47 protein-coding genes are annotated in these 49580 nt (G+C 55.3%); 18 read left to right on the plus strand and 29 right to left on the minus strand.

The genetic code is table 11. The features are described 5' to 3' along the window. On the minus strand, positions 1-1562 hold a 1562-nt coding region (locus P0120_24050), incomplete at its 3' end, for a TonB-dependent receptor (GenBank protein MDF0677381.1). Positions 1563-1665: 103 nt separating this feature from the next. Then, positions 1666-2016: a hypothetical protein gene (locus P0120_24055; GenBank protein MDF0677382.1), complete on the minus strand. Its 351-nt coding sequence runs from the start codon at positions 2014-2016 to the stop codon at positions 1666-1668. A 160-nt stretch (positions 2017-2176) separates the two neighbouring features. Here P0120_24055 and P0120_24060 point away from each other — a divergent pair, with 160 nt between their 5' ends. Beyond that, positions 2177-3238: a 3-deoxy-7-phosphoheptulonate synthase gene (locus P0120_24060; protein ID MDF0677383.1), complete on the plus strand. Its 1062-nt coding sequence runs from the start codon at positions 2177-2179 to the stop codon at positions 3236-3238. Between the two features lie 62 nt (positions 3239-3300). Here the strand turns inward: P0120_24060 and P0120_24065 are convergent, their stop codons facing one another. After that, positions 3301-3921, minus strand: a complete 621-nt coding sequence (locus tag P0120_24065) for a hypothetical protein (protein MDF0677384.1) — start codon at positions 3919-3921, stop codon at positions 3301-3303. A 152-nt stretch (positions 3922-4073) separates the two neighbouring features. Next, positions 4074-6047 (minus strand): cytochrome c/FTR1 family iron permease, encoded by a 1974-nt coding sequence (locus tag P0120_24070; GenBank protein MDF0677385.1) that lies wholly within the window; start codon positions 6045-6047, stop codon positions 4074-4076. Positions 6048-6234: 187 nt separating this feature from the next. Between P0120_24070 and P0120_24075 the strand changes: the two genes are divergently transcribed. Together P0120_24075 and P0120_24080 are read left to right on the plus strand one after the other, a co-directional pair. After that, on the plus strand, positions 6235-7248 hold the full coding sequence (locus tag P0120_24075) for an IS30 family transposase (protein MDF0677386.1): 1014 nt from the start codon (positions 6235-6237) through the stop codon (positions 7246-7248). A gap of 1071 nt (positions 7249-8319) precedes the next feature. Continuing rightward, entirely contained in the window at positions 8320-8754 is a 435-nt protein-coding gene (locus P0120_24080) for an integrase core domain-containing protein (GenBank protein MDF0677387.1), read from the plus strand. Between the two features lie 140 nt (positions 8755-8894). Here P0120_24080 and P0120_24085 read toward each other — a convergent pair whose 3' ends face one another. Further along, positions 8895-9233 (minus strand): PilZ domain-containing protein, encoded by a 339-nt coding sequence (locus P0120_24085; protein MDF0677388.1) that lies wholly within the window; start codon positions 9231-9233, stop codon positions 8895-8897. 332 nt (positions 9234-9565) lie between these two features. Here P0120_24085 and P0120_24090 point away from each other — a divergent pair, with 332 nt between their 5' ends. Both P0120_24090 and P0120_24095 read left to right on the plus strand, forming a co-directional pair. Continuing rightward, positions 9566-10174 (plus strand): LuxR C-terminal-related transcriptional regulator, encoded by a 609-nt coding sequence (locus tag P0120_24090; protein MDF0677389.1) that lies wholly within the window; start codon positions 9566-9568, stop codon positions 10172-10174. Positions 10175-10327: 153 nt separating this feature from the next. Next, positions 10328-10822: a hypothetical protein gene (locus P0120_24095; protein MDF0677390.1), complete on the plus strand. Its 495-nt coding sequence runs from the start codon at positions 10328-10330 to the stop codon at positions 10820-10822. Here the strand turns inward: P0120_24095 and glgA are convergent. From glgA to P0120_24180, 17 genes are all read right to left on the minus strand, one after another. Beyond that, positions 10819-12297, minus strand: a complete 1479-nt coding sequence (gene glgA / locus P0120_24100; GenBank protein MDF0677391.1) for a glycogen synthase GlgA — start codon at positions 12295-12297, stop codon at positions 10819-10821. The two genes, P0120_24095 and glgA, sit on opposite strands and share 4 nt — an antisense overlap. A gap of 54 nt (positions 12298-12351) precedes the next feature. Beyond that, complete coding sequence (locus P0120_24105; GenBank protein ID MDF0677392.1) at positions 12352-12738, minus strand: hypothetical protein; 387 nt, start codon at positions 12736-12738, stop codon at positions 12352-12354. Positions 12739-12842: 104 nt separating this feature from the next. Further along, on the minus strand, positions 12843-13199 hold the full coding sequence (locus tag P0120_24110; protein ID MDF0677393.1) for a DUF971 domain-containing protein: 357 nt from the start codon (positions 13197-13199) through the stop codon (positions 12843-12845). A gap of 25 nt (positions 13200-13224) precedes the next feature. Then, positions 13225-13983 carry a DNA repair protein RecO gene (recO, locus tag P0120_24115; protein MDF0677394.1) on the minus strand — a complete coding sequence of 253 codons (759 nt, stop codon included), beginning with the start codon at positions 13981-13983 and terminating at the stop codon, positions 13225-13227. A 52-nt stretch (positions 13984-14035) separates the two neighbouring features. Further along, a complete protein-coding gene (gene mgtE, locus P0120_24120) occupies positions 14036-15493 on the minus strand; it encodes a magnesium transporter (protein MDF0677395.1) in 1458 nt (485 codons plus the stop codon). A gap of 10 nt (positions 15494-15503) precedes the next feature. Then, positions 15504-16388, minus strand: a complete 885-nt coding sequence (gene era / locus P0120_24125) for a GTPase Era (protein MDF0677396.1) — start codon at positions 16386-16388, stop codon at positions 15504-15506. Continuing rightward, entirely contained in the window at positions 16385-16744 is a 360-nt protein-coding gene (locus P0120_24130; GenBank protein MDF0677397.1) for a septum formation initiator family protein, read from the minus strand. Before P0120_24130 ends, era begins: the two co-directional genes overlap by 4 nt. Positions 16745-16825: 81 nt before the next feature. After that, a complete protein-coding gene (eno, locus tag P0120_24135; GenBank protein ID MDF0677398.1) occupies positions 16826-18112 on the minus strand; it encodes a phosphopyruvate hydratase in 1287 nt (428 codons plus the stop codon). Positions 18113-18131: 19 nt separating this feature from the next. Further along, a complete protein-coding gene (gene gatB / locus P0120_24140; protein MDF0677399.1) occupies positions 18132-19562 on the minus strand; it encodes an Asp-tRNA(Asn)/Glu-tRNA(Gln) amidotransferase subunit GatB in 1431 nt (476 codons plus the stop codon). Further along, entirely contained in the window at positions 19559-19879 is a 321-nt protein-coding gene (locus tag P0120_24145; GenBank protein ID MDF0677400.1) for a YtxH domain-containing protein, read from the minus strand. Before P0120_24145 ends, gatB begins: the two co-directional genes overlap by 4 nt. After that, positions 19869-20276 carry a DUF948 domain-containing protein gene (locus P0120_24150; protein ID MDF0677401.1) on the minus strand — a complete coding sequence of 136 codons (408 nt, stop codon included), beginning with the start codon at positions 20274-20276 and terminating at the stop codon, positions 19869-19871. The genes P0120_24145 and P0120_24150 overlap by 11 nt, the downstream gene beginning before the upstream one ends. 51 nt (positions 20277-20327) lie before the next feature. Continuing rightward, positions 20328-21794, minus strand: a complete 1467-nt coding sequence (gene gatA / locus P0120_24155) for an Asp-tRNA(Asn)/Glu-tRNA(Gln) amidotransferase subunit GatA (protein ID MDF0677402.1) — start codon at positions 21792-21794, stop codon at positions 20328-20330. Positions 21795-21869: 75 nt separating this feature from the next. Beyond that, positions 21870-22226, minus strand: coding sequence for an aspartate 1-decarboxylase (locus P0120_24160; GenBank protein MDF0677403.1), 357 nt, complete (start codon positions 22224-22226; stop codon positions 21870-21872). 72 nt (positions 22227-22298) lie between these two features. Beyond that, positions 22299-22613, minus strand: a complete 315-nt coding sequence (gatC, locus tag P0120_24165; GenBank protein ID MDF0677404.1) for an Asp-tRNA(Asn)/Glu-tRNA(Gln) amidotransferase subunit GatC — start codon at positions 22611-22613, stop codon at positions 22299-22301. A gap of 125 nt (positions 22614-22738) precedes the next feature. Then, complete coding sequence (gene glmS / locus P0120_24170; GenBank protein ID MDF0677405.1) at positions 22739-24568, minus strand: glutamine--fructose-6-phosphate transaminase (isomerizing); 1830 nt, start codon at positions 24566-24568, stop codon at positions 22739-22741. Between the two features lie 53 nt (positions 24569-24621). After that, positions 24622-26220: a bifunctional UDP-N-acetylglucosamine diphosphorylase/glucosamine-1-phosphate N-acetyltransferase GlmU gene (glmU, locus tag P0120_24175; protein MDF0677406.1), complete on the minus strand. Its 1599-nt coding sequence runs from the start codon at positions 26218-26220 to the stop codon at positions 24622-24624. A gap of 48 nt (positions 26221-26268) precedes the next feature. After that, the gene (locus P0120_24180; protein ID MDF0677407.1) at positions 26269-26937 is read right to left on the minus strand and encodes a DUF502 domain-containing protein; all 669 of its coding nucleotides are present in this window, start codon (positions 26935-26937) and stop codon (positions 26269-26271) included. Positions 26938-27138: 201 nt separating this feature from the next. Between P0120_24180 and tmk the strand changes: the two genes are divergently transcribed. The 4 genes from tmk to P0120_24200 are packed head-to-tail and all read left to right on the plus strand — an operon-like array spanning position 27139 to position 31703. Next, positions 27139-27813, plus strand: coding sequence for a dTMP kinase (tmk, locus tag P0120_24185; GenBank protein ID MDF0677408.1), 675 nt, complete (start codon positions 27139-27141; stop codon positions 27811-27813). A gap of 3 nt (positions 27814-27816) precedes the next feature. Beyond that, positions 27817-28845 (plus strand): DNA polymerase III subunit delta', encoded by a 1029-nt coding sequence (holB, locus tag P0120_24190; GenBank protein ID MDF0677409.1) that lies wholly within the window; start codon positions 27817-27819, stop codon positions 28843-28845. A gap of 36 nt (positions 28846-28881) precedes the next feature. Then, the gene (gene metG, locus P0120_24195; GenBank protein ID MDF0677410.1) at positions 28882-30852 is read left to right on the plus strand and encodes a methionine--tRNA ligase; all 1971 of its coding nucleotides are present in this window, start codon (positions 28882-28884) and stop codon (positions 30850-30852) included. Beyond that, on the plus strand, positions 30849-31703 hold the full coding sequence (locus P0120_24200) for a hypothetical protein (protein MDF0677411.1): 855 nt from the start codon (positions 30849-30851) through the stop codon (positions 31701-31703). Before metG ends, P0120_24200 begins: the two co-directional genes overlap by 4 nt. Positions 31704-31851: 148 nt before the next feature. Here the strand turns inward: P0120_24200 and smc are convergent, their stop codons facing one another. The 4 genes from smc to P0120_24220 form a co-directional block, all read right to left on the minus strand. Further along, positions 31852-35532 carry a chromosome segregation protein SMC gene (gene smc / locus P0120_24205; GenBank protein MDF0677412.1) on the minus strand — a complete coding sequence of 1227 codons (3681 nt, stop codon included), beginning with the start codon at positions 35530-35532 and terminating at the stop codon, positions 31852-31854. A 177-nt stretch (positions 35533-35709) separates the two neighbouring features. Further along, a complete protein-coding gene (gene ispH / locus P0120_24210) occupies positions 35710-36672 on the minus strand; it encodes a 4-hydroxy-3-methylbut-2-enyl diphosphate reductase (GenBank protein ID MDF0677413.1) in 963 nt (320 codons plus the stop codon). A 151-nt stretch (positions 36673-36823) separates the two neighbouring features. Then, entirely contained in the window at positions 36824-37123 is a 300-nt protein-coding gene (locus P0120_24215; GenBank protein ID MDF0677414.1) for a type II toxin-antitoxin system RelE/ParE family toxin, read from the minus strand. Then, entirely contained in the window at positions 37124-37405 is a 282-nt protein-coding gene (locus P0120_24220) for a hypothetical protein (GenBank protein MDF0677415.1), read from the minus strand. It lies immediately after the preceding gene. 197 nt (positions 37406-37602) lie between these two features. Here P0120_24220 and P0120_24225 point away from each other — a divergent pair, with 197 nt between their 5' ends. From P0120_24225 to P0120_24250, 6 genes are all read left to right on the plus strand, one after another. Further along, positions 37603-40788 (plus strand): BTAD domain-containing putative transcriptional regulator, encoded by a 3186-nt coding sequence (locus P0120_24225; GenBank protein ID MDF0677416.1) that lies wholly within the window; start codon positions 37603-37605, stop codon positions 40786-40788. Positions 40789-40910: 122 nt separating this feature from the next. Further along, the gene (locus P0120_24230; protein MDF0677417.1) at positions 40911-41414 is read left to right on the plus strand and encodes a hypothetical protein; all 504 of its coding nucleotides are present in this window, start codon (positions 40911-40913) and stop codon (positions 41412-41414) included. 399 nt (positions 41415-41813) lie between these two features. Next, a complete protein-coding gene (locus tag P0120_24235) occupies positions 41814-42809 on the plus strand; it encodes a hypothetical protein (GenBank protein MDF0677418.1) in 996 nt (331 codons plus the stop codon). A gap of 234 nt (positions 42810-43043) precedes the next feature. Continuing rightward, on the plus strand, positions 43044-44780 hold the full coding sequence (locus P0120_24240) for a tachylectin-related carbohydrate-binding protein (protein MDF0677419.1): 1737 nt from the start codon (positions 43044-43046) through the stop codon (positions 44778-44780). Positions 44781-45252: 472 nt separating this feature from the next. After that, positions 45253-46212, plus strand: a complete 960-nt coding sequence (locus P0120_24245) for an IS5 family transposase (protein MDF0677420.1) — start codon at positions 45253-45255, stop codon at positions 46210-46212. A 376-nt stretch (positions 46213-46588) separates the two neighbouring features. Then, positions 46589-46882 (plus strand): hypothetical protein, encoded by a 294-nt coding sequence (locus tag P0120_24250; GenBank protein ID MDF0677421.1) that lies wholly within the window; start codon positions 46589-46591, stop codon positions 46880-46882. A gap of 59 nt (positions 46883-46941) precedes the next feature. On the opposite strand, the gene P0120_24255 is transcribed toward P0120_24250, so the two are convergent. Beyond that, on the minus strand, positions 46942-47094 hold the full coding sequence (locus P0120_24255) for a hypothetical protein (GenBank protein MDF0677422.1): 153 nt from the start codon (positions 47092-47094) through the stop codon (positions 46942-46944). Between P0120_24255 and P0120_24260 the strand changes: the two genes are divergently transcribed. Further along, positions 47095-47319: a hypothetical protein gene (locus P0120_24260; protein ID MDF0677423.1), complete on the plus strand. Its 225-nt coding sequence runs from the start codon at positions 47095-47097 to the stop codon at positions 47317-47319. Positions 47320-47513: 194 nt separating this feature from the next. On the opposite strand, the gene P0120_24265 is transcribed toward P0120_24260, so the two are convergent. Then, positions 47514-47915: a type II toxin-antitoxin system VapC family toxin gene (locus P0120_24265; protein ID MDF0677424.1), complete on the minus strand. Its 402-nt coding sequence runs from the start codon at positions 47913-47915 to the stop codon at positions 47514-47516. Beyond that, positions 47912-48154 (minus strand): hypothetical protein, encoded by a 243-nt coding sequence (locus tag P0120_24270; GenBank protein ID MDF0677425.1) that lies wholly within the window; start codon positions 48152-48154, stop codon positions 47912-47914. Before P0120_24270 ends, P0120_24265 begins: the two co-directional genes overlap by 4 nt. Positions 48155-48409: 255 nt before the next feature. On the opposite strand from P0120_24270, the gene P0120_24275 reads away from it, so the two are divergent. Further along, positions 48410-48793, plus strand: coding sequence for a hypothetical protein (locus tag P0120_24275; GenBank protein MDF0677426.1), 384 nt, complete (start codon positions 48410-48412; stop codon positions 48791-48793). A gap of 78 nt (positions 48794-48871) precedes the next feature. After that, a partial coding sequence (locus tag P0120_24280) for a methyltransferase (protein ID MDF0677427.1) occupies positions 48872-49580 on the plus strand: 709 nt, incomplete at its 3' end.

Here is a 49580-nt window from a genome sequence, read left to right on the forward strand (position 1 = left end):
ATCGCATCGCCCCGCACACCCACATTGAACGTCCATTGCTCATGCGGCGTCCATTGATCTTGCAGCCAAAATTCTTGTCGCGTTTGAATGGTTTGGTTGGATGCCTCCCGCGTAATCACTGGTCCGGAGGGCACGCCGCCACTGTCACCAAACGCAAAAATTTGCGTCGCATTGCTCGCCCGGCTATAGTCGAACTGCATCCCCCCCTTGATCAGGTGCTGATTGTTGAGTACCCAGGTATGGTCCAAGCGAAAGCCCCCGGAATAGGCCGTTCGCCCCTGGTTCGAAGTCTGAGCTGAGTTCACATCGTCCGCGTAGGCTAACGCGTTCAATGGGTCGGTTTGAAAATTCGCTACTCCACGCCGAAAATAGAATCCCAGGTTGAAGAAACTACTCGCATTCACATCATGCCGCCAGACCAATTGGCTATACTGATTGTTTTCGTTTTGGAACTGGTTGATGTCCTTCGAGTTGACAGGGTTGAAGGTCGGATCCTGGGCTTGCAACAGGGCCAACACGCCTTGATCGGCGGTGAGATTGGGAGTCGTGGGAATCTGAAACCTCCCCACAGAGGAGAGAAGAATCCAGCTGAAGTTGTTGCGATTGTCGAGCTGATAGTCGCCGCGGAGATAGGTATTATTCTTCTCGCTCTGATTATGAAAACTCGTGGTGCCCAGCGTCGGAGGGTCGAGCCCTCTGGCGGTGCTGACATAACTGTTCAGAGCGTAGAAGCGGACTTTCTCACCGATCGTCCCACCGTACTCAAACGAAGGGTTCACCGTTTCATAAGACCCGCCGAAACCCTGCAGTGATCCGAACCCCGGCCTCGTGCCGCTCTTGCTCGTGATGTCGACCACCAAAGCCGTCTTGTTGCCGTACTGAGCCTCCATCCCACCCAGGATGATATCGGCTCGTTCCCAGGCGCGGGGCGGCACGATGTCGGCAAAGGCGCCGGTCACCGTGTCGGGAATGGGAATCCCGTCGATGCGAAACTGCTGGTTGGCATGGTCCTGCCGGATGTGCGTCTGTTTGAGCGAGCCATACACCGCGCTCGGCACCGTCAGCATCACTTCATAGACATCGTTGTTGTTCCCTTTCGGAAGAACCTCGATTTCCTTGCGGCTCAACTGATAGGTTGCACTCGATGCTTTATAGGGAATCGGCGGCAGCTGCGAGACGATCTCCAAGGCAATCTCCTGCGTCACCGCCAACGTGAGCGTCACAGGGATCGGCTTATCGGTCCCGATTTTTACGATGACATATTCACTTCTGTACGTACCCTGGACGGCACTGATGGAATAAGTGCCCTCTTGCGGCACTGTGATGATGAACTCCCCCGCCTGGTTCGTGACCCCTTGTGAGACCACGCTCCCTTCCTGATCACGTACCTGGACCATAGCCTGGTCCACTCGCCGAAGATCCTGATTTTGCACAACCCCTTTAATTGTCAGGTTTTGGTCATTCTCCTGTGCATAAACGATTGAACACATACCCGATGCGAGTGCCATAACGATCGTTACGGACGTCGCCACCAACACACACTTCACGACTGGGTACATCATGTCCCTCCGCGCTCACAAACCCATCATCAATGAACGAATGGATGAGGCGCACTGGAATCCCAGGGCCTACCAACCAGGCTGACTGCTTAGCGTGATGGACCAGCTATACTTGAGGAGGAGCGCGGGAAGGACCGACGAGGGAGGGAGCAGCTGATAGAAGAATGGAATCACACGGAGGCTCCTGCTGCCGGACAACATCGCAGACGGTTAATCGTGGAACATCCAGATCAACCGAACCGGCGATATGGTGTTGCACCCATTGACAGATGTCGGTGTCCGAATGTTCGTGACCATCTGAGTCCGCCGCGGCCAGTTCATGGTGGACCTCCTGGGCCACGGCGAACGGCGCCAGTCCCAGGATGATACAGACCATCCCCAACGCGACCCCAACACGGAGCCGCTCGGAAAGAGATCTGAACGTGAGCGAAAACATGGCGGTAGAATAGGCACCCATGGCCAGAATTGCAAGAACTGCGAACAGAGAGCACCATCATACTTGCATACTTGATTGACCGATCGGGTCAACCGGTATGGACTTTTGTTGCCTGATTCGTTACATTGCTACCCCCTTAAAGTGTCAACAAGAACGAGAGATTGGAAGGACGTAACCCCTCATGAATAGACCGATCGACAATCAGCATGTTATTGAAATCAAGGCCTTGCCATCCCCGCGCGCCATTAAGATCAAGCTACCTATTACCGATCAGGCTGCGGCACTCGTCGTCGAAACCCGAGAAGCGATTCGCAGAATTCTCCATGGAAAGGATCGTGACAGACTCCTGGTCATCGCCGGACCGTGCTCCATTCATGACCCCGATGCCGCCTATGAGTATGCCGCCAAGCTCAAGCCGGTCGCCGATGCATTCCGTGACCGTTTCTTGATTGTGATGCGGACATATTTCGAAAAGCCCAGGACCACCGTGGGATGGAAAGGCCTCATCAATGATCCTCACCTTGACGGTACTTGCGATATCGCGACGGGTATGGAGCTGGCGAGAACGATTCTCCTCAAGATCAATCAGATGGGCCTCCCCTGCGGCACCGAATTGTTGGACCCAATCAGTCCGCAGTACATCGCCGACCTCATCAGTTGGACGGCGATCGGGGCCCGCACCACGGAAAGCCAAACCCATCGAGAAATGGCCAGCGGTGTGTCGATGCCGGTTGGCTTTAAGAACGGAACCGAAGGCAGCCTGCAGGTTGCGATTAATGCCATGACCTCCGCCCGCGCGCCGCACCACTTCGTCGGCATCAACGCCGACGGCCAAACGGCGATCATCAAGACCATGGGCAATCCCGACCGCCATATCGTGCTGCGCGGTGGGGGCGGAAGAACCAACTACGAGCCAGAACATGTCGCGACTGCTGAGACCGCAGTAGCCGGCGAAGGTATCGCCCGTCCCATCATGATCGATTGCTCGCACGACAATTCCCGTAAGGACCATACGCGCCAGGGCCTCGTCGCTCGTGAAGTTTTGAGGCAGTTCCGTGAGGGCCGACAGGCGATCATGGGGCTGATGATCGAAAGCAATCTCAATCCCGGCAGACAAGCGTGGAAAGAAGGCGTCGCACTCCTTCACGGCGTCTCCATTACCGATGCCTGTCTTGGCTGGGATGAGACCGAACGTCTATTGACCGAACTCGCCGCGGCAATCATTCCAAAGCCGGTTTTCTAAACTCTATCTTCTCCGGCCATGTAGCTGCGAGCACCAGGCTGCTTACTCGGACAAGGAGTCGCTCACGGCCAATTCACCAATCCTTCGTAGACCCACCAGAGGCCGATCGATGAAAGCAGCACACCGGTCCATAGCTTGAAGTCCACCTCCGGCATGCGCTGAAGCTTGCCTTTTGCGACGATCACCAGCCACCCCGTTGCCACCAACGCCACGGTCATTCCCATCAATGCAGAACCCCACGCCCCAGACGCCACGGCCAACGCCGAGACGATCATGCAGATTTCGAAGGCTTCGATTGCGGCGCTTTTCGTCATGACCAACGTCGTGAAGAAGTTGAACCTTGTTCCACCCGATTCGCTGCTGCTTGGAAACTCCCGCAGAGGATCGTCAACCCACCTCGGCCGTTGCTTGTGCCGCTTCCGACGAACGGACTTGATCAACCAGGACCCGCCGAGCCAGAGCAAGAGGATGCCGACCACGCATTGGAAGAGATGAATGGGAGTACGCGCGAGCCATGGCCAGGCGGAATAGGCTGGGAGAGCGATGAGCAGATTCCCCAGCACCGTTCCGATGATCGCTTCCTTGACGGAGCCGGTTCGAGCCAACGCATAGGCAATCACGGCGGTTTCTAGAAATTCGACGCCGGTGCCCGCAAAAGACGCAAGACATACCTGTAGATTCATAGGAAGAGTGCTGGAGCCCATCCGTCACGAACATTGCACCGCGATATCCCTGTCGGACCTGAACGCTACTTCGAGAAGTATCAGATTAAGCGAGGCACAGTCGAGGACCGCCTCACCGGAGCAACGTCTGGGCGGTAGACGCGATGCGTTGGTTATGCCGCCTTCGCCCGGCTGGACCAGAATCCACCGGCGATCAACGCGAGCGTCAGCGCCTGGAGCATGAGGCTCTGCGCGCTTGGGTGGATTCCCAACATCGGCAGTGAGAAGAAACGCACCGTCGTCGTTTCCAGCACGCCTGCTTCTTGCAGTGCCGCGACCCCATTCCCCACAAAGACGACGGCCATCAGTGCCAGCAGACTGGAGGTGACCGTGAAAAACGGCCCGATCGGCAGACGCACGCTGTAGCGAAGGATCATGCCGCCGATCAGTACCAGGAGCAACGCTGCGGTGGCGATGCCCCACAGCACCGCGCCCTGCCCTGCCGCACCGGCCTGCGACCACAATGTTTCATAAAACAGGATCACTTCGAACAACTCGCGATACACGACGAGGAACGAGATACCAGCCATCGCCCACAGTGTGCGCTTGCCCAGCGCGGCATTGACCTGCTCGCGGATGAAGCGGTTCCAGGCTTGCGCGTTCGCGCGGTTGTGCAACCACCAGCCGACGTATAGCAACATGGCCGCAGCCAGCAGCGCTGTGATGCCTTCGGTCAGTTCGCGACTGGCGCCCGAGATGCTAAGGGCGTAGCGAGCGATGATCCATGTGATGCCGCCCAGCGCCAAGGCTCCGATCCAACCGGCGTGGATGTAGGGTGAGACATCATGTCGCCCCGTCTTGACGGTGAAGGCAACGATGGCTGAAAGCACCAAGATCGCTTCCAATCCCTCGCGTAACAAGATCAGCATGGAAGTTACGAAGGCCGTATTCGGCGATAAGACGCTGCCGAAGAGCGCATCATCGGCGCGGTCGAGCAGTGCCGTGACCTTCGCCGTCTGGGCTGTCACGGTCTCGAACGATCGGCCCTCCTCGATGGCCGCGCGTAGCGCCATCATCTCGCGCTCGATTTCCGTGCGCAGCGGCGCATCAACATTGTCCAGCGCCGATTCGATCAGCTCGAAGCCGTCAAGGTAGGCCGCGATCGCCATGCGCTGTGCATCTTCTCGGTTGCCATTCGCATAGGCTTGCGCTGTTTCGTCGAGTTTAGTACGGGAGAAAGCCAGCGGCCTCTGAGCGGCGGCTTGCAGGGCATGTGGCTGTTGCGTCAGGTACGCGCGCACGGCGTCCATCGATGAACCAGGAGAGGCTTGCTCACTGGGCGCCTCTAACACCAGCCTGTGCAGACTTTCAAAAACTGTTCTGCCCTCGCCTTGCCGCCACAGTGCCTCCCCTTTCGCCACTGCTTGAGAGCTGGCTCGCAGGCCGCCGGCAAAGAAGGCCAATGCCCAGCGGTCGGCCTCGGAAAGTTCGGTGAAGGCGCGCATCGGCGTGCCGCGCACGCCAAGCGTAATGGTATTGTACAGGCCGTACAGACTTCGCTGGCGCATGCGGTTCTCATCCTGTAGGTCGCTAGGCGCCGGTTCCATACCATTGGCCAGTAGTCCGTCGCCGCGACCCTGCGTGCCGTGGCACGCGGCGCAGTGTTGAGCAAAGAGTCTCGCGGCCTGCTGGAGGTCGGGAGGTTGTTGTGGCGCCACACTCAGCTTCCACGCTTGGATCACGCCCATGCGCAGCCGTCCGGTGAGTGCGGAAATTTCGCTGCCAGGAGCCTTGGCTTCGATGCGCGCGAGAAGCCCGCGAGCCTGCTCCAACAACGTCGGCTGCTCGGGAACAGCGGGCAACTGGCCGAGAAGGACTACGGCCTGGGTGGCGAACTCGTGCTGTTCCGCGTACTCCTCTACGTTCACCACCTTGCCATCCTGTACGACCCCGGGGTAATCCATACCGACATAATCCAGCATGTGGACGATGGTCTGTGCCCTTTCCTCGTCATCCGGCGCTGCCATCGCAACGCCGTGCACGATCGAGGCCAGCAGCATCACCGTCAGCCACCACGAGAGCGAGTTCGTCAAGAACAACAAGGTACGTATAGGCTTCATTGCGTCTCGATTTTCCGTGGGCTTCATCCTCTCCCGTTCATGGTCTGCTGTACTTCATTGCGCTAGATGCCTCCACCTCTTTCAGACGCTTCCGCCCGGCTCATGCTGCTGCCTCAGCTATGTCAGGGGTAGTAACACAGCGCACTGAAAAGTATGTGCTTGAGTTCTAACTCCATGTGCAACACTGCAAGCCCAGCTGGGCTAGGGTGTTGCCATGCGAACGAGATCATACCGTCACCTGAGTGCCGACGAACGTGAGACCGTGAGCCTGGGATTGGCCCGGGGCCATTCGCTGCGGATGATGGCCCGAGTGTTGGACCGCGCGCCCAGCACCCTGAGCCGGGCATATGCCCGCAACACGCCCCGAGGCCAACCGTATCGGGCCTGCACGGCGCAGCCCCAGGCGGTTGCCAGATCCCAGCCCCCTCGACGCTCCCGGAAACTTCTGGATCCCTGGCTGTGGCAGTATGTCCGAACCCAGCTGACGCAGGGCTGCTCGCCGGAGCAGATTGCCGGGCGCCTTCGACGCGAGTATCCTGACGACATGGGCCGACGCCTCTCGGCTGAGACCCTCTATGCGGGCTTGTATGTCTTGCCCCGTGGGACCCTGCGGAGCGAACTGCGGGCGGCCCTGCGTCAGGCGCGCAAGGCGCGTCGCCCTCGGTCGCGAGGGACCGATCGACGCGGCCAGATCCCTCACATGACGTCCATTGCCGAGCGCCCCGCCAACGTGGCCGCTCGCACCGTGCCAGGTCACTGGGAGGGCGACTTGCTGAAGGGGGCCCGCAATGGGTCGGCCGTCGGCACCCTGGTGGAGCGGACGACGCGCCTGGTCATCCTGGCCCGGATGGAAGGGACGGATGCGACGAGTGCCCGCGCGGGCTTCACGAAGAAACTCCGACACGTGCCTGCCGCGCTGCGCAAAACTCTGACCGATGATCGGGGCAAAGAGATGGCTGAGCACGAGCGCTTGGCCCAACGGCTCGCGATCCGCGTCTTCTTTGCCGATCCGCATTGTCCCTGGCAACGAGGTCCCAACGAGAACACGAATGGCCTGCTGCGCCAGTCCCTGCCCAAGGGCACGGACCTCTCGGTCTACACCCAACGCGAGTTGAACGCCATTGCCCATCGGCTGAACACGCGCCCACGCAAATGTCTCGACTTTGCCACGCCTCTGGAAGTCTATGCGCACCTGCGCCATCATTCACCCGTTGCACTTGGAACTTGAAACCGCCGCGTAATTAAATATTACCGCGAAAACTAACGTCGTTCGTTTACCTGGATCCCGCTGGCCCTGCGAAGCGCATCGTCGACGGTCAGGCTCGTTGATCGTCAATGAGGTCGCGAGTGACGACTGGCGCAGATCTCGGAATATCGAGAATCGCGGTATCAGGATACCGTCGAGAACTCGTTGCGGCACAAGGCCCGACAGAGGTCCGTTCCGTCCATGTCCGCTGACCATCATTGCATCCTTCCCTTCCACACCTTCCAATGTTGACGCACATCCGGTCAGCCCCGCGGGTAGGATCGTGAGCAGTATCGCGACTGTACGGGACGATATTGACATGCTCGGTTCTTCCCAGAGGGACAGGAGCGAATGACGCGCATATTTTGGCAAGTGCCTGTGCGACAAGTCAATGCGGACCTCAACGTCCCGACCGGGCGTGATTCTCAGCATCAGTGGCACGGGGAATAGCTACGATGATGCAGCGGTCGAGAGCTTCTGCAGCTCGCTGAAGAACGTGCTGGTCCACCATCGCCGCTTCGGGGATCAGACGGACGCGCGCCAGGCCGGGGCGGAATCTATTGAGCCAAAATTCCGCGGTTGATCGGTCTTGATGTAGAATCAGCGACCAAATTCTCTTGTCGGCACAGGAGGTTTGGCATACGAACTCGCCGCCCTGCAGCGTCACCGCTATACCCAAAGATCCGCTTCGCGTGCACCGACCATCCGATCACGGTGTGGGCCGGAGCCATCTTGCTGCGACTGTACTTCTAGCTGATCGGGCTGCGCGCCTCGGAGACCGTCGCCAAGCGAAATGAGTTCGTCCTGCAGCGGATTCTCGTCCTGAAAGTCGAGCAACCGCTCTGAGGCTATCGAGGCATCTGGGCCCATCTGCAGGTTGCTGCGGCTGATGTTGGCCCATGCGCTGCTGGTGGAGCCGGTGGGCTGGACCTACCTTGTCCAAGTCCTGGATTGACACACGAAGAAGATTGTCGGCCACGATGCCGGGAGGCAAGCGAAGCGCACTCACTGGCTCCTGGTGGTGGAGCAGACCGAGCAACACCAATTCCCGGCGTGAGTCCAGAGTCAAGGGCTGTCATTGATGAGCGACACTGGGTTTCAGCCACGTCGGCAGCCTTCATAAAGGCGTACGCGACGTTCGGGATCTCCCAGCCGTTCACGAGCGACAACAATCCGAACGGGAACACCGACATAGAACGGCTCATGCGGACGCTGAAGGAAGAACTCCTCTGGCTCCGGGAGTGGGCGAGTGCTCTGGACCTGGAACGCGCCCTGGCGGCGTGGGTCGATTTGTACAACACAAGGTATTTGCATTCGACTCTCGGGTATCGGAGGCCGTATCAGTTCGAACAAGAGCATCGAGCTACTGTGAGGAACACAGACAGCCTTTCAATCCCGAGAGCTTCTGATCAGTCGAGACCTGTGCGCCTTGGCTCGTTCCTGTTTGGGTTGGTCCTGACCAAGCTCGCATTCTTGGTTATGGCATAGAGCTGAAACCAGGCTCCTCGGCGGCGAAACTCCTCTTGACCACAAGGCAGGGAACGCGAATATCCATCAGTTCATTGAAAGGATATGTGTGATTCCAACATCTATCGACATCCCCACTTGTGAAGTGTGGCCAGGAAAAGCTAGAATATGAACTTCAGCCCTACGAAATAGGTGACGCGGCTACTTGAATCTCCAATCGGAAGCTTTCTTGTCCAACGCACTTCAGCAAGCGTTGGCGTTTCAGCAATCGTTATAGGTGTCGGCACATAGACTTTCAATACCTGTTCGATATCCGGGGCTCGGTCCATAAGAACTAACATCCCTCCGCTGCTAATATTCAGGGATAACGCTTTCCCCCCTTTGACAACATTGGCATTTCCTACCTCTGACGCTGTCATCTCATAAAGAATTGGCCGCAGCAGCGCCGCCCGCTCACTATGGTTTTCATGGCTATCTCTTATCGACCACTCCCATTCCATTGACCCCACGTCCATTCCTCCCCTTAGTAAGATCCTAATTCCTCGGGTTGAAATTGTGTTCTTAAGCAGGATATCGGCTATCCGGACCTCGGCAGGCCTTGTCCGAACGAGCCCCGTCGCCTAATGTCAAATCTATGCGGACTATATTTATCGCATCCTGGATCGACAATACCAATGACGTAGGCTGCTTCCTCAAAGGTATATGTTGACTCCCTCGGAAGTGTTAGGTACTATTCCTGCGTTACCCTAGAGTTTGTTTTTGGACCCAGCTGAGGCTAATTGTTTTTGAGACTCTATATCTCATTAATTTTTCGTGATGTCCTAACACACTTATGACACAAGCAGTTAAAGGTATTGATCAAACAGATGCTCTTGCTGATCAGAGGGCAGGGTCTGGGATAGTGGTGCTGTCAGCATCCATGCAGCTTCTGCATATGAATCGACAAGCTACGGAACTTGCCAAAAAGATCAATGCCGTCGACCAGGGGAGAACTACTACGATCTCAGCGCACGGAGTCCTTCCAACAGCGCTGACGGAGCTTTGTGCGGAAATTATTAAAGCCCTTCACATACGCACAGAAGCCAAGGATTGGGAACAATTCGAACTCAAGCGCATAACGGGTGACCCTAATCAGCCTATCCTTTTAAGAGGCTTTGGCTTACCGGATCGAGGAGGCATCCAAAACGCCCGGCTTGTGGTTACCATGGAAGAGTTGGGTCGGAAACAAAACCTCAATACAGAACATGCTCGAGAACGTTTTCAGTTGACCAACCGCGAGCAATCAGTCGTTGAAAATCTGGCAAAAGGCTGGACCAATAAGGAAATCGCCAATGCTCTCCAGATTACTGAACAAACTGTAAAAGAACACATTAAGCACATCATGCGAAAGACCAACGCTACCACCCGTACTGGAATTCTCGTCCAAATCTTCAATTCTTGAACACGTCGATGTGTCAATGACGCAACAGTGAGTCGAGATTGACACATTGCTACCAGATGAGTCCGTCAAACTCCCTGATTTTAATTACGATTCCAGACGATATTTGTCAGGCCTACCATTTGCATAAGTTCTCTCATTTGGAGCTAGATAATAATGAAGTGTGACGCGTTCAAAGAAAGGCTGTTGGTGGGGTTATTGGGGGTAGCGATTCTTGCCTCAGGCTGTACAACCGGTGCTTCGTCCCAATTGACAGAAGTAAGAAATAGCGGTTTCATGTCACTGTGGAATACCTATGCCGATTGTAAATCAACCTCTGATCTAGCTCAGGCGAGTTCAGATCTGAAGCAACTGCGCTCAGCTAGCCAAGAGGTGAACGAAGGGTTTATCCTGCCGCTGCCAACTCACCTTGAGCGTCTAGTGGCCAACCCAACGAGCCGGGTGGCGGTTGATGTACAAGCAATGGCTGCCTCGTGTGCGCTATACAGCGGAGAGCTAGCCCTTAACCAAGGGCGGACTGATATCGCTCGCGATCTCCTAGTTTCGCTCATCACGCTCCATAAGCCAGAAAGCTCTTACTACGTTCTAAGGGCAAAGACGTTGCTGGCAAGACTTGAGCAAGTGGTCAATGTTTCCTTCAACGTTCGCTAGCTCTCTCTTCTTTCTCTCTGCAGCCAGTTATATAAATCTACATAGAGTTTTGCCGATCGATTCCAAGACAGGTCGGTCTTCATCCCAGCGTGGATCAAGGATTGCCATGTCTGCCGCTCTTTATACACATACAGTGAGAGCAAGAGCGTCGAGAGCAGAGAGTCAGCCGAAGCATCAATGAAATGGAAGCCAGTTGCCTGCCAAGATTTGACCGTTGAAGGTCGAAATGGAACAACGGTATCCGCCAACCCTCCGGTACGACGAACAATAGGTACCGTGCCATACCGAAGGCTATACAGCTGACTGAGACCACATGGCTCATAGCGAGACGGCATAATTACCATGTCAGCGCCGGCTTCCAGGCGATGTGCCATCTGCTCATCAAAACCAAGATGCAGGCCAATGTGATCAGCATATTTGGCTTTGGCTGCACTAAATTGTTGTTCCAACTGGTGATCTCCCGTACCGAGCACTACGATTTGTGTATCTAGGGACATGAGTTCAGGCATCACATCTATCAAGAGATCAAAACCCTTCTGAAAGGTCAGCCGACCGATCACAGCCAACAAGGGAGCATCACGATTCGGCAATCCGAGCTCCCGTTGTAGCGCTCGCTTGCATGTAAGTTTTCCAGACAAATCACCAACCCCATACTGCGCCGGCAGGTAGGGGTCACGCTCGGGATTCCAGATAGCAACGTCGATGCCATTTGTAATCCCTTTGACGCCATCCGTACGGTTTGCCAACACGCCTTCCAAACCACATCCATATTCTGCGGTCATGATCTCCCTTGCGTAGGTAGGACTTACCGTGGAAACAGCATCGGCAAAGACGATGCCGCCTTTCAGACAATTAACTGACCCATAGAACTCGAGGCCGCTTGGGGAAAATAGCGATGGGGGAAGTCCAGTCTTCGCAAACTCTTGGCCAGGGAAGGTTCCTTGATATCCCAGGTTGTGCAGAGTCAGGAGCACATTTAGTTGTTCGAGTCCCTTATACTCGTGAGGAAGAGTTTTCAGATACACTGCGCACAGGGCTGTCTGCCAATCGTGCAAGTGCAGCACATCAACCTTCTCCCCCCGAGTCTCGATCAGGCTACGCACGACTTCAAGAACCGCACGACAGAACAGGACAAACCTCTCTAGGTTGTCCGGATAGTCGTGATGGTCTTGTTGGTAAAGTCCCGAGCGGTCAAAGTAGGGATCGTATCGCACAAACAATACCCGCAACCGATTCAATGTCCCTATCACTGGTACATTCTCTTCTTCCACCGTTATGTCTACGGGCTTCCCATTCACCGGAACAGAAAGTCGCATGGCCGGTTGACGAGACTCACCGGATGCTCGACCTCGGTAATCAGGCATCAGCAATGTCACGTGATGCCCCAACTTCGTCAGCTCGATCGCCAACGCGCCTACCACGTCGGCCAATCCGCCCGTCTTGGCATACGGAACCGCCTCGGAGGCTGCCATCACGATGTTCAATCCGTCTCCTAATGTTGGTGTCATGCGGAGTATTAGCCGGAGGACCTAGGGCCGGGGAGCTTCGTCAAGCCTGGTTCTGAATCGATCCTCATAGGCCCAGGATTTGGCAAGGGCATGCAACTCCTCAGCTTTGAGTTCTTCCTTGTAAACAAGGTGATCATTGAGAAATACTAGGAGCCAACCACGATCCGGGTATGCAAAATACACCCCTTCGCCCGTATCCACGCCAGCCTTCCACCCCCTAGGAGCCTCTCCTGTGGTTACGCGCGATCGCGGAATGACAGTGTAGTCCGGCATCACAAAAAAATAGGTAAATTCACTGTGGTAAAGCGGCGGTTTCCCCCAGACATTCACCACTGCCCTGGTGGTGATTTGATCGAGCACAAGGTTATTGGCTTGTACCAGTTGTTCTTGCTGCTCCAGCGTCGGCATGCTCTTGCAGCCTACGATCCATACGAGTATCAACACTCCACTTAGACACCGTATCGCCGCCCCAATTGTAGCAACAGAAATATTTGTCATCGTGTATCCGAGCCTCACATAAGTCGGCGGGATTTTGGCTCAACCGGTTTCACCGGCTGACAGATGTCGCACTGACATAATTTTCTTAGCAATGAATAAGCATAGATACCGGTATCGTGACCGTCGCTCCATTTGAACTGCAAGGCGTAGCGTCCTACCGGCTCGATATCCTGGAGCATAATCAAGATCGGTACATCCTCTGACTTAAGACGCCGCTCGCCTGTCCACTCATCGACGCAGGCCGCGCAGGGACAATGCTGCCGCAGATAACGTACCGGATAGATGCCCTTGTGGCCATCGCTCCACTGGATTCCCAGCACTCCCTTGTCGAGCCACTCCATATCTTGAGGCTCCAGAGCAGTGGCGGCCATGTGTTCACCTCTCCTCATGTCTGGTTCATCCTGGCGATGCAAGCGATAGGAAGTCAACCGGTGGTAGCCGTTTCCCAGCAACAACTGTGACATACCCTTCAATCGCTTCCTCCACCTCATTGCGCACTTGCCCCGTAGCTCGCAACCGTGTGAGTACCGTAGGAGCCAGTCGAATGGCTTGTTGGAGGAACAAGCGGCTGCCTCGTGAGAATGCGACACATTGAACTCGTTGACGTGAGGCACAGGTCAGGCAGACGATACCTCCGGCGGTCGGAGAAAATTGAGGCTCTCCGATGAAATTCGTCTTCCCACAGGCGGCGCAATGATCAGTCTGCGGGCGAAACCCCGTCAACCCGAGCAGCCTGACCTGAAAAAGGAGCGCCGTAAAGGTCGAGTCTTCGGTTTCGTGGAGCGAGACGAGCCCCTGCTCCAGGGTATCAAACAAGAGCGGGTCCGGATCTCCATCCGGCGTGATCGCTGCTACGACGTTGACCATCCGTGCCGCCGAGGCCATCAAGCGAAGGTCTTCCCGCAGCACTTGAGAGGACCGTACCAGATCGACATGCGAAATCCGAAATAGGGAATCTCCCCTTTTCTCAAATAGATTCAGGCGACACACGCTGAACGGTTCGATCGCACCCCCGAAGCGGCTTTTCTGACGGCGGGCACCACGAGCTACGCCTCGGATTTTACCCAGACTCTTGGAATACAAGGTCACGATTCGATCGGCGTCGCCCCACTTGCGGCTCCGCAGGACGATTGCCGTCGTCTTTACCAGAGGCATCGCTCTCTCCACTCCCATCCGCGATAGAAGCGTGGGGACGCACCAGTCCCTGTCACCGGAGATACTCCAAGAAAAGAGTGGCCAAAGTCAGGTAGATTGTAATACCGGTGATGTCGTTCGCTGTCGTGACAAAGGGACCAGCCGCAACGGCTGGATCGACGCCCACGCGCTTGAGGAGAATCGGCATAATCGTCGCCATACTGGTGGACACGAGAAATGCGATGATCAGCGAAGCTCCGACGACCATGCCCAAAAATCCTTGATGCAAAACCCAGGCGACCAGGGTCAGTGTCACCCCGCAGGCCAACCCCATAACCAACCCTATCTTCGCTTCCCGAAAAAAGACAGGCCATACATGGGTGAGTTCCACAGAGCCGATGGCCAACCCGCGAATAATCAGCGTCGAGGATTGCAGCCCCACGTTACCGCCCATCGCGGCGATCACGGGAATAAAACTCACGATCGCCACAACTTCCTGAATCGTATAACGGAAATACCAGAGGATCGCACCGGACAGGAGACTGCCGACCAAATTGGTGAAGAGCCATGGCAACCGCAGTTTTGCCGAGCCGAGACTCGAAGACTTGGAGCCGGTTTCTTCTTCAATCGCCCCGGCCATCTTCAACATGTCTTCGGTCGCTTCCTCCCTGATCACATCCACCACGTCATCAACCGTGATGATGCCCACGAGTTTGCCGTCCCGTTCCACAACCGGAATAGCCAGCAAGTTATAGCTGGCCACCTGGCGCGCGACTTCTTCTTGGTCCACGTCGATCGCCACACTCATGACCTCTCGCGCCATGATATTTTTCAGTGGAGTTGTCGGAGGAACGGTGATCAGTTGCCGGAGCGAGAGGACACCGACCAGACGATCATCCTTGTCCGTCACATAAATATAGAACACCATTTCGGCATCGGTGGCTTGCTGCAACCGACGGATCGCTTCCTGTGCCGTGGCATCTTCCGGCAAGGAGAAGAACTCCGTGGTCATAATCGCGCCTGCCGTATCCTTCGGATACTTCAAGATGTCGGCCACCTCGGTCGAATCCTCGGTTTTCATCAAAGCGAGAATTTCTTTGCTGCGCTCTTCGGGAAGGAATCCGAGAATGTACGCCACATCATCGGGACCGAGGTCTTTCAAGAGCCACGCAATGTCGGAATGCAACAGATCTGCGAGTACTTGTTGGATACTGTCGCCGTCGAGTTCACTGAGCGCTTGCCCGCGTTTGCCTTCGCCACGGACCAGCTCGAAAATTTCACGCTTTTCCTTCGGAGAGGAGAGATGGGTCACGACTTTAGCGATGTCCGCGGGATGCATACGCCCCAACATCTTGGAGAGGTTCGTAATAGCTCCGCGTCGCAGTAACTTCTGCACAGACTGGATCACAATGTCCGATTTCGTCTGCCCGCGTTCGGTCTGATCCCGCAAGATTTCGCGCAACACATCGCGCTCGGAATGGCGAGGTCGCTGATCCGTCACTCGCGGGTCTCTCGGTCGTTCCGTCTGCATGTCCGTTTCGTCAGTACCCTAACTGCACCAAGGCCTGCTCGTCCTCCCGCCACGCCTTCTTCACCTTCACCCACAGTTCAAGGAACACTTTCATGTCGAATAGCTGTTCCATGTCCAATCTGGCCTGCGTACCGATCGATTTCAAACGCTCTCCTTGTTTGCCTATGAGGATGCCCTTCTGCGTCTCTCGCTCCACCAAAATCGACGCCCGAATCTTCGCCAATTTCCCCTGCTCGACGAACTCATCGATTTCGACCGCAACCGCATATGGCACCTCCTCCTCCGTCTCTTGCAGCACCTTCTCACGGATCATCTCAGCCGCCAGCGTTCTCATCGTCTGATCTGTCACGACATCATCGCCGTAGGCTCCTTCTCCAGACGGAAGATAAGAGACGGTCACGGCCAATAACCGGTCAACATTGTCGTCGACCTTGGCGGAAACCGGCACGATCTCCGTCCACGCGAAGAGTTTGCCATAACTGGCGAGAATCGGAAGCAGCTTCTGCTTGTTGACGAGATCGATTTTCGTGACGACAAGGATGACCGGGCGCGGCTGTTTGGCCAATACGTCCTTCATATGTTTTACAGCGGTCAGATCTCCAGGACCCGGTCGGCTCGTCGCATCCATGAGCATGAAGAACAAGTCCGCACCTTCCATGGTCTCCACGGCCGTACGCACCATTCGCCGATTCAACAAGTGCTCGGGTTTATGAAGCCCCGGCGTGTCAAGAAAGACAATTTGTGCCCCTTCCACATGTACGATGCCCATAATACGGGTCCTTGTGGTCTGAGGCTTACTCGAGACAATCGAGATTTTTTCACGCAGCAGGCAATTGAGCAGCGTCGACTTGCCGACGTTGGTCCGGCCAATGATGGCCACCGTTCCGAACTTCATGGCTTCGAGAAAGGTTGTGGGGTTTTCTCTGGATCCGGCGCTAATTGATACACAGTTTCGCCCTTGCGCACATAGCCCAACTGCTCTCGAGCCAACTGCTCGATCTTGGCGGGGTCATGCTGGAGACGGGTAATATCTCGCTGCAGTGTGGCATTTTCTCGACGTAAAGCCGAGAGTTCTTGCTCTAAATTTCTGGCGTGATCACGCATAGAAAGATACCGCGTCAGGCCCATTTCTCCGGAAAACAAGGCCCCAAACAACCACACACAGCCACCAGCGCCGATCATCTGCATGACGATAAGCATGCGCTGCCGCCATTCCAGCCACTGCCGTCCACGATTCTGCTTGATGATCATCTGCCCATCCACCGACTACCGAACCAGTTAACAGGCTGTTGAAAAATGATGAAAACCGTCTGAATCTCCTGCTTTGCCACATTAGACCATGGCTTGCACTGCCTCTCGACCACGATAGAGCGCCACGCCTCCCAACTCCTCTTCGATTCGAAGCAATTGATTATATTTCGCCACGCGATCCGTTCGAGACAAGGATCCCGTCTTGATCAATCCGCTGTTCGTGGCGACCGCCACGTCCGCAATCATAGTATCTTCGGTCTCACCCGAACGGTGTGAGATGATTGCCGTATAGCCCGATCGCTTCGCAAGCTCGATCGCATCCAACGTTTCCGTCAGGGTCCCGATCTGATTGAGCTTGATCAGAATCGAATTCCCGATTCCTTCCTTGATGCCCTTCGAGAAGATTTCGACGTTGGTGACGAAAATGTCGTCCCCGACGAGCTGTACCCTTTTGCCCAGCTTTTCCGTGAGGACCTTCCAACCCTTCCAATCCAATTCACTCAGCCCGTCTTCGATGGAGAGAATCGGATAACGATCCAAAAGCTTGCCGTAGTAGCTGATCATCTCATCGGAGGAACGTTCCGAGTTCTTTTCGGCTTCGAGAACATACCGTCCCTTGTCGTAGAACTCGCTCGCCGCACAGTCCAACGCCAAGGCGATATCCTTTCCGACCCTATAGCCAGCGTCTTCTATCGATTGCGAGATCAAACCCAGCGCCTCTTCGTTGGATTGCAAATCCGGGGCGAACCCGCCTTCATCTCCCACGGCCGTGTTGAGACCCTTCTTCTTCAAGAGGGCCTTCAACGAATGGAAGACCTCGGTGGCCATTCGGAGGGCCTCGCTAAATCGGCTCGCACCTACCGGCATGATCATGAACTCTTGGAGGTCCAAACGATTATCAGCATGGGCGCCGCCGTTGATGATGTTCATGAGCGGTACCGGAAGCACTCGAGCATTCGTCCCTCCGAGATAACGATAGAGCGGCTGCCCTGTTTCACTCGCCGACGCCTTCGCCACGGCTAACGAGACACCTAAGATCGCATTGGCTCCCAGCTTACCTTTGGTCTTCGTCCCATCCAACGCAATCATGGCTCGATCGATACCGGCCTGATCGAATGCTTCCTTACCAAGTAATTCCGGGGCAATAACCTTGCTGATGTTCGAGACCGCCTTTGAGACTCCCTTTCCCATCCATCGTTTCTTGTCCCCGTCGCGGAGTTCGATCGCTTCTTTTTCCCCCGTTGAGGCGCCGGATGGAACGGCCGCCCGCCCCTTCGCGCCACTTTCGAGCGTCACTTCGGCCTCAATCGTCGGATTGCCCCGTGAATCGATAATCTGTCTGCCCTTGATTTCTCTAATCGCACTCATACTGCTCATCCCTCTCTTGTTAGGCGCTCAGCTCCTTCTTCAGTAACTCGTTGACTTTCCCAGGATTTGCTTTCCCTCCGCTCGCCTTCATCACCTGCCCCACGAGGAAACCCAATACTTGTTGTTTGCCTTCCTTGAACTGCGCAACCTGCCCGGGATTCTTGTTGAGGATCTCTTCGATGAGCTCCGCCAGCGCCCCTTCGTCAGAGACCTGTGTCAACCCTTTTTCCCGCACAATCTGTTCGGGAGTCTTCCCGCTGCTATAAAGATTGGGAAAGATTTCACGGGCGACCTTTAGGCTAATCGTGCCTTTGTCCACCATCTGCAAAAGACTCACCAGCCGTTCAGACGTGACAGGCGACGCTGAAATATCTGTCCTGGAATTGTTTAGCTCTCTCGTCAACTCTCCCATCACCCAATTACTCACGGTCTTGGGTTGATTAAACTGCTTCACGCAAAGTTCGAAGTAGTCCGCCATGCTCTTCGAAGCCGTCAGAATAGTGGCATCATATTCAGGCAACCCATAGTCCGACACAAATCGCTTCGTCCGCACGGCCGGCAGTTCGGGCAAGTCGGCACGGAATCCTTCGATCCACTCATCGTCCAACTTCAACGGCACCAAATCAGGGTCCGGGAAGTACCGATAGTCATGGGCTTCTTCTTTGGAACGCATGACCGCCGTTTCACCACGTTCGATGTTCCAGAGCCTCGTTTCCTGGCGAATCGTGCCTCCCTCGCTCAAGACCTTGGTTTGCCGCTTGATCTCATACTCGATCGCATCCTTCACATATTTGAAGGAGTTGATGTTCTTCAGCTCGACTTTCGTCCCAAACTCCTTCTGCCCAGACGGACGCAGCGACAAGTTCGGCTCACAGCGAAAGCTCCCTTCTTCCATATTCCCGTCGCAGACCTCCAAGTACATTAAGATATCCCGCAATCCTTTCAGGTAGGCCACCACCTCATCAGCCGAACACATGTCCGGTTCCGTCACGATCTCCAATAGCGGCATGCCGGCGCGGTTCAGATCTACCCGGCTCCCACCGGTGCCGGTCTCATGGATATTTTTCCCGGCATCCTCTTCCAAATGCGCGCGACGGATGCGGATTCGTTTTGTCCCGCTACCATCACGAATCTCAATCCACCCGTGATTGCAAATCGGGGACTCATATTGGGAAATCTGATAGCCTTTGGGTAAATCCGGATAGAAATAATTCTTCCGGGCAAACTGGTTGTTCGTATCAATCGTACAGTTCAGCGCCAACCCTGCACGAACCGCCATTTCGACCGCCGTTCGATTGATAACGGGTAAACTGCCCGGCAAACCGAGACAGACCGGACAGGTCTGGCTGTTGGCCGACAGACCGAAGGTCGTGCCGCACCCGCAGAACATCTTGGACTTCGTCCGCAGTTGGGCGTGCACCTCCACTCCGATGACCGTCTCGAAGATCATCCTCGATCAGGCCCCTCGTCGATACGACCACGTTCGCGCTTCACGGCTTCGCGTCCGGCATCGAATGCCTCTCGCAGAACCGACCGTTTCGTTTCGACAAACTCCTTGCCCTGATCAACGGCTTCTTCAAATGCCTCACCGGCACGGCCGGCCAGATCGCGGAGATCGTTTTCAGCTCGACGAGCGTATTTCCTGATTTGGTCACGTGATTCACCCCCTGATTGCGGCGCCAGTAATAGTGCCGCCACGGCGCCCATCGTCGCTCCGCTCAAAAATGCCAAGAAAACCATCGCTGATGTTCCTCGATCATCCGCCATTGTGTGTCCCTCCTTCAGGTTTTATGCGTTTACGCACGACTTTGGTGGCCGCTTTGAAGCCCGCAACCATGCTGGCCACATTGCTCAAGAGCGTGCCGCTCGATCCACGAACCACATTATGGACTTGTTGCACGGATTCACCCACTTCACCCACCGCGTGAAGCAATACCGCCGCATGCTCTACCCCCTCACGCGCCTGGCTCGTCACATCATTCAAGTTCTGGCTCATGGCCCGGAGTTCAGCCACGAGAGCCGGCACCTCGGCGTTCATCTTCGAGAGGAGCTGTTCGGACTCAGCCACCGTTTTACGGACTTGCATCAATACCGGTACGAGATACCCAACCAGCACAGCAAATGCCACCGCCACGAGGAGCGCGGCGATTTCGACGATCGTCATAGTTGCCAATCCTTCCGCTCTTTCATCCCGAATGTTCTCCCTCGGCTACCCCTACCGTATCATCGGTTTTTTGAGGTACCAGTGTGTCGATTGCTCATAGGCATGTGCGGCCCGAAGCACCGTCTCTTCCTCAAAAGCTCGCCCAATCATCTGTAAGCCAATGGGAAGCCCTGTTTTGCTGAAGCCGCAAGGCAGAGCGATCGCCGGCAATCCGGCCAGGTTGACCGAGATCGTAAAAATATCGGAGAGATACATCTGTAAGGGATCTTCGCTCTTTTCACCAAGCTTGAAGGCCGGCGTCGGCGTGGCCGGAGTCACGATCAAATCCACTTCTTTGAAGGCGGCCGCGAAATCTTGGCAGACCAACGTTCGCACCGCTTGGGCCTTCCCATAATAGGCATCGTAATAGCCAGCACTGAGTACATAGGTCCCCAACATGATCCGACGCTTCACTTCCGGTCCGAATCCTTCCTGCCGCGTCTTCATGTAGAGTTCGAGAAGATCTTTGGTTTCCTTGGCACGGAATCCGAACTTCACCCCGTCGAAGCGGGCGAGATTCGAACTGGCTTCCGCCGTCGCGATCACATAGTACACAGCCACAGCCGCGCCGGTGCTCGGCAGACGGATTTCCCTGATCTCAGCGCCAAGATTCTTCAACTCCCCAATGGCCGCTCTGACTATCTGCTCGACGTCCGGGTCGAGTCCTTCAGTAAAAAATTCGACCGGCACGCCGATCTTCAGAGTTTTGAGATCCCGTTTTTGCAGCGCTTTCATGTAATCCGGCACGGAGCAATCGACCGAGGTGGAGTCCATCGGATCATGACCTGCAATGGCCTGCAGAAGAAATGCCGCGTCAGACACGTCTCTCGTGATCGGTCCGATTTGATCCAGCGAGGAGGCGAACGCGACCAACCCATATCTCGAGACCCGTCCGTAGGTCGGCTTCAGCCCCACCACTCCACAGAACGCCCCCGGTTGCCTGATGGACCCGCCGGTGTCTGAGCCAAGTGCCGCCACACATTCCTCCGCCGCCACCGCTGCAGCGGATCCTCCGCTAGATCCTCCCGGCACACAGTGTAGGTTCCAAGGATTTCGGCTGGGGCCGAATGCGGAGTTCTCCGTCGACGATCCCATCGCAAACTCGTCCAAATTCGTTTTACCCAACAACATGTACTCCTGCGCTCGCAACTTGGCGATCACCGTCGCGTCGTAGGGTGGCACAAAATTCTGCAACATTCGAGAGCTGCAGGTTGTGAGTACACCTTCCGTACAGATATTATCCTTGATGGCAAGCGGCATTCCGGTGAGCGGATTGGTCTTTCTCCATACCTTGAGCTTCCGATCCAAGGCTTCCGCCTGTACGAATGCTGCTTCCTTCGCTTGGGTGACGAAGGCCTTCACCTTCGGCTCCACCTGGCTGATGCGCAGAAGGTAGGCGCGCGCAATCTCTGTGGCCGTGACTTCCCCTGCCTTGAATTTCTTATGAAGCTCGACGAGGCTTAGTTTCTGGAGGGACATGAATTTCCTGCTACAGACAGGTGAGCGCAACACGGACTGACACCGGAGCTCATCGATCAGCCTGTTTTCGGCTTCTCAGCTCACCGTCACAATTCGATTCTTTTCATTCACCCGAACGATCTTGGGTGTGTGCTTCTTGATCTCTTCCTCGCCGTAATACTCGTAACAAAAGATGATGATCTGATCTCCGACCGCCGCCTTTCGCGCGGTGGGCCCGTTCAAAATGATCTCCCCTTTCCCCCGCGTACCGTTGATCGCGTAGGTCATAAATCGCTCCCCGTTATTCAGATTCGAGCAGATAATGGCCTCATACGGCAGGATCCCCGCCGCCTCCATCAAATCTTGGTCGATGGTCAGACTGCCTTCGTACTCGAGGTGGGCTCCCGTCACTGTCGCACGGTGAATTTTCGAACGCAGCATTTGTCGAAACATCGATCGTCCCGCTATTCGTCAGTCGCCGCTCATCAGGCGTTGTCGTCAACGTACGAGTCGACTGTCTGACGATTAACGCTCCTCTAAAATTTTAGGGACCACAAACCCGTCTGATTCACGCTCAGGTGCGTTTGCTAACGCCTGGTGCGATGTAAGGGACGGACGTACGACATCCTCCCGAAACACATTCACTCGCCCCATGACGGTGGCGGTCGGCTCGATTCCCGTCGTGTCGTACCGGTTCAATGTATCGACATGCGCGAGAATCTGAGTCAACTGTTTGGCAAATGTCTCCTTCTCAGCCGGTGTGACGGCCAATCGTGCCAACTGTGCCACCTTTTCCACATCCAGCTGCGTAATCTCCACTCTCGTTGTTCCCTTCCTCACAGGATGTTCAAAATGGTCTTCCAGCAAGGCCGCAGGGAGTCTCGCGACTGAGGGGTACTTTCTGAAGTACCTCGCAGGGAGAGAGACGACCGAGAACGCCGCTGGAGACCATTTTCAACATCCGCCTATTCCACCGTTACGCTTTTTGCCAGATTCCTCGGCTGATCGACATCCGCCCCGCGCAATACTGCAATATGATACGCGAGGAGTTGAAGCGGGATGGTGAACAAAATCGGCGAGATCAGCGAATGGGTGTCAGGCACGGTGAATACCGCATCCGCAATCTTGCCGAGCTCCCGCTCTCCTTCTGCTACAAAGGCAATCACCGGCGCGCGGCGCGCTTTCACTTCCATGAGATTGCTGACTGTTTTATCGTAGAGTCGGTCCCGAGGCGCCAACACCACAACCGGCATATCTTTGTCGATCAGCGCGATCGGGCCATGTTTCATCTCGCCCGCCGCATAGCCTTCGGCATGGATGTAGGAGATTTCCTTGAGCTTCAGCGCCCCCTCCAGTGCGATCGGGTAGTTGATGCCGCGCCCCAAAAACAGAAAGTTCCGCTTTTTGTAATACCGCTTGGCGATTGCTACGATTTCGGCTTCTCGCTGGAGCACACGCTCGACCAACACCGGCAACTTCACCAGCCGATCGAGCCAGGCTTTCCCGTCCGCCACCTTCATCACATTACGAACACGCGCAAAATGCAAGGCCAGAAGATACAGCGCGGTGAGTTGCGCCGTAAACGCCTTAGTGGAGGCAACCCCGATCTCCGGCCCGCAGTGTGTGTACAGCACCCCGTCCGATTCACGGGCCAAGGTACTGCCGACGACGTTGACGATCGAGACGACACGTGCACCTTTTTGCTTCGCCTCTCGCGCAGCAGCCAGCGTATCGGCCGTCTCACCGGATTGAGAAATTGTGATGAACAAGTCGTTTTTTCCGACGAGCGGATCGCGATACCGAAACTCGCTCCCGATATCCACCTGCACCGGGGTACGGACCATTTCTTCGAGCAAATACTTTCCGACCTGGCCTGCATGCCAGGACGTGCCGCAGGCGACGATCCAGATGCGCTCAACCGCTGAGAATTCATTGGGCGTCAGGCCGATGCCGGGCAGATCCGCCTCCCCCGTTTCATAGGAATACCGTCCGCGCATGGTATCAAGAATGGTCTGCGGCTGTTCGTGAATTTCTTTCAGCATGAAGTGGGGATAGCCGCTTTTCTCGGCTGCAGATGCATCCCACGTAATTGTCGACGACTGACGCGAGACCGCATGGCCGTCGACGTCGGTCAGGTCCACTCGGTGTTGCGTGACCACCGCCACATCCCCCTCTTCAAGGTAGGTCACTTCCCGCGTGTGCGCGAGCATCGCCATCACATCGGAAGCGACGTAGGATGCGTGCTGTGTCCGACCGACCACGAGCGGACAGCCAGACCGCGCAGCAATCAACGTTCCAGGTTCCCGCTCAGAAATCACAGCCAGCGCATAACTGCCCCGCACATCTTTCGTCGCGAGCCGCACGGCGTCGGCCAGCATGTTCTCTTTCTGAAGATACTTATCGATCAAATGGGCGACAACCTCCGTATCGGTTTCCGATTCGAATTTGTAGCCGTCTTTTTGCAACTGCTGCTTCAATTCCTGATAGTTTTCGATAATCCCGTTGTGCACCAACACACACCCTTTCGACCGATGCGGATGGGCATTCTGTTCCGAGGGCTTTCCATGGGTCGCCCAGCGGGTGTGGCCGATTCCGACCGTTCCCTTGAGCTCGTTGGACTTGAGCGCCATTTGAAGATTAGCCAGTTTGCCCACGCTCCGTCTGACGGCAATCTTTTCTCCCTGCATGACGGCGACTCCCGAGGAGTCGTACCCTCGGTATTCCAACTTCGCCAGTCCCCCGATGAGAATCGGAACCGCATCTTGATCGCCGACGTATCCGATGATTCCACACATAACGGTTGCTCCAGTCTAACGAGGCTGATCGGCAGACGATTCTCCCGTCGCAATCAGCGTTTCAATGACTTCGCGCGCCTGTTCTTCATGTTACTCGAAGTCTTTTTGGCTCTTTGGCCCCCCTGCCTGTCGGAAGCTTTCGCTGAATTTTCGCTCGGCGGACCGGCGGTCAGCAACATCCGACGTTTAGCTGCCCACCCGACTCGATTGACCTGCGGCACACGGGCGATCGCCAATGAATCAGCCGGCACGTTCTGCGTCACAGTCGTCCCTGCCGCCACGACTGATCCTTCTCCGATCGTGACCGGCGCAATCAGCTGCGTATCGCTCCCAAGAAACACATTCTTGCCGATCACCGTGCGATGCTTTCGCGCTCCGTCGTAGTTACACGTGATGGTGCCGGCGCCGATGTTGACGCCTTCTGCAATCGTGGCATCACCCAAATAGCTGAGGTGATTGGCCTTGGAGCCTTCGCCCAATTCGGTTTTCTTCATCTCGACAAAATTTCCGACTTTTGCTTTCCGTCTGATCAGCACACCTGGACGAAGATGCACGAACGGTCCCACATGCGCTTCGTCGTGGACTTGTGACTCGCACAGAACAGAGGAATCCAGAATCTCAACGCGATTGCCGATCACGCAATCGGTGATGCGAACCCCAGATCGGATTGTCGTCCCTTCACCGACTATTGTTTTGCCTTCGAGGCTCACTTGTGGATAGAGCACCGTATCTCTTCCGATGGTGACTCCGGCATCAATCCACACGGAGCCAGGATCTCGCATCGTGACTCCGGCTTCAAGCCAGCGATCGCGAATCTGTTGACGGACGACCCGTTCCGCAGCCGACAGCTGTTGCCTGGTATTGACTCCCAGCCCCTCTTCGGGATCTTGAAGGCTCACAGCCGCAACCGACCGCCCCTGGGCAACTGCCATTCGAACAATATCAGTCAGATAGTATTCATTCTGAGCGTTGCGTGGCTCCAGCTTATCGAGGGCCTCAAAGAGAAATTCTCCGGACACGACATACGTCCCTACGTTGATTTCCTTCGTGGCTCGTTCTACCGGAGTGGCATCACGATCTTCGACGATCTTCAACACATCGGATGGAGTTATTTCACTCCGGTGATCGCCGCCGAGCTGCCGGCGGATAACTCGGCCATAGCCGCTGGGATCATCGAGCATCGCCGTCAGAATCGTCACAGTTGCGCTCTGCGCTTGATGAACCCTCAAAAGTTCGCGCGCCGTCTCCTCCTTCAGCAACGGGGTATCACCGTTCAAGATAAGATAATTCGTCGGACGCGCTTCGTCGCCCTGACAAAACACGGGGCGGCTTTGCACCACGGCATGGCCGGTCCCAAGTTGTTCGGCTTGCTCGACGATGCGCACCGACTTTGATCCAGGTCTGCCTGCAATACCCGATTCAATCACTTGCCGAACCCTGTCGGATTGATGCCCGACCACAACCGCAATGCGATGACCCGCCAGTTGTAGCGCCACATCGACGGCATAGAGAACCATGGGCTGCCCTGCGACATGGTGCAGCACCTTTACTTGGCTGGAGTTCATCCGCTTGCCCAACCCGGCCGCCATTACGATCACTCCTAAGCCGGGAATACGCGAGACCGCCGTGTGTTGCTCTACCGATTGTTTCATCGAGGGCTCCGGATCTGAGAGGATCGCAATCGAGTCTAAGACACGTATTTATCCGATCGGCACACCGGCATCCGGTTGTTTGGCCTGACTCCACTTCGATTCCCCGCTCAGGGCCGAAGCTATGGTGCCGGACGGTGTATAGAGACCGCCTGACACGATCAGTTTCATCGCTTCCTCAATACTGATATCAACAGATGTCACCTCTCGTTCCGGCACCAATAGAAAATAGCCCGACGTCGGATTGGGCGAGGTGGGCACATAGACGTGAACGAGCGCCTCCTGGCCCAATGCCGTTGTCTCGCCTTTTGTCATGCCGGTCACGAACGCAAAACAATAATGGCCGTTCTTGGGGAATTGGATCAAGACCACACGTCGATACGACCCGCGCTCTGAAAAGGACAGAATATCCATCATGGATTTCAATGTTGAATAAATCCCCCGTACGAGGGGCAGTCGGTTGAGCCAATCCTCCCAGTGCCCCACAATCTGGCGCCCGATGAAATTCGCCGCGAACAACCCGACCAAAAAAATGAGCAACACCAGAGTGACGATCCCTAAGCCGGGGATATAATGGTCTGGCACCAACTCTGCGACGGCATCGCCTAAGATGCCGTCTACCGCGACGAACAGGGTCTTCAGGACGAGAATAGTGCCCCAGATAGGAGTGACAAGAAGGAGACCTGTCAAAAAATACCGTCTTAGCGCGGTCTTGAGCATATATCACCAGCACCCAGCCACAGGCAGAGTTTTCAGCTGTTCATCTTACAGAGTTCCAGACAAACCTCGCAAGCGTTTTATTGTAAATTTCAACGGGTTATGTAGCTGGATAGGTGAAATTCCAGAAAGGTACCGGTCTTGCTATTCGCTACAAGGTGACATAGGATCGCTCCCTGATGACGGCTGAAATGAAAATCGCCGATGGGTAAAACATCTAGAAAACCAACGGGTATTTTCATCACGCTGGAAGGCGGTGAGGGAAGCGGAAAAACGACACAAGCTCGAAGACTTTGTGAGCGGTTGAGCGCGCAAGGCCTGGACGTGCTGCATACCAGAGAACCGGGTGGGACGCTTCTCGCTGAACGTCTGCGGAGTCTCCTGCTCGACCATTCGGTGGAATCGATTGCTCCGGAAACGGAAGCCTACCTCATTTTCGCGGCAAGACGCCAACATGTGGATCACGTCATCAAACCCTCGCTCGCACGCGGGATGACGGTCGTCTGTGATCGATTCTCAGATTCGACGATGGCCTATCAGGGGTATGGACGGGGATTGGATCTCCGAGTGTTGCGCACGATGAACGACTGGGCGACCGGAAAACTTACTCCACAGCTCACGTTGCTCTTCGATGTCCCTGTAGCTGTCGGACTCAGTCGACGCCGTAGTCGCACAGCCACTCAAAATCGGCTCGATCGAGAAACCGAACGGTTCCACCTGAAGGTCCGTGCGGGATTTCACGCGTTGGCCCGGCGAGAACCTCGACGCATCACGGTGATCGATTCCACACGACCTCTGGAATCGGTGGCACAAACCGTGGAAGAACTGGTCATCAACTGGCTCAAAACGTATTCCGCACGGACATCGAGACACCGATAGCCCATGCCTTTCGCCGACATCACAGGCCACGAGCAACCGATCTCCCTCCTTCAAGCGACCTTGTGCAATGATCGCTTGGCCCATGCCTATCTGTTCTATGGCGAACCCAGGGTCGGAAAGTTGATGACCGCCGTGAGGCTGGCTCAGGCCCTCAACTGCGAACAGCTCGCTCAGACGGAGGCTCAGGACAGCTGTGGGCATTGCCGATCCTGCCTGCAGATAGCCGCGCGGACGCACCCGGATTACTTCGTCGTCGAGCCCGACCCAAAAGCAGCAACGCCCCAAATCAAAATCGAGCAAGTACGGGAGATCGAACACCAGTTCGTCTATCGACCACTCGTCGGGGAACGGAAGATTTGCTTGATTGATGACGCAGACCGACTGACGATCGGGGCAGCCAATGCGCTCCTCAAGACCTTGGAGGAGCCCCCGGGTCATAGTCTCTTCATCCTGGTCACCAGCAGGCTCCATGCGCTTCCGATCACCATTCGATCACGCTGCCAAGCGCTCCGTTTCACCACGCCCGCCCGCACGCAAGTTGAAGCAGCGTTGATACTCAAGCGTGAGCTTCCTCCTGCCGATGCCCGTTTCCTGGCGGTCTTCGCCGATGGCCGGATCGGAGAAGCGCTCACGGCAAATGTCGCAGAAGTTCGCACGCGACAGCAAGAATGCCTGGCTTTGGTGAAGCCGGAAAGCTTGAAGTCGAGCGCGACCATTCTCTCTGCATCGGAAAGTTTGGCCAAGACAGACCGTGGAGAAGAAACGCTCGCCTGGCTTGCGCGATGGATCCGCGATCTTGTCATTGTCATCGTGGATGGAGATCAGGATCAGATCCTTCACTTCGACCAACTCGCCGACCTGCGACGGTACACCCAGCGAGCGGACGTCGACAGTCTCCTGACTCTCCTGAATGACATCGAGCGGGCCGAACAGCAATCCACGCGGCACTTGAACGTGCAGATGACGCTGGAAACGACGTTCCTCCGCCTGCGCGAGGCACTCGGGCTGGTCCCTGCCGGAGCTTCCGCCTAGCAATAAACGCTCCCAACCTGATATCTTGCCTTCGTTATGTCTAGAGATGACACCTTTTACATCACGACCCCGATTTACTACGTCAACGACGTCCCGCATATCGGTCACGCCTATACCACCGTCGCAGCCGACGTGCTGGCCCGCTATTGGCGCCTGCGCGGGTGCGAGGTGTTCTTCCTCACCGGTCTCGATGAACATGGCCAGAAAGTGCAACAGGCGGCGGCCAAGGTCGGCATCGATCCCCAAGTCCACTGCGACAAGCTCGCGCCGCAATTTGAGATCCTCTGGAAGAAGCTGAACGTCTCGAATAACGCCTTCATCAGGACGACAGATCCCGAGCACAAATCCATCGTCCAACGATACCTGCAGCAGCTCCACGACAAAAATCTGATTTACAAGGATTCGTACACCGGATGGTACTGTACGTTTGATGAACGGTTCTGGACCGAGAAAGACGTAGTGAACGGACTCTGCCCGGACTGTAAACGCCCCATCGAGAAACTCAGCGAGCACAACTACTTCTTCACAATGGGGCAGTATCAGGATCGCTTGATCGAACACATCAAGAGACATCCAAATTTTATTCGCCCAGAGTCGCGGCGCAACGAAGTCCTGGGCTTCTTGCAAACCCAGAAACTCGGCGACCTCTCAATCTCGAGACCAAAGTCACGGCTCTCCTGGGGCATCGAACTGCCCTTTGATCACACCTACGTGACTTACGTCTGGTTCGATGCCTTGGTCAATTACATGTCCGCTTTGGAATACCTCCCCCGAGAAAAACCAGCAGGCAATCGATTCTGGCCTGCCAATGTCCACCTCGTCGGGAAAGATATTCTGACGACACATGCCGTCTATTGGTCCACGATGCTCATGGCATTGAACCTTCCGTTACCCGAGACCATCTTTGCTCATGGCTGGTGGACCGTGGATGGCGAGAAGATGTCCAAGAGCCGGGGCAACGTCGTCGATCCCTACAAGATGGCCGACGAATTCGGCGCAGATGCGTTTCGGTATTTTTTACTGCGCGAAGTGCCGTTTGGACAGGATGGGGATTTTTCCCAGACGGCCATGGTCACACGTGTCAATAGCGATCTTGCCAATGGCCTAGGCAATCTTTTGAGCCGTACACTGACCCTCATCGAACGGACACAAGCAGGACTGCTACCTGCTCCGGGTGCAATGAGGCCGATAGAGCGAGAACTGGAACAAGCCACGCTGTCTCTCTTGAACGAAGTGTTGCCGCGCCACCTTGAACAGTTGGAATTTAATCGGGCGCTCGAAGCCATTTGGCACGTCGTTCAACTCGCCAATCAGTATGCCGACAAGACCGCGCCATGGACATTGGCCAAGAGTGCGAACGCCGCCGAAACACTCCGGACCGTCCTCTACACCATGGCCGAGACCCTCCGCTGCCTCAGCCTGGCCGCGTATCCTGTTATCCCGAAGAGTGCGGAGTCCATCTATTCTCAACTTGGCATCTCAGCTGAATTTACAAGCTCTTTGTTGAGAGACAAGATCGAATGGGGCGGCCTGAAGCCTGGCACCCTCATCCAGAAAGGACCGTCGCTTTTCCCCCGCATCGAATCAAAACCAGGAGCAAGACCAGTGACGGAATCATCCGTACCTTCACAGCACGCCCCTGCCGAACCAACGCCCACAGCCACGCCAACACCTCCGGCTCCACCGCAAATCACGATCGACGAATTCATGAAGATACAGCTCAAGACGGCGAAGGTACTCTCCGCCGAGCGGGTACCGAAATCGGAGAAGTTGATCAAGCTGCAAGTGTCGCTCGGCGCGGAACAGCGCCAGATCGTGGCCGGCATCGGCAAGAAGTATGAGCCAGACCAGCTAGTCGGCAAAACCATCGTGATCGTGGCAAATCTCAAGCCGGCCAAGCTCATGGGCATTGAATCGCAGGGTATGGTACTCGCGGCAGGGGATGCCGATGTACGTGGACTGCTCACCATCCAGGAAGAAGTGGATCCCGGTACCAAGGTGAAATGACACGATCTTCCTTCGTCCCGGTTGGATTGATTTTCTCGCTCACCTTGCTCCCCTGCTTTCTGACTCCCGCCGACGGCCAAGCTCTCGCTGACTCATCGCTCAATGAGCCTCGGTCAACCACGGTGCTCGTGCGTGTCGTCGCGCATGGGGCGATGGTGTTGGGCCGCGAAGTCGGCGGAGCGCGTGTGACGATTACTGATGTCACGAGCGGCCATATTCTGGCAACCGGCCTGCAGCAGGGCGAATCAGGAGATCAGAATCAAATCATGCGCACCCCCCATACAATGGAAGAGCCGATCTACAGCGCTCGTCCTGCTGCCGCCTTCACCACCACATTAGAGCTGCAGAAACCGACGGTAGTGGAAATCTCCGCAGAAGGCCCCCTCGCCTATCCCGCTGCATTACAGAGGACCAGCACAACCTTGCTGTTGATTCCAGGACAAGACCTGACGAACGACGGCGTTGTCCTACATCTCCATGGCTACCTGGTTCAGATCGAGCGGCCCAAACCTCGTGAGGCATTAATCGCAAAAGACGATGTGAAGCTTCGAGCCTCAGTTCGAACCCTGTCCGGCTCATTGGTCCGACCCCATGGAGATTGGGACTCACGGAAGATCCGCATTTATGGAGAGGTATTGATCGGAGACCGAATCGTCGAGCGGCTACAACTGTTTTATGACGAAGGAAACCGCGCCTTCGAAGCGCCGTTCTTTGTGCCGCCGTCGAAGGAGGTTCCCGATGGGATCAAGCTTCGAGTGATTGCGACTGACCTGTCTACAGGCAATTCAGGAATGGATCAAGCAAACTATCCAGTGTTAAGCGAGCGTCTCCCGCCCAAGGCTGTTCGGTAGCCGTCGACACCTTCCGAAATGAGTCTAATCAGCGTGGTGGCAAAGAAGGACGTGCTCGACGGCTCGTCATGCTGATGGAGCTCAGCCGGCCCCGAGCTCATGGTCTCACAAGTCCGGCTCATCATCGAATTCCGAGGGCGGACTATTCCTAGGCCGGCTGCAGATCGCCGAGCCTAACGGACACCAGTTTGGACACCCCAGGCTCTTCCATCGTGACGCCGAAGAGGGAATCGGCAATGTTCATCGTCCGCTTATTGTGCGTGATGACGAGGAACTGCGCGTTCTGGGCCAGCTCTTTCAAGACTCCCGTGAACCGGCCGATGTTTTCCTCGTCCAGCGGGGCATCGATTTCGTCCAACAAACAAAACGGCGTCGGCCTGATCAGAAAACTCGCAAACAACAGCGCCATCGCCGTAAGTGTCTTTTCTCCGCCCGACAGCATGGTAATGCTCTTCAGCCGTTTGCCGGGTGGTTGAGCCACAATTTCAATGCCCGGTTCCTGACTGCCGACCGGTTCACCGTTTTCCGGAGGCGGTTCATCGACCAACTGCAGCTCGGCCCGCCCGCCAGGGAAGAATTGGCCGAAGACCTCGGTGAACCTCTGCTGCAATTCCTCGTACGTGGCCGCGAACATCTCCTTCGTCGTTCGGTGAATCCGCTGAATAATCTCTTTGAGCGATGCAATCGAGGTCGACAGATCCTGTTCCTGGTCAGACAAGAATTTGTGGCGCTCCTCCAGCTCCTGGTGTTCGCTGATGGCGGCTAGGTTGATCGGCCCCATACGATCCAACCGATCACGCAGCTTCTGTAACTGCTCTTTCAACTCGGCATCCGAGCGATGTTCGGTCTCCTGCACGGCCGCGGTGTCAGCCGCACTGATCAATTCACCTGACCTCGTAGGATCATCGATCAGCGTGATCGGATTCAGCTGATACGTTCCCGACAACGTTCCTTCGACGGTCCCCAATTGCGTACGAACTTCCGCTCGTCGAACCTCCACCGTCATCCGAGCATCCCGAATGACTGAAATCTCTCGTCGCAATTCTTCCAGACCGGATTCAAGCGTGTGGCTCGTCGCCATCTGTTGCGCCTGTCGTTCCTGAGCGGCGACCAATTCCCCCTTCACCCGCCCCGCGGTTACGCCGAGTTCTTGGCAGAGGGCCTCCTGACGGGCTTGTTCTGTCCGACTCTGCTCAATGAGTCCCTTCAAACTGTTCAAGTGCTCACCCAATGCACCATGCCGATCTTCCATCTCCTGAATCTGTTGTGCCACACGAGACCGGTTCAGTTGCTCATGTTCCCGTTTGGCTCGCAACCCTTCCGCGGTCAGCTTCGCCTCCGTCACACGTTCCTGGTGCGTTCTCATATTTTGATCGAGCAGCCCCAGTCGCTCGCGCACCCTTCCCAACATCGTTTCCTGTCCGCTCTTCTCGGCAAGCCACTGACCCAATCGGGCCTGGACCGAGTGCGATTCTTGTTCCAACCGTTGTCCTTCGCTGAGACCTTCTTGAATTTCCGTCTCCATCCCGGTGAGTCGATGATCAAGATCGTTCAGCACATGCTGAAGTTTTTCTTCATCCTTGCGCAGCGACAGATTCTGCATTTCGGCGTCACGAAGCGCATCGCCGAGTTGGCGGTCCCGCTGGGTGAGCGACTGGATTTGGGCAAACACCATGTCTCGCTGTTGCTTGTTCTGATCGAGCTCCGTGACGAGCAAGTAGCGTTTGGCTTCAAGATCGATCACCTCTCGTCTGCGTTCGAGCAGACCCGGCGTGCCTTGAACCTGGCCACCCGTCACGATGCCGGACGCATCCACCACTTCACCATCCAGGGTCGCCAGGATGGGACCGTTCGGAGCGCTCCACGCTTGTTGCTCCCACAACTGCAGCGCCTGGTCTAATGATCGAATAATGACGACGCGATCGAACAGCGAATCGCGAGCCGCCGTTCTGGCCGCGTCCGTTTGGACCAGATCCGCTGCGAGCCCGACGACGCCGGGCTGGGTTGCTATCGACGGCCACCAGTCATGAGCCCGCCCGCCTTCCCATCGCGGTCGCTGTGGAATAAAACTGCCTCGTCCCAGCGCCTCCTCCTGGAGAAAACGGATCAACTGCCGCCCGACGGACGGTTCATCCACAAACCATCCTCGCACGCGCTCCCCCAGCACCGCCTCAACCGCCCGTTCCATCCCTGACGGGATCACCAGCCATTCGGCCACCGCATCCCGCACCCCGTCACAAGACTTCAGGGCGGGGCCTTGCTGAGCCCCCTGCCGCCCGTAGCCCATCTCCTCACGAACAACACTCTGCAACGCCTCAAGACGCGAATCCACTCCCGCCAGCTCTTCTGAGCGTCGTAAGACCACCTGATCCAGCGACTGGAGAGCGCCGGTCGCTTGAGCAGCTTCCTCTTGCACAGTTCGTCGCTCCGTCCGCAGTTGCGAAACAAGGCGGTCCGCCTCTCCATATTCCTTGCGCAAAACCTCGTGGCGATCGATCGCCACTTCACGTTGGGCCCGCAGTTCGTCTCGCTCCGACGACAAGCGAGTTCCACGGCCCGCAAGATCTTCCATTCGTTGGGCCAATTGCGAGAGGCCTTGTTCGGTATTTGCGACAAGAACAGCCAGTTGCAGGACGTCTTTGCGCCCTCGCTCCTCCTCTGCGACGGCCGCAACCCGTTGGTGGAGCAAGTGCGTCATCTCCTCATCGAGTTCCCCGAGAGCCCGATCTCGTATTGCCATCTCCTCTTCGACCGACGTCAATGACGACTCGATGGTTTGAAGCGCGGCGGCCAGATTCTCCTGTGATCGGACCAGTTCTTCCAGCTCGGCCGATTCCTGTACCTGTTGTTGGCTGAACAACAGCCCTCGGTTTCGTTCGACCTCCGCCGCGGTCAATGCCTGGGCCTGCTGTTGTTCGACTCCCGCCAGTTCTTCTCGAATCTTCCCGATGGAATCGGCGATCGCAATCGCGTCAAGCCGCGCCTGTTCGAGTTCCGTCGTGGACCGAGCCTGTTCGACCGCCATCCCAGATTCCTGTTGATCCAGGTTCAGAATTTCTGTCTCAGCCTCCTGTAAGGACTGTCGCAATCCCTTGAATTCCCTGGTCAACAATGTCACTTCGATTCCGCGCGCCTCCCCCTGCAACGTCTGAAAAGTGCGCGCCTGGCGAGCTTGACGTTCCAAAGAATTGAGCTGCTTCTTGACCTCCGCCACGATGTCTCGTACGCGCAGGAGATTTTGCTGCGTCGCTTCGAGCTTCCGCAGCGCCTCGGCCTTTTGCTTCTTATACCGGACGATGCCCGCGGTCTCCTCGATGAGCTCGCGCCGCTCTTGCGGCGATGCATTCAAGATCTGATCGATCTGACCCTGAGCAATAACAGTATGTCCTTTGCTTCCCGCCCTCGTGTCGAGCAACAAACTCCTGATATCCTTCAGCCGGCACTGAATCTTGTTGATGAGATACTCGCTCTCGCCGCTGCGGTACAAACGGCGGGTGATCATGATCTCATGCGCCTCAGTCAGCTCATTCGGAAGTCCAGAGCTCCCATCCAGTTTCATCATCGCGGGATCAAGCCCGCCGATCACCAACGACACTTCCGTCATCCCCAAAGGCTTTCGGAGTTCGGTGCCGTTAAAAATGACGTCTTCCATCTTTTCGCTTCTGAGCGTTTTGGTGCTTTGCTCACCCAACACCCACAGGATGGCGTCGACGACATTGCTCTTTCCGCTCCCATTCGGCCCGACGATCGCAGTGACCCCTTCGGGAAACTCGATCTTGGCTTCAGCGAACGACTTGAAACCCAACATGTTCAACGATTTCAAATGCATCGGTTCACCACAAAATTACGCACACGAACAGTGTTGTCTCGAAGAATGACGAATCGCTGGTCCTTGTACCACAAGGGTTCTGAGAAATCAAAAACAAAACACATTGTATAGTGTGAAATCGATATGGCCCTACAATATATAGGGCCATTTGGGGACATGTCCGGATGGCAACGCCAGCTAGCCAGCGATACTAGCTACTGGCTTCTTTGAGGATTCTATCTGGACGAGTTCCTTCGGCAGGAGGAATTCGACATCTTCCTCGATCACCGTGAGTTCTTCAACATCGGACGGTTCCGAGGCTGTTAAGAACGCGACTACTTCCGTGACCAGAATTTCCGGTGCCGACGCACCGGCCGCAATCCCGACTGCCTTGGCCCCTTGCAGCCACGCAGGATCGATGTCGGCGGCTGAATCGATGAGATAAGAAGGGATCCCGCACTGCTCTCCCAGTTCGCGTAGACGATTGGAATTGGAGCTGTTCGGAGATCCGATGACCAGAATGACATCCACCAAGCGAGACAATTCTTTGACGGCATTCTGCCGGTTTTGCGTCGCGTAACAGATATCTTCTTGGTGTGGCCCTTTAATGTTTGGAAACCGCTGGTGCAGTGCCCCGACGATGTCCCGACATTCATCCACACTCAACGTCGTCTGTGTGACATACGAAAGGTTGACGGTGTTCTCCACTCTCAGTTCTTCGACATCTTTGACCGAGGACACCAAATGGAACTTGTCGGGAATCTGACCCAGCGTCCCGATCACTTCCGGGTGACCGGCATGACCGATCAGGATCAGATCATATCCCTGGGTATAATCGCGGTTCACTTCGTTATGGACTTTGATCACCAGCGGACAAGTCGCGTCGATCACATGGAGACGACGTTGATTCGCCTCCTCCCAGACCGACTTCGCCACGCCGTGTGCACTGAAGATCACGACCGACCCTTCCGGGACTTCGTTCAACTCTTCCACGAAAACCGCGCCTTTTTGCCGGAGCGAATTCACCACATGACGGCTATGAACAATCTCGTGACGTACATAAATAGGGGCACCGTACTTCTTGAGAGACAGATCCACGATATCGATCGCCCGATCAACACCGGCACAAAATCCACGAGGATTGGCGAGATAGATCTTCATAGTCGTCGTAGCTCCTTCGGCCAGGCTCTACAGGGTCGTGCTGTAATCGTGAATAGTCACGATACGTCAGATGAATAGGGTCCGTCAACAGAATTGGCTGACGGCATTATCATTTCGATGCCCCGCGTCCAATTCCCTTCCGTCTAATCCATTATTTGTATGTGTGCTTATCCCGCTTGGCGAGTTTCAAGATCACTACTTTCTTTCGCTGGTCATCGACGTCGTACAGGACCCGGTAAGGGCCGATACGGAGGCGATACTCAGCGGTGAATTGCAACACAATGAGCTGACCGGTGAGCTTCTTAGTTCTTTTGCCTTGAGGTTTTGGATTCGTTGCGAGGGATCGGATGGCAGTGACAATGGCTTCACGGTAGTCGGCAGGAACATACTCTAATGACTTTTGAAATTCGCGTTCGACTCGCTCGCTAGGAAAGACGACTTCGTAGGGCAACTACAGCCCCATCTTTTTGAAGAGACGTTCGGCGGGAATCGATTTGCCCTGGTTGTACTCGGCACGTGCCCTCTCAATTTCCCCGAGAAGCTTCTTGTCCTTGAGTTCATCCAGAGTCTCGATCAAGTCCAACATATCTTCGTATGGCACAAGGAACGAGACCGGCTTACCATGGGACAAGACCATTGAGGGAGACTTCGAGCGGATCAGCTTTGAAAGCTGAGCCTGTGCCTCTCGCACATTGACCGGCTTGGCGTTTCGAAGCAAGCTGCTGGCGCTCATCAACGTCTCCTCATGTATGGCAATTGTATAGACATTAGCAGGTTTGGTTCTGGCCCGCAAGATGGGTCATTTCGAACTGCATATGACGTGCGATACAACCGCTGCGAAGTGGGCACAGAAACCGGTTCTGCCCGCTTGCTGTCTGCTACGTAGTCGATTAAGATGGCGCGCTCCTTGAATTCACCTACTGGAGACGCATGCCACGCCAGGCTGCCGCACTGGCAAAACTCACGCTTCCCCGCCTCCATGCGGTGCGGCATCGTAAGCGCCTCTTCGATCTGGTCAAAGAACGCTGTCGCCACCATCCGCTGGTCTGGGTCGCCGGACCACCAGGAGCGGGCAAGACCTCCCTTATCGCCAGCTATCTCACCGAATACAAGCAGCGCACCCTGTGGTATCACATCGATCCCGGTGACGCCGATCTCGCCACATTTTTTCATTACCTCTCGCAGGCCGCGAAAGCCGCAGCCGGGAGGAAGCAACTTCGCGTACCGGCGCTGACACCGGAATTCATGGCGGATGTGCCGGGATTCACGAGAAGGTTCATGCGCGAGCTGTGGTCGAAGGTTCCCTTGCCAGCTGTGATGGTTCTTGACAACTATCAAGAGCTTCCAATGGAAGCCCTTCTCCACAAGATGCTCCCCATTGCGCTGGCTGAGTTTCCCCACGGAGCGGCACTCATTGTCATCAGCCGCGAAGGTGCTCCGGAGCCGTTCGCAAGAGAACTGGTGCACAACGGGGTAGGACACATTCAGTGGGAAGATCTGCGGCTGACGCTCGAAGAAACTGCCTTGTTGGCAGAGCCTGTGTCTGACATAGATGAAGAAACTGTCAGATCTCTTCATGCCAAAGCCAATGGGTGGATAGCCGGCACCGTACTGATGTTGGAAAGGTTGAAAGCGAATGAGACTTGGAACGGGCCTACTCTGTCCGAAACGATGACCGAGGTGTTTCACTACTTTGCAGACCATGTCTTTGCGCGCACAGATCTCCGCACCAGAGAAGTATTGATGCGCACGGCGATTCTCCCTTGGATAACTGGGCCGATGGCAGAAGAAGTCAGCGGTCATCCCGATGCCGCGCAGGTCGTTCGCAATCTGTACCAACGAGGCCTGTTCGTGGATCGACGTGCCGACGTACAGGTGCGCTATCAATATCATGATCTGTTTCGTGATTTTCTTTTGGATCGATGTCGTGTGCATTTTGACGCGGAGACACTGCGGAGCATCAAACGCACTGCCGCGGAAGTGGCGGAACGATCTGCGCAGCAAGATACCGCCGTTGCACTCTACGCGGAAACACGGTCTTGGGACGAGTTAAGTCGTCTGATCTGTGAGATGAGCGAGACCATGATCACCCAGGGGCGCTATCAAACACTACAGAGATACATTTCTCTCCTTCCGACAGATGAGCGGCAACAACATCCATGGCTCCTCTATTGGTCTGGGATAAGTCGATTAGTGTTCGATCCTGTCGCGGCACGGAAAGATTTGGAGTCTGGCTACCAGCAGTTTGAGCACAATCAAGACATTGCAGGGTTATTCCTTTCCTGCAGCGGCATAATCGACTCCTACTACTGCGGAGTGGATGACATGGCGCCCGCAATCGCGTGGGGTGATCGGCTTGAAGGCCTTCTTCGTCAAAACGGAGGGTTCCCTTCGTCGAGCGTCGAGGCAACGGTTCTGGCGAATCTCCAGGGGCTGATGTTGGCCTGCCCGCACCATCCACTATTGGTACAACTGGAAGGCTCTATAGATCGCATACTGAGATCAATTGAAGATCCGCGGAAGTGTCTCAGCGTGGCCATTGCCTTCATAATACTTCTGCTTTGGATGGGAGAGTTTAGAAGAGTTCGCAAAATTATGGATTATCTTAATGCGCGTCTTGATAATGTTACTCTACCGCCTTTCTTGCAACTCGATTGGAAAGCCAAGGAGGCTACCTATGCATGGTGTACCAGGTACGAGAAGAATGCAGGCGTAAAGATTCAGGAAGCGTTTGCGATCGCAGAACAATTTGGCATTCACATCTTTAAACCAATGATTTGGGGCCAGCAAGCCCACGATGCCCTGGCAGCTGGAAATGACCAAGAAGCAGAAAGAGCCGTAGATTTATTGCTGGCCGCGATTCAGCCTCATCAACGACTTGCGCTGGGACAGTGTAGCTTTTATCAAGCCGGCATTGCTTTTCTAAGGAATGACTTGAGCTCTGCACTAAAACATGCTGAACAAGCCGTTACCAACACGGTTGACTTATGTTTGCCTTTCTTAACGGCAACGAGTCGGATAGGACTGGCTAAGGTACTGATTGAATTAGGTGAGACAGGAAAAGCTACAGAACAACTAGACGCAGCGCTTAAATATGCAAAGGTCATGCGCAGTATTTTCACGGAAGTTCTTTGTCTGCTGGCGAAAGCCTCCCTTGAACTAAAGGAAAAACACATCGATCAAGCCAATGAGACGATGCAGAAAGGACTCAGAATTGCTCACCAGAACGATTATCTTTGTCTAGATTATTGGTGGCGGCCTACAATGATGGCTGAACTACTCGCGCATGCGTTGGAGGCCGATATCGAGGTCGAGTATGTGCGCAGCGTCATTCGTCGCCGCGGTTTGCGTGCGCCATCTGCTGCTGCGCTGAAACACTGGCCCTACCCCGTGAAAATTTCGACCTTGGGGAGATTCGAGATTGTGATTGATGGTGTTTCCTTAACCACTACCGGGAAAACTCAGCGTAAGCCTCTCGAACTCTTGAAGTACCTCTGTGCAGCTGGACCGCAAGGCGCCAATCAAGATCTCGTCGAAGAGGCTTTATGGCCCGACGCGGACGGAGAAGCCGCCAACCAGGCGTTTCGAACAACGCTCCACCGGCTCCGGAAGCTCCTGCGGCATGACGCCGCCGTACTACTCTCTAATCGCCACGTCTCGCTCGATCCATCGCTGGTGTCGCTGGATCACATAGTTTTTGAGCACAAGGCCCGGCACGTCGACCTCACGAATCTCGTGACCATTGAGAAAACGCTCGAGCTATATCGTGGACATTTTCTGCAAGGCGAGACCGCTTCCTGGGCCTTGCCGGTTCGGGAGCGATTGCGCGCCCGGTTACTCGAGCTCACAGAGTGCTTGGGTGAACGCTTGGAAGAGCGAGGGGAAGTCAATGAAGCGGCCCAGCAATATCTTCGTGCCCTTGAGGTGGAACCGGTGGCAGAAGTGATGTGCCGACGCCTGATGATGACCTATGTGCGATTAGGGCGTCGATCCGAGGCCATCGGGGTCTATCAACGTTTCAGCCAGGCTCTACAAACCAAACTCGGCGTTTCTCCGACTCCAGAAACCATCTCGCTTTACCGCACCATCGCAACAGCCTCAACCCTACTGGGCTGATCCCAACCCCCTCCTTCATCCCAGGAAGAAGCATTTTGTCATCTTGCGTTCGCGAAAACTGCTCATCTGTCACAGATCTGTAACGGTAGTCCATATAGAGTCCGGCCAAAAGGAGGAAAACGATGGCAACCGACACAGATTCATGGTTTCCCCTATTTGAGTTCCAGGATTGGTTTTATCAGAGCTTTCTGGTGCTTCCAACACCTGAGGAGAACGATGCTCTACCTGGCACCGTAGTCACTGCAAAGAAATGGGCGAAGGGTGACTTCTTATGCGGCCAGGCATTCAAAACCGCTGATGGCTACATATTGGATGGCACCTTGTCTTTCCGACCCGGTATCGAGCTGGCGGTGTCGGCAAAAGGCGCCGTCGGAATAGGAAGCAATCCCGCTCCGTTTGAAGCTACTGGAACCGGAACGGAAGGACCGACAAAGGGGGCGATCTATCAACTCGTGGGCTGGGTATTCCCGGGGCAGCCGATCCAACACGGTGGCGGAAGGGTTCTGAGCGTCCGCGGTTCGGTGCGAGCGGTTCGTGGCCCTGATGCCAAACCGGAAACCGAGTTGGGCGGAATGCCCGTCGGAACGGTCGGAGCATTTGTCATTGTAAGCAGAGGGCCAGCGTAGCCTGGAAGGAGGCAATCAGATCGGCGGGCAAAGGTCTCTGTAGAGCGGAATAGGCACGGACAAATTTCACAGATATGGCAAACTTAAATGTTCCCCGTAGCTTGCCGCGGGGAGTTTCATTCTCCTCTCGCGATGCGCTCCTGATAGCAGCATCGCGAATTTGGAGGTGCGTCCATGCCTCAAGAGACATTTGCCGAGAGTCAGTTACACATTGATGGATAGGCACAGACAGTGAGCCCGCATATGCCTTGAGGTCTGCACCTCGTTTTGGAGATTGGGCGGCTGTCGTTGCACCAGAAGATTGGGCGATTGAGCCCGCATGGGAGGTTACCGGCCCATCGATTTTCACGAGGGCTTCGTGACACCAGTTGACAAGAGCCATATTCATGGGAGGTCTTTATGGGCAATCTCAAAATCGGAGCGGAGTACCCTGGTAAGGGAGGTACAACAATTGACGTTAATGTACCTAAGAACGTGGTCGTCGATCCAAAGCGAGACGGGATTTTGAATATAGACAATTTACCCGTGTGGTATGTCAGCTTAAACAACGAACAGACTGAAGCACTGGAAGATGTGTTAAAGGCTGGTGGCGGGTCATTTGCCGTGGCGGCGGCAGCGGTGCCACCGGCAGCAGCGGTGTTCGGTACGATCAGCGCGGCACTGCTCGCGGCAATTCCTATCATCACAGAAATGAACAAACTAGGAGGCCACAACGGTGTAGATATCAATGGAGTTATCGGCACGCTTGGACTTCTCGTAACTCCTCGGATCGGTAAGATTTACGGCGACCTCATCAACGCAGCACGTCTAGCAGTGAAAGGCCGCACCATTATCGACTTTATGATATTTGCATCGACTAAGGTGCCTGCGCTGTCTGCGGCCTTAAACATCGGCGCCGTTGCAAGTATTTTAGCGGCAATTGAGTCTGGTACACCTTTGGGATGGGCAATAGCGGGGACTTTTGGCGTGGTCATGGATATCTTGAAGCCAGAGCCAGACCCGAATGAGCACGGAGCAGTCGTCGCTGATAGAAGCCAAGTCGGCCCATGGGAAACCTTCCATCTTGGACAGTTGGGGGAGGGCAACAAGGTGGCTCTATTGTCCCATATGGGATGCTTCTCAGCGCAACAGGGGGGTGGGCAAGGTGTGTACGCAAATCGCCCGTGGGTTAAAGAGTGGGAGACATGGACTTTAATCGACAATAACGATGGCACAGTGAGTTTTCAGACAATTGGAGGTCATTTTCTCTGTGCAGAAAATGGTGGCGACTCAGTGTGTCAAGCGAATCGCCTCAGCATCGGAAACTGGGAGAAGTTCTTTCTTGTATATCTGTCGGACGGCAGAGTCGCACTCAAGACACACGACAAAGGCAAGTATGTCAGCGTGCAACCTTAGACACCGGCATTAAAGTAAATGGATTGTAAGTGATCCGATGGAGTCCGTGCCGAGCGCAATGCGGTGTACCCTATGCATGACAAAAGCCCCAACGGTCTCGCGCGTACCCCTGCTCCTATGTTTTTGATTCATTACGGCGATTGCGTTCAACTTCTCAAGAGCGTTTGCTTTCGATAAAAGGCGCACCGATCAAGGATTCGTTGCAAACCTGTCTTTTGCTGGAGGAGAGTTGCCATGAAACAACATCATATTGTCCCGTACGGACTCAAGGTTTTAGTTAGTGTCGTCGTGATGCTTCCTGGGTTTATCATGGCGCAGGAAAACACGGGAACGTCCCGCCAACCTCTAGTACACGGCAGCCTCGTATCTGAGGCTAACCAAGAAGACTTCGGGCTCCTAACTTTCCAATATATGACCGCAACAAGTACCACCAGCTGTAGCGCATCACTTCTTCGCAATCAATGGGTTATTATCGCTGCACATTGCGTGGATGCCGTAAACTCATCAGGCCAGCCTATGCCTGATCCAGCGCGACCTGGCCAGAACGTGCTCAAAAGCATTGCACAAATGACATTGAGTGCAGGAGGATGGCATAATCCACAAGCGAAAGGAGTCATCCGGGTTGAAACCTTTCGGCCTTACGACGTGGCGATTATACAAGTAGCCAATCCTTTCAATATTCACGGCTCGACAACCGGTTACTCACGTCTGATTTTTCAAGACGGACAATTTCCGTATTTTGGAAACCCGATTGGCGCCAGCTTGATAATGTTCGGGCGCGGCATTAACAAGCTCGCTTCGGCTGAAGGAGCTTCTGCAAAACCGTCTGAGATGGATGGGTTTTACCGCGTAGCTTATGCCAAGCCTTCCTATACCAAAGATAATCTCTATTGGTATCCCAGTGAAAATGGTTACATGATTGCGGGAGGTGACAGCGGAGGGCCGTCGTACGCATGGGTTCTAGGAGGGTATGCGTTGGTCGGCGTCCATTCAAAAACGAAGGTCACCTATGTGCCGGGCATGCCTCAAACCTGGGATTGGGCTACAAGCACTCCAGAGGCTGGAGACTGCCAGATTACGGGCGTTTGGAACAGTATTCTTGGAATTATAGGACCACCACCCCCTCCATCATCTGATTCCGATACTTTGCTTGAGCCGCCTCCACCCGGATTCATCGGTACTTTTGCACAAACACCACCTGATTTTCAGCCATTTTTTATTTACGGTATACGCCCCAACGGAGAGCTGCTTTGGTATCGCAAAGACTCCAAAGCTTCTGCGTGGCAAGGACCAAAAACAGTCGGCACGAGCTGGAATCATTTTAAGGATGTGATTTCAGCTGGGGGCAACCGCCTATATGCGTTAACGCAAGACAACAAACTGTTATGGTACCAACACGACGGATTCAACGACGGTACCTTTTCTTGGAAACCAACCATCGAAGTTGGCAATAGCTGGACCTTTTCTCGGATCTTTGCGGGTGGTAACGGTATTGTGTATGCGATCCGGCAAGACGGCATTCTATTGTGGTATCGTCACATTGGCTTCCAAAACGGCAACGTGGCATGGGCACCCCCATCTGAGGTGGGCAGCGGGTGGGGCGGGTTTAAAGACGTTTTCTCGACTGGTCAAGGCGCCATCTACGCCGTCAAACCAGACGGGACTCTGTTGCTGTATCAACATAATGGTTTTGAGAATGGCACAAAAAGTTGGTCTGGCCCGCGCATCGTTGGCTCGGAGTGGAATCAATTTCAACAAATCGTGCCCGCTGGCGACGGCGTTATTTTTGCTATCCGACCTAATGGTGAATTGCTGTGGTACAAGCATTTAGGACTCCGTGGTAATAGGACGACTCGCGCAGGAGCGGAAACATGGGAAGGCCCAGTGCTGATAGGCTCAGGATGGCAGGATTTCACAAAGATCTTCGCCAGTATTCCAGAAATACTACCGCCAGGCGGCGGCATACGTTAAATAATTGAGTACGCTAAGCTAAAAATGGGTGGTGGCATAAACAGAAGATTGTTATCCGTTTTGCATGCCATTAAGGGATTGGAGCATTTGACGGAAGACAGCCCCTGCACTGCTCCGAAACGCCTCCACCGCAATGTCCTTATCCTTCTGGTGCTTAGTCCACAAACGCGGACGGTGAGACAGCCACAGTGGGGAATGCTTTGAGAACCTGCCGGTCCGTCGTGAGCAAGAAAAGGAAGTTGGGGTCGGATCTTGTATCGTGCATTCGATACTCGACAGGATCACAACCAACGCTTTGTCTTGTGCATCACTAAAGTATGAGGCGACGAGTCTGATACACATGACAAGACGTGACCCACATCAACGAGAATTCCAGCCAAGCTCAACCCAAAAACGAGCTAAGGAAGGTCTGATTTATTCTCCTCGCGAGATGTGCTACGGATAGCGCAGCACTGAACGGGAGGCGCATCCGATGCAACAGCAGACATTTGCCGAGGTCACGTTTGAACCGTATCGCAAGCCCACTCGCCGCGAGCAGTTCCTGGATGAAATGAACCGTGTCGTGCCGTGGGCGGACCTGGTGGCGGCCATTGAGCCGGTCTATCCCAAGGCCGAAGGCCCCGGGCGGCCACCGGTGGGCGTCGAGCGCATGCTGCGCCTCCATTGTCTGCAACAGTGGTTCAACCTGTCGGATCCGGCCGTGGAAGAGGCGCTGGACGACTCACGGGCGATGCGGCAGTTCGTGGGCATTGATCTGGGCCGCGAGCCCGTGCCCGATGAAACGACGATCTGCAAGTTTCGGCATCTCTTGGAAGCCCACCAACTGGGCGAGCGGCTCTTTGCACGGATCGGCGCGTATCTGGCAACCCACGGCATAAAAGTCAGTCGCGGGACCATCGTGGATGCCACCATCATCAGTGCGCCCAGTTCAACCAAGAATCGCCAGAAGGCGCGGGATCCGGAGATGCATCAGACGAAGAAGGGCAATCAGTGGTACTTCGGCATGAAAGCGCATATCGGTGTGGACAGCCAGACCAAGCTGATTCATTCAGTGGCCGCGACTGCCGCGAATGTGCATGACAGCCAGGGGTTACCGAAGTTGCTGCATGGACAGGAGACGCGGGTGGGGGGCGATGCCGCGTATAGCGGGCAGCGCGACGTGATTCGACACCACGCCCCCAGGGCTAAGAGCTTTGTGCAGACTAAAGCGCATCGCCATCGGCCCCTGAGTGAGACCGAGCGGGCCCGGAACCGCACGAAGTCGAAGGTGCGGGCGAAAGTCGAACATGCGTTCTTGGTGATCAAGCAGATCTTCGGGTGGGCCAACGTCCGCTACCGGGGGTTGGCGAAGAACACCCACTGGCTGTTCATCAGTTGCGGCTTGGCGAATCTCTATGTGACGCGCCGGCAGCTGCTGGCGGAAGCCTCGTGAGCCCGTGTGCGAACGGAGTCATGGGCAGCCTGACAGAGCGGGCGAGCCCCGAGAAAGACGATCCCGGACCAGCGGATTCCCACCTGATGGCCAGTAGTGATTCCCCCAGGGACAGATTGCTTCGTGCAACTGTGAATTAATCAGACGTTCCCTAAATAAAACAGAAACAGACTCGATTCCAACGAGCGCCACAGTTGACACTGTCCGATAAGGGCCGAATGAAGAGTGAGCATCGCTCTTCGTGCGACCAGCATTACCTGCTAGCTGCACTAGCTCACCTGGGTTCACACATAACCCGTCACTGTACGACCAATCGACAGCCTCTTCTCACCTATGATATATACAACCTATATATTCATTCCTCCACGGAGGCCATATGCCATCCACCAATGTGCAGGTTCCTGTTTTGATGAGTCGAACACAAAAGCGGAGACTGGCTCGAAAGGCCAAGCTCGCTCATATCACCATGGGTGAACTTCTCAGACAAGGAGGAGAACGGTTTACTCCGATGGATGATCAAGACCTTTTAGATCATATGGCCACACAGGTCATTCGAGCGACCACCAAGACCATCCGTTCGATCGATAAGACTCTTTCTCTGGTGGCGCAATCGGAAGCGCGAATGGATGCGTTGATTAAACAAAAAAGGAAAAGCCAATCATGGGACTGACGGAAGGCGTATGGGATGCGTTCGCCAACACGCTGAAGCTTAGTGATAAAGTCGACTAGTTAAACGCCACGCTCGCCAAACAGCAAACCCGCATTGAAGACCTGAACACTCGGGTCATCCGACTCGAAACAGCGCTTGAGTTTGCCCTCCAACGGAAGCCCCAGCGACGGATTACCGGACGCTCCGAGTAGATATTCCCATCCAGGCTTCATATGAGCAATCTTATCCGTGCCCGCGTTAAGGGCGACGTCATCGAACCTCTACAGATCGACCTACTGGAGGGTCAGGAAGTCATGGTGACCATTCTTGCTCCAACCGACCGCGAGGCTTTTCAGCGCAGCGCAGGGCAGTGGAAGGGCACACTCTACCCCGAGGCATTGATCCGCAACATCGATGATGATCGGTTGGTTTCTACCAGACCCGTTCCCAGCCTATGACCTTCCGGTATCTCATCGATACAGACTGTGAGATTCCCGCCGACTTCCTGGCAGACCGTGGATAGGCTCATGAAAGGAAGTTGGGATCGGATCTTGTATTGTGCATTCGGAACGAAGTTAAGGGGTCGAAGTTAAAGGGTCGGATACCTTTGTGTTTCAGGATTCTGGCACCGGTGTCATTGTCCTGTTCAGACTCAGCCAACAAACGCAGATGGTGAGACCGCCACGGTAGGGAATGCTTTGAGGATCTGCCGGTCCGTCGTCACCAAGGGCACTCGCAAATCTTTCGCCAGAACGACAAACTCACAATCGTAGGCCGAGCAGCCGGATTGCGCCGCGAGGCTCAGCACGTGCTGTGAGATGACGCTGTACTCATGGCCGATCAACCACCGTTCGGCTTCTTCGACAATAGCAGTGGCCATCTCCAACGAAAGACCACCTTTCCGGACGAGCCCGATCAGTACATTCCGAAATTCAGATCGCCACAGCAACGGAACCGCCCACACAGGATCACGTCGCAGCACGGCTTCGCTTTCCTCGGTTCGTTGCACCTGGACATAGAGATAGATCAGGAGATTCGTGTCGGACACGATCATGGCCGACCAACGACTTTCAGTTCACCCAGCAGCCGATCCGTCACTTTGAGGCCTTTCGGTATACGACGAAGTGCCCGAGCACGAGCCAAGAGGGCATCGCTATCTACCGGGACGCTGTGCGTCATCTGTTCGAGATACGAGATGACCTGAAAATTCAGGCTTCGATGCTGCGCGGCTGCCTGTTGTTTAAGCCGCTTTACCACCGGTTCCGGAACATTCTTGATCGTCAGAGTCGCCATCTCGGCCTCCCCTCAGTGGGCATCCATAATGCTACCGATATGGATACTATCCTGACGGCACCACCCGGTCAAGTGCCCTCCCAGAAGCAGCTTGGGGGAATATGCCCATCCCTCCGGGCAAATCGACGGAGTGCTATACCCTGCCCCATCCGCTTGACTCTCTCTCCACTCCTCCGTACTCTCTTTGATATTGCATCTTGTCAGTAGCTGAAACACTTCCCTCTCTGCTTCTGATTCTCAAAGGAGGCGCCACAGATGGCTCAACGACCTTTTCAAACTGGAGCAGTCGTCAATCTGAGTGAGGGAGAAAGCACCAAGGAAGCGGTCATCGTGACCGTTCCCAGAAAGAAACGATTCCATACTCAATCTGTCGGCATCAATGGTTTCGGGCAGCCGAATCAATCGCTTTTCTATGCCGTTCATGTGACGACGCGCTCGAGAGTCGGCATCTATCCCATTGCCCCCACCGGCATTGCTGAGATAGATGAGCCCGAATTTCCGGCCAGGTTTTTCGGAAGCCAGGAGGCAATTCTCTACGCAGATCCCGGATCCGACCTCATCTTCACGGTTGCGCGCAAGGAGACAACGGGCAATGTAAGGGTGTTCATCGATATCTGCGGACTCCTCGTGGACGTGTGAGCGGGAGAAGTAAGCCAGATCGCTAGATGTAAATCTCGATAAAAGACCGGCAACCACTCGCATGGAAATTGTCTTCATATGAACACACCGCCAAACCCCTCTTCCATTTTGCAGACTGCCTTCGGCTTTTGGAGCTCCAAGGTCCTGCTTACGGCTGTCGAGGTCGGGCTCTTCACGAAACTTGCCGGTCACCGTCTCACCGGAGCGGAGCTGGGCAAGGAATTGCAATTCCATCCACGCGCCGATCCCGACTTTTTTGATGCCCTCGTGGCGATGAAGTTTCTCAACCGTGAGGGTGACGGCCCGCACGCGAAGTATTTCAATACGCCGGAGGGCGCCATGTTCCTCGATGCAGCAAGCCCAAGGTACATCGGTGGGATTCTCGTCATGCTCAATGAGCGATTGTACAAATTTTGGAATGATTTGCCCGAGGCGTTACGGACGGGACGGCCCCAGAACGAGATCAAGCACGGACAGAAAGGGATGTTTGAGGAACTCTATTCGAACCTTCCAAGGTTGGAACAATTCATGGGTGCGATGACCGGACTCTCGCGCCTCAATTTCGAAGCGTTCGCGGAGAAATTTGACTTCTCGAACTTCAGGACCCTCTGCGATGTGGGCGGTGCGACCGGACTGCTCAGCATCGAGGTTGCGAAGCGACACCCTCATCTCACGTGCACCAGCTTTGATCTACCGGTCGTCGAGCCGATCGCGAAGAAACATATCGCCGCCGCCGGCTTGGAGAGTCGCGTGCGTACGGCGTCCGGCGACTTCTTCAAGGACCGGC

The sequence above is a fragment of the Nitrospira sp. genome, assembly GCA_029194675.1.
Lineage (GTDB): Bacteria > Nitrospirota > Nitrospiria > Nitrospirales > Nitrospiraceae > Nitrospira_D.

Bases quoted from the DNA above. Each gene is read 5' to 3' on its own strand.
- P0120_24260 (MDF0677423.1), top strand. From the start codon at position 47,095: ATGAGCAATCTTATCCGTGCCCGCGTTAAGGGCGACGTCATCGAACCT.
- P0120_24265 (MDF0677424.1), bottom strand. From the start codon at position 47,915: ATGATCGTGTCCGACACGAATCTCCTGATCTATCTCTATGTCCAGGTG.
- holB (MDF0677409.1), top strand. From the start codon at position 27,817: ATGCCTTTCGCCGACATCACAGGCCACGAGCAACCGATCTCCCTCCTT.
- ispH (MDF0677413.1), bottom strand. From the start codon at position 36,672: ATGAAGATCTATCTCGCCAATCCTCGTGGATTTTGTGCCGGTGTTGAT.
- gatB (MDF0677399.1), bottom strand. From the start codon at position 19,562: ATGATCTTCGAGACGGTCATCGGAGTGGAGGTGCACGCCCAACTGCGG.
- P0120_24055 (MDF0677382.1), bottom strand. From the start codon at position 2,016: ATGGGTGCCTATTCTACCGCCATGTTTTCGCTCACGTTCAGATCTCTT.
- P0120_24250 (MDF0677421.1), top strand. From the start codon at position 46,589: ATGCCATCCACCAATGTGCAGGTTCCTGTTTTGATGAGTCGAACACAA.
- era (MDF0677396.1), bottom strand. From the start codon at position 16,388: ATGAAGTTCGGAACGGTGGCCATCATTGGCCGGACCAACGTCGGCAAG.
- mgtE (MDF0677395.1), bottom strand. From the start codon at position 15,493: ATGCAGACGGAACGACCGAGAGACCCGCGAGTGACGGATCAGCGACCT.
- eno (MDF0677398.1), bottom strand. From the start codon at position 18,112: ATGAGTGCGATTAGAGAAATCAAGGGCAGACAGATTATCGATTCACGG.
- P0120_24180 (MDF0677407.1), bottom strand. From the start codon at position 26,937: ATGCTCAAGACCGCGCTAAGACGGTATTTTTTGACAGGTCTCCTTCTT.
- P0120_24255 (MDF0677422.1), bottom strand. From the start codon at position 47,094: ATGAAGCCTGGATGGGAATATCTACTCGGAGCGTCCGGTAATCCGTCG.
- gatA (MDF0677402.1), bottom strand. From the start codon at position 21,794: ATGTCCCTCCAGAAACTAAGCCTCGTCGAGCTTCATAAGAAATTCAAG.
- P0120_24225 (MDF0677416.1), top strand. From the start codon at position 37,603: ATGCCACGCCAGGCTGCCGCACTGGCAAAACTCACGCTTCCCCGCCTC.
- P0120_24130 (MDF0677397.1), bottom strand. From the start codon at position 16,744: ATGATCATCAAGCAGAATCGTGGACGGCAGTGGCTGGAATGGCGGCAG.
- P0120_24235 (MDF0677418.1), top strand. From the start codon at position 41,814: ATGGGCAATCTCAAAATCGGAGCGGAGTACCCTGGTAAGGGAGGTACA.
- metG (MDF0677410.1), top strand. From the start codon at position 28,882: ATGTCTAGAGATGACACCTTTTACATCACGACCCCGATTTACTACGTC.
- recO (MDF0677394.1), bottom strand. From the start codon at position 13,983: ATGCCTCTGGTAAAGACGACGGCAATCGTCCTGCGGAGCCGCAAGTGG.
- P0120_24200 (MDF0677411.1), top strand. From the start codon at position 30,849: ATGACACGATCTTCCTTCGTCCCGGTTGGATTGATTTTCTCGCTCACC.
- glmS (MDF0677405.1), bottom strand. From the start codon at position 24,568: ATGTGTGGAATCATCGGATACGTCGGCGATCAAGATGCGGTTCCGATT.
- glmU (MDF0677406.1), bottom strand. From the start codon at position 26,220: ATGAAACAATCGGTAGAGCAACACACGGCGGTCTCGCGTATTCCCGGC.
- tmk (MDF0677408.1), top strand. From the start codon at position 27,139: ATGGGTAAAACATCTAGAAAACCAACGGGTATTTTCATCACGCTGGAA.
- P0120_24275 (MDF0677426.1), top strand. From the start codon at position 48,410: ATGGCTCAACGACCTTTTCAAACTGGAGCAGTCGTCAATCTGAGTGAG.
- P0120_24220 (MDF0677415.1), bottom strand. From the start codon at position 37,405: ATGAGCGCCAGCAGCTTGCTTCGAAACGCCAAGCCGGTCAATGTGCGA.
- P0120_24110 (MDF0677393.1), bottom strand. From the start codon at position 13,199: ATGGCCGCCACTGCTCTGGAGCCTCAAGATATGGAGTGGCTCGACAAG.
- P0120_24090 (MDF0677389.1), top strand. From the start codon at position 9,566: ATGACACAAGCAGTTAAAGGTATTGATCAAACAGATGCTCTTGCTGAT.
- P0120_24075 (MDF0677386.1), top strand. From the start codon at position 6,235: ATGCGAACGAGATCATACCGTCACCTGAGTGCCGACGAACGTGAGACC.
- P0120_24060 (MDF0677383.1), top strand. From the start codon at position 2,177: ATGAATAGACCGATCGACAATCAGCATGTTATTGAAATCAAGGCCTTG.
- P0120_24095 (MDF0677390.1), top strand. From the start codon at position 10,328: ATGAAGTGTGACGCGTTCAAAGAAAGGCTGTTGGTGGGGTTATTGGGG.
- P0120_24070 (MDF0677385.1), bottom strand. From the start codon at position 6,047: ATGAAGCCCACGGAAAATCGAGACGCAATGAAGCCTATACGTACCTTG.
- P0120_24085 (MDF0677388.1), bottom strand. From the start codon at position 9,233: ATGGAATGGGAGTGGTCGATAAGAGATAGCCATGAAAACCATAGTGAG.
- P0120_24150 (MDF0677401.1), bottom strand. From the start codon at position 20,276: ATGACGATCGTCGAAATCGCCGCGCTCCTCGTGGCGGTGGCATTTGCT.
- P0120_24065 (MDF0677384.1), bottom strand. From the start codon at position 3,921: ATGAATCTACAGGTATGTCTTGCGTCTTTTGCGGGCACCGGCGTCGAA.
- P0120_24240 (MDF0677419.1), top strand. From the start codon at position 43,044: ATGAAACAACATCATATTGTCCCGTACGGACTCAAGGTTTTAGTTAGT.
- P0120_24245 (MDF0677420.1), top strand. From the start codon at position 45,253: ATGCAACAGCAGACATTTGCCGAGGTCACGTTTGAACCGTATCGCAAG.
- P0120_24230 (MDF0677417.1), top strand. From the start codon at position 40,911: ATGGCAACCGACACAGATTCATGGTTTCCCCTATTTGAGTTCCAGGAT.
- P0120_24160 (MDF0677403.1), bottom strand. From the start codon at position 22,226: ATGTTTCGACAAATGCTGCGTTCGAAAATTCACCGTGCGACAGTGACG.
- P0120_24270 (MDF0677425.1), bottom strand. From the start codon at position 48,154: ATGGCGACTCTGACGATCAAGAATGTTCCGGAACCGGTGGTAAAGCGG.
- P0120_24145 (MDF0677400.1), bottom strand. From the start codon at position 19,879: ATGGCGGATGATCGAGGAACATCAGCGATGGTTTTCTTGGCATTTTTG.
- P0120_24105 (MDF0677392.1), bottom strand. From the start codon at position 12,738: ATGCCGACGCTGGAGCAGCAAGAACAACTGGTACAAGCCAATAACCTT.
- smc (MDF0677412.1), bottom strand. From the start codon at position 35,532: ATGCATTTGAAATCGTTGAACATGTTGGGTTTCAAGTCGTTCGCTGAA.